The sequence below is a fragment of the Mesorhizobium sp. M6A.T.Ce.TU.002.03.1.1 genome, assembly GCF_003997275.1.
GTDB classification, from domain to species: Bacteria; Pseudomonadota; Alphaproteobacteria; order Rhizobiales; family Rhizobiaceae; genus Mesorhizobium; species Mesorhizobium mediterraneum.
This window is the reverse complement of sequence record NZ_RZTI01000013.1, coordinates 1-55,386: the sequence shown is the minus strand read 5'-3', so window position 1 is coordinate 55,386 and position 55,386 is coordinate 1. Positions and strand designations below refer to the sequence as shown.

The window sequence follows — 55,386 nt, the reverse complement described above, 5'->3', positions numbered from 1 at the left end:
GCTGCCGGAGGCGAGCGCGAACAGCGATTCCGGGCCGCCGCCGGAGTAGCCGACATTCTCCAGCTTGACGCCGAAATCCTTGAAATAGCCGAGCTCGTCCGCCAGCTCATGCGGCGAGATGCTGCCGCGGCTGGCAAGGTAGCGCAACGTGACCGGCGCGGCTTGCGCAGCGGCAAAGCGAGGCAGGCCGGCGGCGATGATGCCGGCGGCAAAGGGAGCGCCGGCAAGCAGGGAACGGCGAGTGATTGGCATGGTCCGGTCTTTCTTGTTGGAGAGGTTGGCCTGTTGGAGAGGATGGCCTGTTGGAGAGATGGTGAGAGCTGGTCAGTCGATGGGATCGCTCCAGCGGCAGAGCCGCCGCTGCAGGCTGACCAGGGCCTGGTTGGCGATCAGGCCGAGCCCGGCGAGGATGACGATCGCCGCAAACATCAGCGGGATCTGGAAGTTGTACTGCGCGTTCATCACCTGGAAGCCGATGCCCTTGTTGGCGCCGATCATTTCGGAGGCGATCAGCAACAAGAGCGCCGTGGTCGCACTCAGCCTTAAGCCCACGAAGATCGACGGGACGGCCCCTGGAAGCACGACACGGCGAAACACGGTGAGCCGCGCGGCGCCGTAGACCCGGGCCATCTCGAGCAGTTTCGGATCGACTTGCTTGACGCCGCTGATGGTGTTGAGCAGCAGCGGAAACAGCGTCGCCCAGAAGATGACGAAGACCTTTGATGCCTCCCCCAGCCCGAGCAGCAGGATGAACACCGGGTAGAGCGCCAGCGCCGAGGTCTGCCGGAAAACCTGCAGGATCGGATCAAGCGCGGTTTCGACGGCGCGCACCTGGCCCATGAACAGACCGAGCGGGATAGCAACCGCCACGGCCGCCGCGAAGGCGAGGCCGGCGCGCTGCAGGCTGATGGCGATGTCGCCAAGCAAGGTGCCGCCGGCCAGACCGTTCCACAATGCGATGACGATCGTGTCGATCGGCGGCAATACCGCGGCGTTGACCCATCCCGCGCGGCTCGAGACCTGCCAGATCGCGAGGAAGGCGATCAGGATGCCGTAGCGGGACAGGAAGCGGACGACAGTCCGATTGGCCAGGCGAGGGAAATCGGCGCCAAGGCTGGTTCTGTCGGCATGTGCAGGGATCGTGACCCGCTGCTCGATGTGTTGCAAACTCATCGTCTTGCCCTTCGCTTTAAGAGAATCTATTCGGCGGCCAGCACCTTCGAGCGGGCGGCGGTCCAGGGGTTTTCCGGTCGCCTGAGGCCGAGATTCTCGCGCAGCGTCCTGCCTTCATAGGCGGTGCGGAACAGGCCGCGGCGCTGCAGCTCGGGGATCACCAGGTCGACAAAGTCGTCGAGCGCGCCAGGCAGCCATGGCGGCAGGATATTGAAGCCGTCGGCGGCCTCGTTGCCGAACCATTCCTCCAGCTGATCGGCGACCTGCACCGCGCTGCCGATGACGGTGTAGTGGCCGCGGGCCGTTGCCACCCATTGGTAGAGCTGGCGGATGGTGAAGTTGTGCTCGTCGGCAATCTGGCGGATCAGCGCCTGGCGACTCTTCATGCCTTCGGTTTCCTTGCTCGGCGGCAGCGGTCCGTCGAGCGGGTAACCGCTGATGTCGAGCGTCTGGCCGGCCAGCCCGTTGAGCAGGGCGACGCCATCCTCGGGCAGGATCAGCTCGTTCAGCTGCTGGTACTTGGCGCGGGCTTCCGCTTCGGTGCGGCCGACGAAGGGCGCCACGCCCGGCATGATCAGCACCTGTCCGGGATCGCGGCCGGCAGCCTTCACACGAGCCTTGATGTCACGATAGAATTCTTGCGCCGAGGCCAGGTTCTGATGGGCGGTGAAGATGACCTCAGCCGATTGGGCGGCGAGCTTGCGGCCGTCCTCCGACTGCCCGGCCTGCACCACCACCGGGTGCCCTTGCACCGGGCGCGGCACATTGAGCGGGCCTTTGACGCTGAAATGCTGGCCCTTGTGGTCGATGTCGTGAAGCTTGTCCTTGTCGTAGAAGCGGCCCGACTTCTTGTCGCGGATGAAGGCGTCGTCTTCCCAGCTGTCCCACAGCGCCTTGACCGTCTCGACATGCTCATGCGCGCGGGCATAGCGCTCGGCGTGGTTCGGCTGGACGTCGCGGTTGAAATTGCGCGCGGTGTCGTCACCCGCCGAGGTCACGACGTTCCAGCCGGCCCGGCCATTCGACAGAAGGTCGAGCGAGGCAAATTTGCGGGCGAGCGTATACGGCTCCTCATAGGTGGTGGAGGCGGTGGCGATGAAGCCCAGATGGGTGGTGAGCGGCGCCAATGCGGCAAACAGCGTCACCGGCTCGAACCCGGCGATCTTGGCATTGCCGCCTTCGCGGGCGCCGAGGCCAACGGTCAGATTGTCGGCGAGGAAATAGGCGTCGAACAGGCCGCGTTCGGCGGTCAGCGCGAGCTGCCTGTGGAACTCGAAATTCGTCGCGCCGTCGGCCGGCGCCTCAGGATGGCGCCAGGCTGCGATATGCTGTCCGCCACCGGGCAGGAAGGCACCAAGCTTGATCTGTCTGGACTTGCTGGGTCTGGTCATTGCGGGTTCCTTCTGTGCTGTGCGGAAAGGGAATCGGCTGACCGGCGTTCAGGCGGCAAGACCGACGCTGCGTGGCGTTCCGGCCACCCGGCATGCTTCGGCGACCGCTTGCCTGACGCGAGAATGGATGGCTTCGGAGACCAGCACGCCGTCGGCGAAGTCCTTGTCGGAGGCGTAGATCGCGGTCGGGAGGGTCAGTGCCTCGAAGAAACCGAACAGCGGCCGCAGCTGATGCTCGACAACCAGCGAATGACGATCGCCGCCGCCAGTTGCAGCGAGGATGACCGGTTTTCCCCTCAGGGACGACGGGTCGAGCAGGTCGAAGAAATGCTTGAAAAGCCCGGTGTAGCTGCCTTTGAAAGTCGGCGAGCCAACCACCAGGACATCGGCGCCCAGCAATCGCTCGACGATGCTCCTGGCCAGCGGATCCAGATCGCCGATGCGCCTTGCCAGCGGGAAGGATTGGCCGAGATCCTCGATGTCGAAAACGGTCGAGGCTGCGCCGGTGCTGCTCGACACTTCCGCGACGATGTGGCTGATGAATGCCTTGGTCTTCGACGGACGGGTCAGGTTGCCCGACAGCCCCACCACCAGTTTCTTCGGCATTTCGGTCTCCTCGCAAAACGGCTTGTGTGTAGTAACTCTACTGAGTTTATAGAATTAAATGAGCGAGAAGATTTCAAAACGAGCCCGCCAAGCGGATTGAGTTTGCGGCACATCGCCGTTGATTGGTTCATTCGACGCGCAATGCGGACGCCGAGGTTTAGGGCAAGGGCGCCTTGACCGCATTCCGGCCACGCGTTGATGATCAAGCGCACCAAAGGCATCGCCCCGGGGGATTCGCATGAAAACAGCCGTTCTGACGTCTCTGCTCCTGGCCTGTTTGTTGGCATCGCCGGCGCAGGCGGGATGGAAGCCGATTGAGACGGTCGAGACCTACGCCGTTTCAGGACAGACCGGTCCCCAGCTCCATGCCTCGATGGGCGAGCGGGGGCCGATGATCGGCAAAGGCAAGGTCCGTGCCATGGCCTACACCAATTTCAAGTTGACCTGGGTCAGGGATTATCAGCGACAAGGCAATGCCTGCGTGCTGGTATCGGCGCGGCCGAAGCTCATCATAACCTACACCTTGCCCAAAACGTCCGGGCCGGTGCCGGCCGCCGTGCAGAAGAGCTGGGACGTTTTTGCCACTGGCCTCGCCGCCCACGAAAAGGTGCATGGCGACATCATCGTCGACATGGTCCGCAAGATCGAGACGGCCACCATCGGCCTGTCCGTCCCCGACGATCCCGGCTGCAAAAAAATCAGGACCGAAATGACCAGGCGGCTTGCCGAACTCTCCCAGGCGCAGCGACAGGCAAGCCGCGATTTCGACCGGGTAGAATTCGCCCCGCGCGGCAATCTGCAGCAGCTCATCGTGAATTTGCTGATGGGGCGGTAGGAGAGGATGGAGCGAAGCACCCCCCTCTGCCCTGCCGGGCATCTCCCCCTCAAGGGGGGAGATCGGCTGACCGCAACGCCGCACCTCGTCCTTCAACATCCGCGATTGAGGCCGGAGCGATGCGAAGGCGTAATCTCCCCCCTTGAGGGGGAGATGCCCGGCAGGGCAGAGGGGGTCGGCGGCGATGAGCCACTATCCTGTGCCGCCAATCAACCGCCGCAATGCGCGCAAGATGCGTAAAGTCATGACGGATGCCGAACTGAAACTCTGGAACGAGATCAGAGCGCATCGCCTCATGGGACTGGCGTTTCGGCGCCAAATGCCCATCGCTGGCTACATCGTCGATTTTGCTTGCCCGGACAGAAAGCTGATCGTCGAACTAGATGGTTCCCAGCATGCCCAGGCCGAGGCCTCGGCGTCGGATGCGCGAGAACGGCAAAGCTTGAAGCGCTGGGCTGGACCATCCTGCGCTTCTGGAACGACGACGTCATTCGTGACCTCGATAATGTCTGCCAGCACATAGTCATCGAGGCCGGCGCGGACAGGCGCTGACTCTCACTCCACCACCGGCGTCCACATCACATCCTCGACCCGCAGCGCCCCAGTTGCCAGCATCACCAGCCGGTCGAAGCCGAGCGCGGCGCCGCTTGCCTGCGGCATGATGCTCAGCGCCGCGAGGAAATCCTCGTCGATCGGATAGCGTTCGCCATAGACACGCTGCTTCTCGTCCATCTCTAGGATGAAGCGCCGGCGCTGCTCGGCGGCGTCGGTCAGCTCGCCGAACGCGTTGGCCAGCTCGACGCCGCAGCAATAGAGCTCGAAGCGCTCGGCGGTCCTCGCATCATCTGCGCTCGGCCGGGCGAGTGCCGCCTCCGAAATCGGATAGCCGTAAAGGATGGTGGCGCGCCCCTGCCCCAGCGTCGGCTCGATCTTTTCCACCATCACCCGGCTGAACAGATCGGCCCAATTGTCGTCGGACGCGGTGCGCAAGCCCGCCTGGACCAGAGCCGCGTGCAGCGTTTCGCGATCGGTGCTGCCGTCGGCGGCGACCGTGGCTAGCAGGTCGATGCCGGCATGGCGCGAAAAAGCCTCGGCGACGCTTAACCGTTCCGGCTCGGCGAACGGATCGGCCTCGCGACCGCGAAAGGAGAAGCGTTTTGCGCCGGCGCGCTCGGCGGCCAGCGCGACAAGCCCGGCACAATCCTCCATCAGGCTCTCATAGGTCTCATCAACCCGGTACCATTCGAGCATGGTGAAGGACGGATGGTGTAGCGGGCCGCGCTCGCGGTTGCGATAGACGGCACTCAGGCTGAAGATGCGCTTCTCGCCGGCGGCGAGCAGCTTCTTGCAGGCGAATTCTGGCGATGTGTGCAAATAGAGCGGCTGGCGCTGCCCGTTCGGGCCGATCGCCTCGGTGGCGAAGGCCGACAGATGCGCCTCGTTGCCTGGCGAGACCTGCAGCGCCGCTGTCTCGACCTCGATGAAATCGCGACGGGCAAACCAGTCGCGCAGGGCAGCAGTGATGGCATTGCGCAGGAGCAGCCGCGGCCGGCGGTCGGTGTGGACATCGGGCGTCCACCAGGGCGAGGCGGCGGTCATGACAGGCGGATTTGCATCGAGGACTGGCGATTGCAGCCAAGATGCGCTAGTCCGCACCGGACGGCTCCCGCAGCCGATTTGCGCCGGTCGGCGCTTCCAGGCCAGTCAACGCTCTTAGGAATAAAGCCCGTGAAGGTCATCGCCAGTTCCCTACGCAAAGGCAATGTCGTCGAAAAGGACGGCAAGCTCTATGTGATCCTCTTTGCTGAAAACATCCATCCCGGCAAGGGCACGCCGGTGACCCAGCTCGACATGCGCCGCATCTCCGATGGGGTGAAAGTCTCGGAGCGCTACCGCACCACCGAGCAGGTCGAGCGCGCCTATGTCGAGGAGCGCGAGCACACCTTCCTCTATCGCGACGGCGAGGGCTTCCATTTCATGAACCCGGAAAGCTACGACCAGGTCGCGGTGTCGGAAAGCGTGGTTGGCGAGATGGCGCCCTATCTCACGGAAGGCATGGCGGTGCAGGTCTCGCAGTATAATGGCATCGCCATCTCGCTGGTGCTGCCGCAGCGCGCCACTTTCGAGGTGGTCGAGACCGAGCCGGTGACCAAGGGCCAGACGGCATCCTCCTCCTACAAGCCGGCAACGCTCTCCAACGGCGTGCGCACGCTGGTGCCGCCGCACATCAGCGCCGGCACCCGCGTGGTGGTGATGACGGCGGATGGCGCGTATGTGGAGCGGGCTAAGGATTAGGGGCACTCAGCACCCCACATCGGCTTCAACAATTGAAGGATGGATCGTGCTCGACGCGCTCGGTCAGCGCCATCGACCTGGCGCCGTCCTGCTCGAGACGCGGAAATCCTCGCGCTAGCGGGAGGTGCCCGATCCGTCGCGCGGCCATAGCGCACTTGCGAAATGCCCTCTCTTGAGCAATGCTCCACCCTTAGCAGGGGCTTGAGGAATGACATTTAAGGCAGTCGCGCGGATCGATACGGTGGTGTCGATTGCAGGCTCACCGAATCCAGGCGGTAAACCGGGATGGCCTTCAAGAAACTGCGGATTTGGCTGGGATTGAAAGACGATCCCGCAGCGATCTCGCGCCACGCTAAAATCGGACGCGGAACCTATGGTGTCCACGGCAGGACATTCCTCAATTGCACGGCGGAATCACCAGTCGAGATAGGCGCATTTTGCTCTATCGGGCCAGGGGCCCTCTTTCTGAGCCAGACCGATCACCGAACGGATACGGCTTCAACGTTTCCTTTTCAGTCGCGGATTTTCCGGCAAAAAAAGAACCTGGAGTACCTTGTTTCGAAAGGCCCGATCCTCGTCGGCAATGACGTCTGGATCGGAGCCCGCGCGATCATCCTTTCAGGCGTGACCATCGGCGACGGAGCAGTTATTGCGGCCGGCAGCGTCGTGACCAGGGACGTTGCGCCATATACGCTTGTCGGCGGCAATCCAGCCAAGGTGATCAAGCGCCGGTTCTCCGACGAGACGATTGCTGCACTGCTTGAAATCCAGTGGTGGAAGTGGCCCATGGCGCGGTTCAAAAAGGAGCGCGCCGCCTTCGACCTGTCTGCAGAGGTTTTCACCAAGCACTATGCGGCTCGCCAAAATTCAAGGCGGGTGTAAACTTGACTGCGAAGGCTAGACGCTCCGCCAAAGCCCTGAGGTTGTGCGGGTGCTGCGTATGGTTTGGAGCGCTAGGTAGATTTCTGCAACAGCTGAGCTGATTTGCCTTCAAATGGAAGCCGGCTGGATGCGCGGCATTCAGCCCAGGATAAGACCCGCTACCAGAACCGTCAGGATAAGCGAGAGCGGAACAGCGAGCAGGCAGCACGCCTCTAAAGTGTTGATTTGCCAAGAGTTCATCGGGCGCTTTCCCATGTTGGTTTCCTATCTAACGGGCAGACCGGGACGGCAGTTCCATGGAAAATGCCAGGGGCGCCATCCGCGCCGCTATCGTGCTGATTGGCGTGAAGCCGCATTCCGAGTTATCCAGCGGGCACGCGCCAGATGCGTCGCCCAGGCCCGGAATGCCCGTTCTGGCTCCTGGTTTGGATCAATATGCAAAACGGTGTGGGCGACCTCACGCCAATCGGCTCCGTCCGCCGAAGCATCGAGCAACCGGATATAAGTAAGCATATGGTCCTCGTCATAGCCGGTCAGCACCGAAGACGTCGGTGCGACGTCTGCGAAATGAGGGTGTAACAGCGGCTTTAACATTGCGATCTACCAGCAATGGCGCACCGTAACAGGCCATGGGGAAGCCTGCGCCCTTCAATTGGAGGACGCGGGCCGATCGAGGTTCGCTGCGTCGCCGCCCTCCGCACTCCGCGCCCTCTCGGGCGGCGAAGTTCAGGCCGCTCCCCGGTGATCAACGGCACCTTGGTCGACCGACGCGGGCATCACGCCAGTTGCCTGCTACCTACGCGGCCTCCGCATCAGCATCATCCCGTAATGCACCGCCAACAAATCCAGCCCGACCTTGAGCAGCTTCGCCACAACATCCCGCGGCTCGGCGTTCTGTTCGGCCAGGCTCTTCACCGTTTCGCCATGGCAGCAGACTTTTTGCACCACGCCCGAAACCTCCCAATGCGAAAGCGCCCTGGTGGCGTCGGCATAGGCGCGGCCGGCGGACAGGATGCGGTCGGCAACGCCGCCGCCGATGCGCCCGCCATCGACGCGCTCGGTCAGCGCCGTCGGCTTGACGCCGTCCTGTGCCGAGACGCGAAAATCCTCGCGGTAGCGCATGCCCGCCTCGCGCTGCTGGCGCGACAGCGAGGTGATGCCGGTCAGCGGGTCGACATTGCGCACCCGCACAATGCCGCCGGTCGCGGTGTGGCCGTCGTTGGAAACCTCATAGACACGCCTCGCCTCCAGCGTGCCGACTGCGAGCCGTTTGCGGCCGAAGGCGTCGTCCTTCAGCGCGAAATCATGGCCGACCTCCTTGCGAATGCGCACCTGCTCGGCCTCGCCCTTGGCTAGTTTGGGCGGCTTGGGTTTGGCCTTCTGGGCGGTCTTCCTGCTCATCGGTGGCTCCTCGTTTCATTTGCTGTCTTCGCAGAACCTGGCTCCTCACTTCGTAGGGCGAGGAACTCAGATTGCCGTCCGTTCGGCGATCAGCTCACGCCGCATCCGCCAGAACAGTGCGGCGGTGGTCGCAGAAGCGCGCCGCGTGATAGGCGCAGTAGCTTTTCAGCGGCCGCGTGCGCAGGCCGCAGCACAGCATGTCCAGTCCCGGCCGGCTGCCGGGCGCGTCGTTCTCGGGGTCTTCCTCCAGCGTCAGGTCAAGCGGCGCGCGGCAGCGGTTGAACAGGCAGTCGATGAAGCGCATGGCCGCGACATGCGGCTGGCGCCCTACGGCAGTGGGGTGCGGCGCCGGCACCTTGACGGCCTCGCTATCGGGCCCGTGGATCTCGTGCACGAACTGGCGCTGCGGCAGCCAGACCGGCGGCGCCAGCCTGGCCGGCGTCACATGCCTCGCAGGCCCGCTCTGCTTAACCACCTTTGCTTGCCCAGGCAGCTTTGCTTGCCCAGGCGATCCGGCCGGCTCTGCGGATTTGTCCGGCCTGACAAGCTTTGCCGGGTTTTTTCTAGGCCGGCCGCCGGACCTGCCCTGGGGATTGGCAAAGCCGATGGCGCGCAAGTCGGCGTTGCGGTGGACGACGCCGATGATCGCGTTGCGCGACGCCGGGCCGCCGCGCAGCGCGCTCAGCCGGTCGGCGATCCTGGCGGCAGACAATCCGTCCTTCAGCCAGCTGGCGATGCTTTGCAATTCTGTGTCGGTATAGGCGGGCATGGTGTTCTTCCGTCTCAAGAGATTGCGTGAATGCCGAAGCTCGTCCCTCTCCCCGTTCACGGGGAGAGGATGCCGGCAGGCAGGTGAGGGGCAGCGCGGCGTGGCCGATTGTCTTTGCCCCAGGTCATTGCCGGCACTGCCCGAGCAGCCCGGCGATGGTGCCGCCCCTCATCCGCCTGCCGGCACCTTCTCCCGTGAACGGGGAGAAGGACGATCACCTCCGGCGATAAAACTTGCCTCGGCCGCCTCGCGGGTGGCGCCGGAAACCGCCCTGCCCGTTTGCCGGTCGAAGGCGATGACCGTGCCGTCCTCGGTGCGGATGCACGAAACGCCGGCATGGCACGCGCCAATTCGTGGCCGGAGCCGTGAGGGATACGGCTCCGGCCGTTCCGGTCGCCGCCGGTGACGGCAGAGCGACCGGATCCGAGGCGTGAGCCTCGGGCTTCGTCCCGGCCGGGGAGGAGGACAGCCGGGACGGACGGGAAAGCGAGATGAGGCGACGTGGCTTGTGCATGGGTTGTATATAAGCATAACTCAAAAAACAATGCAAGCCATTCTTTCATGGACGGAACCGATTCTTATGTTTCAGATGGCGCCATGGCGAAAACCTCATTGTCGATCAAGGTCGGGGCGGCGATCCGCAAGGCGCGCAAGCAGCGTGGCCTGGTGATGCGCCACATTGCCGAGCACAACGACACCGACGTCGCCGCCGTCGGCAATTGGGAAACCGGCCGCAACCTGCCCAAGACCGAGAACCTTTTGAAGACCGCCGCCTTCCTGCGCGTCGACCCGGTGGCGCTCGGCAGGGGCGAGGTCGTCTTCCTCGACGACGCCGACAATGTCGCCGACGCCGAGATCGTCACCGACGCCGCTCCCCTGCCCGCCGGCGCGATGGACATCGAGCTTCTGGGTGCCGCGGTCGGCGGCGACGACGGCGACTTCACCTTCAACGGCGAGGTCGCCGGCTACGTCCAGCGCCCGCCCGGCATCGCCCATTTGCGCAAGGTGTTCGCGCTGCATGTGCTCTCGGACTCGATGGTACCGCGTTACGAGCCCGGCGAAATACTCTATTGCGGCGGCCGCGACGCCGTGCCCGGCGACCACGTGGTGATCGAGATGTTTCCCGAGGAAAACGAGCGCAACGGCAAGGCCTTCATCAAGAAGCTGATCAAGCGCACCGCCGCCGAGCTGGTCGTCGAGCAGTACAATCCACCGAAGACGCTGACCTTCAACCGCTACGCGATCAAGGCCGTCTTCCGCGTCATCCCGCTCAAGGAGCTGCTGGGGTATTAGGGCGGCGGGGCGCGCTCCATTCTCCCCCTGTGGGAGAAGGTGGATCGGCGCGCCAGTGCCGAGCCGGATGAGGGGTGCTGGGCGGAATGAGGCATTGGCAATCCGTCCGCCCTCATCACTTCCCCGGAGCAAGGGCAGGCGTTGGCGATCCGTCCAACACCCCTCATCCGACCTCGCTTCGCGAGGCCACCTTCTCCCACAAGGGGAGAAGGGAGCGTCACTCCATCAAGCTCGCCTGGATCTCTCCAGGGGAACCTCGCGATCGCTGAGCATCCGCGCCTCGGCGCGGCGTCGCTCCTGCTCGTCGATGAACGCCGCCTGGATCACGACCGTGGCGCCCGGCAGCCCGTCCGCGCGGCAGGCCGAGCAGCGAAGCCGCCCCGAAAGGGACGCCAGCGCCGTCTGCCCAGTCACCCCGAAGCGCCTCAGCTCAGCCGACTTCCACCATCTGCTGCGGCCGCAATCGATACATTCGACCGCAATCGAGACCACCTCGGCGATCGTCGCTTCCTTGCCCGGCAATGCCATCGCCCTAGTGCCTCCGTTCCTGTTTTGTTCACAACATTATGGGTTTCTCCCCAAGAGTCGAGTCGGTTCCGCTCAAACCCGTGCAAAAGTTTCACTTGTGCCAGTTTTTGAGTTATGCTTCTATCCCATACCGACGAATAGTACCGCCGCGGACGATCCGGATGGGGCAGCAGGACCCGGACATCCGTCGCGGCCGCCGAAAGCCAAGGAAACGAAGATGGACGCCCTCTCCGCTCAATTCGCCCGCGATTGCGGCTATACCGGCGACAGTCCGGCCATGCTGGCGGCTTTCGCGGCCATCCGCCTCGACGGCATAGGCAAGGCTCGCCTGGGCCATGACCAGCGCAAGGCGATGGTCGACCGGCTGAAGCACGGCGAGGCCTTGTTCCTGGCAGCGATGCGCCCGGCGCAGTCGGCCGAGGAGGCGCTCGAGGACGCCGCCCGCTTCATCGCTTGTTATCGCAACATGCCGCGCTGGCGCCAGGAAAGACGCAGCGCCGATCTCGCCCGCGCCAGGCAGCAGCGGCTTCTGGCGCGCTTCTTCCGCCGCTACGGCCATCGCCTCTGGGCACGGCAGGCAGCGTAAGCGGAGGTTGCCGAGCCATCGGCCGCGAGTGTCTGGCGCTGGCCGCCTGCACCGCGACGCGCCCATCGCGAATGGCTGGACGGCACTTGCCGTCGCCAAACCCGCGCCGTATGTCATCGTCTCGATGAGCGAGATTGAGTTCCGTCGCGCGCAAGCGCCCGATCTGCCGGCGATTGTCGCATTGCTAGCCGACGATGCGCTTGGCGCCGGCCGGGAAGACGCGTCGACGCCGCTCGCGCCGTCCTACCTCGATGCCTTCAGGGCAATCGGTGCCGATCCCAACCAGCTGCTGGCGGTGGCCGTCGAGGCCGGACAAGTCGTCGGAACGCTGCAGCTCAGCTTCATTCCGGGTATTTCCAGGAAAGGCGCCTGGCGCGGCCAGATCGAAGGCGTTCGCGTCGCCCGGCACCGGCGTTCCGGCGGCGTCGGCAAGCTGATGATCGAATGGGCGATCGAAGCGTGCCGCTCGCGCAACTGCAGCTTCGTTCAGCTCACCACGGACAAGAGCCGACGGGAAGCGCACGCTTTCTACGAGCGCCTCGGCTTCACCGCCAGCCATCTTGGCTACAAGATGGCGTTGTAGGGCGCGGCATCTGGCAGCGGGGCGATCGCCGATCCCCCTTGCGGGAGAGATGCCGGCAGGGGATGGGAAGGATCGCAGCTTCAGTCCCGCTTGGGTTCCTCGCCCCCACGAAAGTGGGGGAGAGGTGGCGCGGCGAAGCCGAGACGGAGAGGGAGACTGCGCCCTACGAAAGCCCCCTCTCCGGCCACTTCGCGGCCACCTCTCCCCCGCTTCGCGGGGGCGAGGAACCCAAGACTTGAGAGGTCGGCGGGGCAGCGAAAACCGAAGCGATTGCCCTCCACTCTCCTTGACAATCCGCCCTATTTGTTCTCTTTATGTTCCATACGAAACCACCTCAAGACAATGCGGCGTTCGAACCGCCGCGGGCGAACGGGCCGGATGGAAGCCAACATCCTCCACGCGGATCTCGACGCCTTCTATGCCTCGGTCGAACAGTTGCTTGACCCGGCCCTGCGCGGCAAGCCGATCGCCGTCGGCGGCGGCGTTGTGCTGGCCGCGTCGTATGAGGCCAAGGCCTTCGGCGTGCGTGGCGGCATGCCGGGGCGCCGCGCGCGCGAACTCTGCCCCGGGCTGATCTTCGTCGGCGGCCATTTCAAAGACTACCAGCGGCTGGGCGATGCGGCTATTCAAGTGCTCGGCGATTTCACGCCTGTGGTCGAGCGGATTTCCATCGACGAGGCCTTCGCCGACGTCACCGGCTGCACCCATTTGTTCGGCCCGCCGGCCGAGATCGCCACAACGATCCGCCGCCGCGTGCGGGCCGAGCTCGGGCTGCCGATCTCGGTCGGCGTGGCACGCACCAAGCACCTGGCCAAGATCGCCTCGCAAGTGGCCAAGCCCGACGGGCTGGTGGTGGTCGATCCGCGCCACGAGCTGGAGTTCCTGCACGATCTGCCGGTCGAGCTGATGTGGGGCGTCGGTCCGGTCACCAGGGAGCGGCTGGCCGGCATTGGCGTCAACACCATCGGCGAGCTGGCAAAGACGCCCGGCTGGTCGCTGGAGCGCCTGCTCGGCCCGGCGGCGGGCGAAAAGCTCAACGCGCTGGCCTGGAACCGCGATCCGCGCAAGCTCGAGACGCAGCGCCGGGCGCGATCGGCCGGCGCGCAGTCGGCGCTCGGCAGGAAACCGGCCGAGGAGGAAGTCTTCGTGCCGGCGCTATTGCATCTGGCCGACAGGGTCGCCACCAGGCTGCGGGCGAAATCGCGGCCCGGCCGTACGGTGACGGTCCGTGTCCGCTTCGCCGACCTGCGCTCGGTGACGCGCTCGATCACGCTCGACCAGCCGATTTCGGCAACCGCCATGCTGGCCGAGATCGCCGAGGCGCTGGTGCGCAAGGTGCTTGTCGACCATCCGCACGAAAAGACCATCTCGCTGCTGGCGATCGCCGTCTCGCATCTGGAACGGCAGCCAGGCCTGCAACTGGAACTGCCGCTCGACCTCGACGACGACCGCCTCCGCCCCGGCACCAGGAAGGGTGCTGCGCGCTGGACCGCCGACCGCGCCATCGACAAGATTCGCGACCGCTTCGGCTGGGAAGCGGTCGGCTATGCCTCGGTCGCGCTCCGCCCGCAGCGGTCGGTTCCCGACGCGTTTCGCGAGCTGGCCGAAAAGGAATTGTGAGCCGGCTTGGCCGGGCGGTGCGATGCGCATTGCATCAGAAGCGATCGGGTTTCCTGCAAATGCGACATCCGAGGCGCTGGTCGTCAGACCAAAAGCGTTGCGCTGCCCCAGGCGATCAGGGCGATGCCGGCCACCCGGCCGACCCACTGGCCGGCAGGAAACACCTTTTCGACCAGCACCAGAATGGCGAGCCCGGCAACCCACACCAGGTTCATTACGCCACCCACGAACAACAACGCCATCAGCATCCAGCAGCATCCGACACAGAACGCCCCGTGCAGGGCGCCCAAACGCAGCGCGCCAAGCGTGTGGGGGCGCCAGTGGCGGGAAAGGAACGCCGTCGGCGTCCGGCAATGCGACAGGCAGGCGTTCTTGAGCGCCGAGAGCTGATACAGGCCCGCGGCGATCAGGACGATGCCTGAAAGCCAGCGGCTCTGCGAACTCATCATCGTCGCTGAAACGAATGCCTCGCGTTCGAGCAGCCAGTGCAGCGCGGCTGCCGCGACGGAGAACCCCAGCCAGACCATGAGGTAGCCTGCCATGAATACGCCGGTGGGCGCGAGCTTGTCCTGGATCTGGCCCTGTGCGAGCGCATGGCGATGCACGCGCGCATAGAGCAGGATCGTCGGCGCCGCACTCGGAGACATCATGGCGACCATCATGACCCACCACATGGCGATCATCAGCGCCCAGATCGCGGCCCCCCAGACCCGCGGTTCCGTCGCCATGTCCATGCCGGACATATCCATGCCAGACATATCGGAGGTCATGTCGGGGGTTTGCTGGTGGGGGAAAAGCGCGAGCCTCGTCATCTCCCACGCATTCATGCCGAGCCCTGCCCCGGCGACGATATAAAGCCAGGCCAGCAGGCACAGCGCCACCACTCCCGCAATCGTGATGACGCGGTCGCGTCTGAGCAGGCGTTCCAGTGGCGACGCGCCGTCCATGCGGCGCGTCAGGCTCGCACCACCCCGTGATTGTTGAGATGCAGCCGCGCGAACTGGCCGTAACTGTCCTTCGTGCTCACCTGAACCGGTCCGCTGGTTGTGCTCGAGGCACTGCCGATCTCGGCGACCGCATATTCGAAGCCGTTCGGCAACACGATCTGAGCCCGCGAGTCCGCGCCCGTCACCTTGTTGCGGATCGGTTCGCCGACCGTATCGATAAAGTCCTTGACGAAGATGCGGCCCCTGCGGCCGTCGATATCGAGTTCAAGATCGATCTTCGTGAAAACCGGCTCATTCATTTTTGTCACGGTTGAGGCGTAGACGGCGAACATCGTCGCGAACGGGTCGGTGTCCTGGCCGGTCATGATGCGCAGCAGCGCGTTACGCTGCCGGTCGGTTGCGCTCTCGTCGACGAAAGCGATGGCTTCGCCATTGCCTTCGTGGATGGCGCCAGGCCATTTGAAGATCGCAGCGATCCGGAGGCCGTCGAGAGCGGTCTCGCCATGATGGCCTTCATCGATCTGGATGCCCGCCACCGCATGGCAATGGCCCTTATCGGGCAGCGCATTGAATTGACAGTTGCAGCCATATTCGCAGGTGCAATTGACGAGTTCACGTCCCTTGATTTCCCAAGACGTCATGCTGTCCTCCCTCATCTCGAAATATTAGACCATCATCATACACCTGCGCCGGCCGCGCCGCCATCCTGTCGCGCCAAGAGTGATCGCGACAAGAGACGGCAGGCCAACGCGGTTTCTCGCCGAAACTGGGTGAACATCCGCCCTGGAGATGGCGCGGCCGGTATCGGAACGGCAGAAATCGGGTCGGAACGGGCCTTTCCGACCGCATCTGCGAAGGTCCGGAAATAAGCCAAAAACGGTCGTTTCCTACAACGATCCGAGCGGAAATCGGTCTCGAATGCTGCAATCATCATCATGTCCCGCCCAGGTTGTGGACACGTCCTTCTCAAAGGCGCACTCTTAGCGTGCGAAACGCGAGCTAGTGTTTCGTCCAATGCTTCACATGCTTGACTTGCGTCGGTGATTGTCTGACCTGTCCGGATACTTCCGGGTGGGCAGACCTCACATTGTGTCGCCTATCCGTGATCAGGCTACGGCCTAAGGCACGTTGCAGCCCGTTCCGGATCAACTGGGAGGTAAACAACATGCCTGATTTTCAGCGCAGAGAACTTCTTGTTCAAGGAAGCGCGGCTCTTGCCGCAATTGCCGCTCTCTATACCTCGCGTCGGGCTTACGCTTTTCCAAAACGGCCGAGCGAGGAAGTTATTCCGTGGCTGGATCAGCCGACCGAAAATCCCGATCCGGTAGGTATCCAGAAGCAGCTTGTCTGGGAGGATTTGGATAGCTGGATAACTCCGAACGACAAGTTCTTCAGCATCTCGCATTTCAACCGACCAACGATCGACGAGAAGACATGGTCCATGGAGATCGGAGGCCTGGTCAAGAAGCCCTTGAAATTAACGCTCGCCGACATCAGGGCGCGACCGCGGCAGGAGGTCGTTTTCACAGTGGAATGCTCGGGCAATCACGGGTTTCCCTTTTTCACCGGCGGCATCGGCAATGCCCGCTGGGCTGGGACGCCGCTCGCCCCGATCCTCGAGGAAGCCGGCGTTCTGGAGAAGGGCATCGAGGTCGTCTTTTTCGGTACTGACACAGGCGAGGTCGCGATACGCGACGTCAAGATGCAGCAGAACTTCGCTCGCAGCATGTCGCTCGCCGACGCGATGAACCCCGACAATCTCCTCTGCTATGAAATGAACGGAGCCGCCTTGCCGGCGCCCAACGGCTTCCCGGTGCGGCTCATTGCTCCAGGCTGGTACGGGATCGCCAACGTCAAATGGCTGAAGCGCATCGAGGTCCGCGATACGCGGTTCATGAGCCTTCTGATGGCCCGTGACTATGTCACCATCCGGGAGGAAGACCACAACGGCGAGACCGTATGGGTCGAGACTTCGGTCGGGCGAGCGCTGATAAAGTCCGCGCCTGCGAAGGTCACCCGGAAAGACTCAGATTACTCCATCATTGGAGCAGCCTGGGGGGCGCCGATCGACCGGGTGGAAGTGCAAATCGATCAAGGGCCTTGGGCACCAGCGACCATCGACCATAGTGAGGAGGCCGAGCACGCCTGGAAGATCTGGTCCCTGGCTTGGGCAAATCCCGCCCCTGGAGAACACACGGTGACCTCGCGCGCGGTCAGCACCACGGGACAAATTCAACCGGCAATGGACGATCCCTTGATTGCCAAGAAACACACATATTGGGAAAGCAATGGCCAGGTGACGCGCCGCGTGCGTGTCGACTAATACCTTGCCGCCATGTGGCAATTGCGTTTGGATCTGCCTGATCCGAAAGCTTGCGGAGAGGGCTGGCGCGCCCCTTCGCAAGCTCGATCAAAAGGGCTGTGGCATGGCGGGCACACCGCCGGGCGACTTTGACCACGGCTTCGATTCCTCTCTTCTTCGACACCAATTACGACGCGTTTCTGCTGCCGAGCTGCAGCGGCGAAAACCGGCGGCCAAATATCCGCCGCCGGCGAATACGTTGCCGGACGCCTGCCCGAAATCTGCGCGCACACCACCACGCCCTGAGACTGCGCGGGGCGCGGTGGCTGGCGAGGGAGTATTGAAGCCGATGCTCTACGTCGCCCCCTTGCCGGCCCACTTGATCGGATATCGCCATCGCGTTCGCCAGTCTCCAAGGCTGGATTAAAAAACGCTGCCGGTGGAGCTGCCAATCTCCCTCCTTGTTGGGGGAGATGTCCGGCAGGTTGACGAGGGGCGCCGTCCCGCAGCCTTCGCAACAAAAAATTCCGATTTTCGAACTGACCGAAAAGGAACCGGAATCGTGAGCCGGCTTGGCCGGGCGGTGCAATGCCGAAGCCCACTTTGCGCCAGAAGCGGACCTTGCCAGCGACGCCGGGAAGGTCAAGTCACGGCCCCAAAAGAGGCGCTGGCGAAGGAGCCATCCCTGCATTGGTCGACAAGGTGAGCGCTGTAGAAGGCGACGATCCGGGTGCGGGCGCGAAGCCTGCTACCCGGGCTTGTGACAAAGTCGATCGAGCACGTCGCGAAGCGCAGTCGCGGCTTCCTCTCGCTCCCCAGCAGACATCAACTCGGGTTCAGCTTCTAGTCTGAGATGCGGCAGCTCGGTTCGAACGGCGCTGCCGGCGGCGACCAGATTGGCCTTCAGATCGAGGACGCGATAGGTGGCGACGGGATAGGCGATGCCCCTGACCTGGACGTGTCCTAGTTCCACGCAGTCGATCGTGTCCTTCACCTGCGCAAACGTCTCATAGGAAATGAGCACGGCACCCGGTGGCGCCTCCTGCTCGAGGCGTGAGGCGAGATTCACGGCGCCGCCGATGATCGTGTAGTCCATCCGGTCTTCGCTGCCGAAGTTGCCGACGGTGCAGTAGTCGGTATGGATGCCGATGCGGCAGCGCAGCGGCGTTTCGATGCCGATGTCACGCCAGATTTCGGCAAGGTCGGTCATCCGCTTCTGCATGGCGAGGGCCATCTCGACGCAGGCGAGCGCGTCCTCCTTGACACCGCGAGTCTCCGGATCGCCGAAAAACATCAAGATCGCGTCACCGACATACTTATCGATCGTCGCGCCGTGATCCGAAGCAATTTTCGACATTTCCGTCAGATAGTGGTTGAGGAGCTGGGTGAGGTCCTCCGACTCCATCTTGTCGGTGGTCTCGGTAAAGCCGGCGATATCCGAGAAGCATATTGTCAGCTTCTTCCGCTGGCTGGCGATCCTGACATCCTGACGGCCGGTGAATATCGAGTTGTACACTTGCGGCGCCAGATACTTGGCCAGCTTGGCTGAGAGCGCCTCGAGCGCTGCGGATTTCTCGGCGAGGTTCTCCTCGCGTTTTTTCAGCTCCGTGATGTCCGAGTAGACGGCGACCGTGCCGCCGCCCGTGATGCGCCGCTCGCCTATCATGATCCATCGTCCATCGGCGCGCCGCTGCACCCAGGGCTCGCCAGGGTTGCGGTGCCGGGAGAGCCGCTCGGCGACCCATTCCTCGAACCGCCCCTCGGCATCCTTGATGTAGCCGCGCTCGGCGGATCGGCGGATGATCTGCTCGAACGTCGTGCCGGGCGCCAGTTCGATCGCAAGGTCGCTGTAGAGCAGCTCGCGATAGCGGCTGTTGCTGAGGACAAGCCGGTCCTCCCCGTCGTAGAGAGCGAACCCTTCGGAGATGCTCTCGATGGCATCGACGAGCCGCTGGCGCGCCTCGGCGACCTCGCGCAGGTTCTTTTCCTCGATCTCGACCGCGGTGTCCCGGAACAGCCTGAGCGCGTCGGCCATGCGCCCGATTTCGTCGCGGCCGGCGGCAGGCAGCGGCGCACGAAGATTGCCGCCGGCGATCGCGAGCATGCCCTGGCTCACGCTTCCCAGACGGGCAAGGAGGCTGCGGTCGACATAGAGCCAGACAATCAGAACCGAGCTCAGGAGGCTGAGAAAGGCGGAGCCGAGGACAACTCCGGTGCCGTAGCGCTGGACGAGCGCGGCCTCGAGACCGGACGCTGTGATCTCGCTGTCTGCCGCTGAGACAAGGCGATCGACGGCAGCGGTGAGACTGCGCGACAGCCTGCTATTCTCGGCCAGAAGCTTTTCGCCATCGGCCAGGACAGCAAACTCGTCCTCCCGCGCCTTCGGGATGCTGTTCTCACCATCGACAAGCGCCTTCAACTCGTCCACCCGCTGCCGGAAGCGGACCCGCAGCCTCTCGTCGATCTCGGTAGAAATCGTGTCGAGAACGGCGAGCGACCGGCGCAGCGGGAACAGGATCAACGTCAGATCGCCCGGTGTCGGCGCGTCTGCCGTCTTGACCAGCGCGTCATTGACAGCCGAGATCTCCTGATGCGCCTTCTGCTGCGGGAGGTAGGCCGCAATCGCCTGGACCACGTCGGCCGCCGTCGCCGCGCCTGGATCCGCGGCGCGCGACGTGTCGGCCGTGACCGCCTGCCATTGCGGGAGCTTGGAGTTCAGAACAAGGATGCCGGGCGCCACAAGACGCTGACCTGCATTTGTGGTGGCGGACAAGCGGCGCAACAGGTCCTCCTTGCGCGCGACCACGCTGAGGCGGGCGGCGACAAGATCGTCGAGAGCGTCGAGATTGCGCCTGAGACCAAGCACTGCCGCCTCGATCTCGGCCACGGCCGCGACGTCGAGCGCCGCACCTTTGAGCGCAGCAAGCAGCTCCTCGAGGCGCGTCATCTCTGCCCCGATCGCAGCCGAGACCTCGTTGTGCCGAGCCTCGCTGGTCGAGGTAAGTATGGCGGGCGCAGTGGCGGCGACCCGCTCGGCCTGGCGCGACAGCTGGAGGGACGCCAGCGCCGACGGCACCCGATCCCTGGTGATGCTGTCGACGACCTCTCCCACCTGGAGGAAGGCGTAAAGAGCGGCCGCCGTGGCGAACACCGCGAAGGTGCTGATACCGAAAAAGGCCAGCAACAGGCGGCCACGTATGCCGAGGCGTTCAACCATCACAGCGACGCATTGATCTGAACGATCGCGCTAACTTGCCCTGCATCAGATGCCTCGACCAGCGCGCCGGCGATTGGCGGATTCTTATTCTGCCGGCACGTACGCTCCACTCCGCCAGACGTACCAAACCCAGCTCTGGGTCGTAAGATCGCCCTTGTCGTCAAAGTCGATACGGCCCAACACAGTCTCGAATTGATTGTTCCGCAGCGACGCAACCACGGCCTGGGGCTCCAGCGAGCCCGCCTTCTCGACCGCCCGCGCCCATACCTGGACGGCGCCATAGCTCAGCAGGGTATAGCCTTCGGGCTCGAAGTTCTCGGAGCGGAACTGCTCGACGACTAGCGCCGCTTCTGGATTTCGACGCGGGTCGGGGACAAAGGTGAAGAGCGTGCCCTCGGCCGCGGGGCCGGCGATGAGGCCGAACTCCTCGGTCGACATGGCATCGCCCGAGACGAGTTGAAGTGCGTATCCGCGATCATGTGCCGCGCGGAGCATGAGGGCGGCTGCGTCATAACGGCCGCCGAGGTACAACACCGCAATATCTGTTGCCTCGAGAGCAGCGATTTCAGACGAATAGTCGGTCTTCCCGGGGTCGTAGGCTTCATAGATCGCTTCGGTCACGCCCCGCTGGTTCAACTGCTTTCTTGTCTCATCGGCAAGACCCTTCCCATAGGTCGTACGGTCGTGAAGTATTGCGATCTTCTTGTCGGCCCAATGATCGGCCAGGTAGTTGCCGGCCACGGTGCCCTGCGCGTCGTCGCGGCCAATGACTCGAAACACATTGGCACGGCCCTGCTCGGTCAGCATCGGGTTGGTGGACGACGGCGAAATCTGCAAGATTCCCGCAGCCTCATAGACCTTCGATGCCGGGATCGACGACTCGGAGCACATGTGCCCGACGACGAACACGACGCCGTCAGCCACCAGCTTTTGGGCGGCCGCCATAGCTTGCTCGGGATCGCAGAAGTCGTCGACTGTGATGAGCCGCACCTGCTGCCCGAGTACGCCGCCCGCTTCATTGACTTCGGCCACGGCCATTTCGGCACCGCGCTCCATCTGCCCGCCGACCCAGGCGAGCTGCCCCGTGACCGGGCCCGCCGCCCCGATCAGGACCTCGGCCCCCGCGGGGAGGCTGAACGCGGCTGCAAGCGCGACGATAGCTACGGTGATGATGCGGTGGGTGGATGCACCCCCAAACCGCCGCTTACGCCAATCCGGTCGGCGCGACAGCCCTTTCCGCAGGCGCAGCGTCCTTGGGGGCCGCGATCCCGCCAGCGGCAGACGCAAGAGGCAGCCGCGTATACGGAGGCGCCCAAACATCGCGCCGATGCTTGATCCGAACGATCGTGCTAACCCGGTCTGCATCATTTGTTTCAGCGTGCGCCGGACCCTTACTCGACCGGCACGTACTCTCCACTCCGCCAGACGTACCATACCCAGCTTTGGGTCGTGAGATCGCCCTTGTCGTCAAAGTCGATACGGCCCAACACCGTGTCGAATTGATTGTTGTGCAGCGACGCAATCACGGCCTTCGGCTCCAGCGAGCCTGCCTTCTCGACCGCCTGCGCCCAGGTCTGGGCGGCGCCGTAGCTGTGCAGCGTCCAGGAATCGGGTTCGAAGTTCTCGGCGCGGAACCGCTCAACGACATCAGCCGCTTCCGGATTTCGACGCGGGTCGGGGACAAAGGTGAAGAGCGTGCCCTCGGCGGCAGGGCCGGCAATGAGCGCAAACGCCTCGGTCGCCGTATCGTCACCCGAGATCACCTGAACCGGGTAGCCCCGGTCGCGCGCCGCGCGGACCATGAGCGCGGCCTCGGTATGGTACCCGCCCACATAGAGCACCGCGATATCCGCCGCCTGCAGCGCGACGATCTCAGCGGAGTAGTCGTCTTTCCCGGGAACGTAGGCCTGGTAGATCGCTTCGGTCACGCCCCGCCTGTTCAATTGCTTCCGGGTCTCGTCGGCGAGGCCTTTCCCGTAGGTCGTGTTGTCGTGGAGGATCGCGATCTTCCTGTCGCCCCATTGATCAGCCAGGAAGTCGCCGGCCTCGAGGCCCTGCGCATCGTCGCGACTACAGACGCGGAAGACGGTGGCGCGGCCGTGCTCGGTCAGCATCGGGTTGGTCGAGGATGGCGATATCTGCACAACGCGCGCCGCCTCGTAGACCTTCGAGGCCGGGATCGAGGCTCCGGAGCAGTAGTGCCCGACCACAAATACCACGCCGTCGGCGACCAGCTTCTGGGCTGCCGCTACCGCCTGCTCGGGATCGCAGAAGTCGTCGACCGTGATGAGCCGCAACTGCTGGCCGAGCACCCCACCCGTCGCATTGATGTCGGCCACGGCCGCCTCGGCGCCGCGTTTCAATTGTGTGCCGGTCCACTCGAGCTTTCCCGTCATCGGGCCGGCGACACCGATCAACACCTCCGCCCCCGCAGGGCAGATGAACAACGCCGCGAGCGCGGCGACAGCAATGGTGACCGCGTGGTGCATGACTGCACCCCCAAACTTTAGCTTACGCTAATCCAGCCGGCGCCGACAGTCCTTTCCGCAAGCGCGGATACCTCGGCTGGTTCTGCGGCGCATCCGGCTCTTTTCTGAACGAGCGACCAGGGACCAGGATCGCCATGTGGCCTTGTGCGGTACCTGATGACTGGCTGAAGCGCTGGATTGCTGAGCTCTCAACAAAATCGGTGACTGAGCGGTAGTTCCGGCCTCTCGCGACGAACCGAATTGCCCCGTTTGCAGACCTTCCGGTCTGACCTATGGAGGTCGCCAACGGGTCACAAGCAGAACAGCAGCCCCCTACGGCTCGTCCCTCTCATCGCGCAAATTAGACACAACGCGGCGGTTCTGCGACCTGCAGGCGGTGTCGGGGCAGTCGCGGACGAGCCTGTCCTTACCGTAGCCCTTGGCCCACATACGGTTGCGGTCTATGCCGCCGGCGGCGAGGTAGTCCATCACCGCATCGGCGCGCTGCTGCGACAGCGCCGTTTCACTTGCGCCGGGATCGTCGGCGAAACCCTGCAGCTTGAGCAGCCAGCGCGGATGCTTTGCTAACCAGGCGATCTGGGTGTCGAGGGTGGCCTTGGCGACAGAATCGAGCGCGGCCGAACCTTGCGTGAAATAGGTGCGGCGGCCGACATTGAGGATAAAATCCTCCTCGCTGCCCGGCTGCACGTTCTGGAAGCCGGCAACCTCGGTGTTGGTGATGTCGGGCGTGGAAGGGGCCAGCGTGTTGCTGGTCGAGCAGGATGCGGCCAGCACCAGCAGGCCGGCGGCGAGCAGCCGGCGCGTGTTTTCAATCATGCGGTTCATGAGGCGCCAATCATTCGACAGTGGTGGAAGCGGGCGCCTGGTCGGCGATGTGCGGCAGGACCTGCACCGCGGTGCCGATCGGGCAGCGCTGGTAAAGGTCGATGATGTCTTCCGGGAACATGCGGATGCAGCCGCTGGAAGCGTCGGTGCCGATGCTCCATGGCTCCAGCGTGCCATGCAGGCGGTAGCCGGTGTCGGCGCCGTTGCGGTGCAGATAGAGCGCGCGCGGCCCGAGCGGATTGTTGGACGCGCCGCCTGCGACCATGTGCGGTAGGTCCGGCTTGCGCTTACGCATTTCGGGGGGTGGGACCCATTGCGGCCACAGCGCGCGGCGGTCGATCGTCGCGCGGCCGTACCATTTGAAGCCGTCCTTGCCGACGCCGACGCCGTAGCGGATGGCGGTCTTGTTTTCCATGATGACGTAGAGGAAATGGTGGCGGGTATCGACCACGACGGTGCCGACCGGCTCACTGCTGAAATACTTGACGATCTGGCGATGCCATCTCTTGTCGATCTTGGCGAAGTTGGTCTTGCGATAGACAAAATTGTTGTCGCTGGCGGTACCGGCGAAAAAGGATTTTGCCGCCGCGGCTTGAGCAATATTGCTGGTTGCACCCACCGCGACCAGCGCCAGGCCGCCGAGCACGACACCCCTGCGTGATAAAACCATCGGCAATATCCCCCCATGCCAAAAGCCTGGCGGACCATAGTTGAGAATTACTTCGCCTCAAAGTGGAAAATGCTGCGTTGCTTCAGTCTGCCGTGCCGGAAGCGGAACGTCCGCTTTCGGGATGATGGGGCTGGAAAAGCCGACCTTTTCATCCAGGGTGGTGCCGACCGCATTGCGCCAGAAGCAGCGGGATGGGTCGGACGCGCGTCAGTGGCCCTGCGGCAGGAGAGCTGGGGCGTCGCGCGAGCCATAGTCTCAAGAGGCGTGATCTGTGGTATCATAGGTCGGTAAGACCGGAGGCGCCGGTCCTGCCTGCCTCTGGCCTGCGGCTTGCGAGTCGTGAATCTTTACTGAGGCTCAACATGGAGCGGAAGCTCGCTGCCATCCTTGCCATCGATGTTGTCGGGTACTCGGCGCTCATGGAGGCGGATGAAGCGGGCACCTTCGACCGGCTGAAACGTGGCCGCAAAGAGCTGTTCGAGCCGGAAATCGCGACGCGACACGGGCGAATCTTCAAGCTGATGGGAGACGGCCTGCTGGCGGAGTTCGGCAGCGTGGTGGATGCGGTCGAATGCGCGGTCACGCTTCAGCGCGGCATGGCGGAGCGTAACGCGAGCGTCGCCGAAGACCAGCGCTTCGAAGTCCGGATCGGAATCAACCTTGGAGAAGTGATCGTCGAAGGGGACGATCGCTATGGCGAGGGCGTGAACGTGGCGTCGCGTCTCCAACAACTCGCCGAGCCCGGTGGCATCTGCGTTTCGGAGAAGGTGTCCAAGGAGGTCAGGCAGAAGCTGGCGTTTGCGTTCGAGCCCATGGGCGAGCAGCGGGTGAAGAATATAGCCGAGCCGATATACTGCTATCGCGTGAACCTGCACGTTCCGAGAGCCGCTCCGGTCGGCCGACTGGCATCGCTCGAATTGCCCGACAAGCCCTCGATCGCGGTCTTGCCTTTCACCAACATGAGCAACGATCCGGAGCAGGAAACCTTTGTCGACGGCTTGACCGAAGACCTGATCACCGACCTGTCTCGCTCAGCCGGCCTCTTCGTCATCGCGCGCAACTCAACCTTTGCTTACAAGGGGCGGTCGGTCGATGTGCGTTTGACCGCGCGTGATCTTGGGGTGCGCTATGTGGTTGAAGGCAGCGCCCGGCGCGCCGCGGCGCGCGTGCGCATCAATGCGCAGCTGATCGACGCGATCGGCGGCGATCATATCTGGGCCGAGCGCTACGACAGCAGCCTCGAGGACATCTTTGCAGTGCAGGACGAGGTCACGGCCAAGATCGTCGAAGCCCTTGTCGGCCGATTGGCCGGACAGCCGGCGCGTAAACGGCCGACGAGTCTCGAAGCCTATGATCTTTGCGTGCGAGCCCGCGGCGTCAGTTTTCAGACCGGGTTAGGCGCGCGGGAAGCGCGCATGCTCCTGGAAAAGGCGATCGGACTCGATCCCGACTATGCCGAGGCACATAGCTTGCTGGCCCTCAATCTTTGGCTCGGCTGGCTGTTCTGGAACGAGCCGAAGCAAACCAACCAGCCTCGCGCGCTGGCGGAAGCGCAGCGGGCTGTGGCGCTCGACCCTAACGATGCGGGAAACCGCTGGGGGCTGGGCATCATACTTGGTCACGAACGGCGCTTCCCGGAATCGGATGCCGAGTTCGAGGCGACCTTCAAGCTCGATCCCAATCATGCCGATGCCTGGGCGATGCGCTCGGATCTCATCACCTTAAGGGGCGACGCGGTCAAGGGCATCGAATTCGTGACGCGGGCGTTGCGGCTCAATCCGCACCCTCCAGGGTGGTACTATTGGATGGCGGGCCAAGCCTATTATGCGCTCGGCGACTATCAATCTGCGGTCGATGCCTTACGCAAGCCGGAAACCTACCGCACCACGTCGCGGCGCATCCTAGCGGCAGCCCTCGCGCAGCTCGGGCGCCTTGACGAAGCCCGTCAAGAGGCGGAATTCTTCCTGCTGAGCGATCCCTATTTCAGCATCAGGCACTGGGCAACATCGCAGCCATTCGACGACGAAGAAGTGCTCCAGCGCTTCGTCGAAGGTTACCGCAAGGCTGGCCTTCCCGACTAAGGAGCGCATCGCTTTGGATCGCCGACTTGCTCTCGTCAGGACATACGCTCGTCTTTTGGCTGTGAGGGCAATGCCCGTGGGTTCCATCGATCAATGTCCGTTGATGGCGCGCGAGTACGACGTTGGTGATGGATCCTGCAATGTCCGCTTTCGAAAAGCCGGAAAAGCAGTTTTTGTGACCGACTTGGGGCGCAGAGCTGCCGTTCAGAATCTGAAATGTGAACATCGCCTTCGAGTCATGGCCTGCCGTTGGGCGGCCGCGAAGGAAAGAGTAGTGAAAGGTTCAGACGTTGTGATGAGGCGACCCGTCACAGGGTCGCCGTTGAGTTCCGCCCTGCACTCTTATGCGACTTTTCGAGCACAGACCGAGAACATCTGGCCGTTTTTCGGGTCCACCCGACCCTGAAGTCGCGCTGCCGAGCGTCCCGCATACGCGGACCTTGCCGCCAACCTCGGCCTGTCGGGGTGGCATCACCGTTGCCTTCGCGTGGACAACGTCGACGAGGCGTTGCCGAGTTGAAACGCCGTATCGTGACATTTGTGCATGTGTTCCGGCGATCAGCAGCCGCATCGCGTTCTTCTCCGATCCTTGGGGCCATCTTCGAACGGATGCAGCCAACAATTGGTCAATCTCAAAAGGGTCCTTTCCGCCTATCGCACGGAGGGTAGACGCCCACACAGTTCGGAGGCACGAACAAATTTCGGCGTATGGACCTGTCTTCCGGAACCAAGAAAAACTATCGTTTAAATCAATTGAAGCTGACATTGTTTTTCGATCGGTCGATTCCTTATTCTTGATCCTCGGATGGCTGTCGATCATGGCGCAGCCTTCCCCGGGAGGTCAGGATGAGGCATGATTTCGAGACGCACCGCCGTCAGGCGATGAGCATTTTCCGCGCCTGGGGCATGCCTGCGGAGAAGGCGGAGAAATCGGCGGACGTGCTGGCCTGGGCCGATCTCCATGGCCTCGAAAGCCACGGCATCGCGCTGTTGGTCGAATACAACGAACGACGGCAGACGCGGCCGATCAACTTTCAGTCGAAGCCCGCAATCGTGCAGGAGACGGCGGTCAGCGCCCTGCTCGACGGGGACGGCGGCCTCGGCCACGATCCCGCCATACGAGCGATGGAAACCGCGATCGCCAAGGCAAGGGCAGCCGGCGTCGGCGTGGTGTCGGTCCGCAATTCCGGTCATTTCGGCGCGCTGGGCTACTTCACCACCAAGGCCACCGATCACGATCTGATTGGCATCGCCGCCACCAGCGTATTCGGCATTCGGGTTCCGCCGACCGGCGGCGCGGCGGCGCGCTTCGGCACCGACCCGTGGTCCTTCGCCGCCCCCGCCGAGCCCGGCCGGCCCTTCGTGCTCGACATGGCCACGACGACGGTGGCGTCCGGCAAGGTCCGGAACAAGATCGTCGAAGGCCAACTCATGCCGTCGGGCTGGGGCATGGACGGGAAGGGCGTGCCGACGCTCGACCCGAAAGCGGTGATGGAGGGAGGCTTCCTGTCGCCGCTGGGCGGCGCGGCGGAGAGCGCCGGCTACAAGGGTTACGGGCTGGCTGCGATGGTCAATATCCTCGCCTCGTGCCTGTCCGGCTCCACACTGATCACCGATCCCAACCATTCGAAACAGCCATGGGGCCTCGATGTCGGTCACTTCTTCATGGCCATCAACCCCGCCTTGTTCCGTCCGATTGCAGACTTCCGCGCCGACGTTGCCCGCTTCTGCGACGATCTGCGCGCAACACCCCCCGTGGACCCGCTAAAACCTGTCCAGGTGGCCGGCGACCCGGAGCGCAAGGTCCGCGCCGAGCGTGAGAAGACAGGCATTCCCATCGGGCCCGGCCTGCATCGCCGTCTCCATCGGATAGCCCAGGAATCCGGCGCCGACTGGGTGCTTGCGCCTGCTTCTGTCGACAGTTTACAGTTGGCTGGCGACAGTGAACCGAGGGCGAAGACGTGACATTTGCAGCAAGACCGATCGAACGATCCGAAAGCCTGAGCGCTCGCGTCTACAGCGAAATAGAACGGATGATCCTCACGGGGGACATACAGCCCGGCAGCAGGATCAACGAGGCGGTGCTTGCCGGGCAGATGGCCGTGAGCCGAGCGCCGGTGCGCGAAGCGACGCGGGCACTTGTCGAGGCGGGCCTTCTCATCGCTATTCCGGCGCGCGGCGTCTTCGTCCGTGAAATGTCCCACCGCGAGATTGCCGAAAACTACGACGTGCGCTCGTTGCTCACCGGGCTGATGTGCGCGCGGGCAGCGGAACGGCGTACCGAAGCCGAAGCGGCAAAGCTCAAGCGCCTGATAGCCGACATGGATACGGCGATCGCCGCCGGCCGGATCGTGCGCTACTACGAGATCAACCTTGCGTTCCACGAACTGATCGGCCGTATCGCCGATCATTCCTGTGCGCGCCGCGTCTACAACGACCTGATCCGGGAAACCCATGTCCTGCGGCGCTCGCTATCATCGCCGGAGCAGACCAATCTGGAGCATCGCAGCATCGCCGAAGCGATCGAGCGCGGCGACGTCGAGCTCGCTCGGCAGCGTGGGCTCGAGCACGTCCTCAACGGCAAGGCACGCTGGAAGGCATCCATCGAAAATGCGGCGGCCGCCGTGGCCGCCATATGACCCATTTGTCCCAAGGAGATCTCACTTGAAAATTGCAAACATCACCGCCAGCCTGCATCGCCACGAGATCGATTTGCCTGGCATCGGCGAATCCATCGAATCTCGCATGTTCGTCTTTGTCGAGGTCGAGACCGACACGGGCCTCAAGGGGCTCGGCTGCACCGGCCAGTTCCTGCCTTGGTCGACCATGCCCTGCATCGAGGATCATATATTTCCGTTGATCAAGGGCATGGATGTCTTCCACACCGAGGCTATCCACTCCAAAGTATGGAAGCAGCTCAACAACCGCGCCTATACCGGTGTCATTTCCAACGCTCTCTCGGCGATCGACATCGCGCTGTGGGACCTCAAGGGCAAGATTGTCGGCAAGTCGGTCTCGGAGCTTCTGGGCGGCTATTCCCGCGAGGCCTACACCTATGCGACGTTTGGCTACCCGTTCTTCGACGAGCAGCAGATCGCCGACTACGCCAAGAAGTTTCTGGCCGACGGGCACACCATGCTGAAGATGGTCGTCGGCGGCGAGCCGACGCGTACCTGGAAGGACGACGTGCGTCGCGTCTATGCCGCACGCGAGGCAATCGGCCCCGACGTCGACCTCATGATCGACGCCAACTGCTACTTCAACCCCCATGACGCCTTCATGCTGGCGAAGGCCGTGGAAGACGCGAACCTGAAATGGTTCGAGGAACCGATCCAGCAGAACGACGCGCGTGCGCTTGCCGACCTGCGCAGCCGCGTCAAGATTCCAATCGCCGCCGGCCAGATGGAAGGCAACCGCTGGCGCTTCCGCGAACTCGTCGTCCACCACGCGGTGGACGTGCTGCAGCCGAACGTCCTCTACAATGGCGGCTACACCGAGGCGCTCAAAGTGGCGCACCTCGCCCAGGCCTTCAATCTGCCGATGGCCAATGGCGGCGGCTGGCCGATCTTCAACATGCACATTCTGGCGGGCGTAATGAATGGCGGCCCGGTCGAATTCCACTACGGCATGTGGATGACCGGAAAACATTTCTTCAACGGCACGCCCGACCCCGTGAACGGCAAGATGACAATCCCGGACGCGCCGGGCCTTGGCTTCACGCCGAATTACGAAGCGCTAAAGGATGGCCGAGTCAAGGATCCCAAAGGTAGCCAGTTCACCGGTCGTGATGCGCACGGCTACCTGCTGCGTGAAACCATCGAAAAGAAGAACGCCTGACAATCGCAGCCCCGGGACCGCCAAAAATGGTTCGATCGGTTCCGGTGCTGTTCCAAGTTCTAACTGGGAGGAAATGACTATGACCTACGGACTCTCGAACTTCGTCAACCATGGCCGCGTTGTCGGCCTCGGTTTGCTCACAGCTGCGGCCATCGCGGTCAGCGCCGCGGCAGCGGAGTATCCGGACAAGGACATCAAAATGATAATCCCGTTCGGCGCCGGCGGCGGCAGCGATACGCTCGCCCGCACCATCGCCGGCGTGATCGAGGAGATGAAGCTGATCCCTGTGAAGATCCTGCCTGAGAACCGTACAGGCGGCTCGGGCGCGGTCGGCTACAGTGTAGTCGCCAAGGAAAAGGGTGATCCCTATCATCTGGCGACCGTCAGCGTCAGCTTTTTCACAACGCCACTCCTGGGTGGCTCGCCGGTGAGCTACAAGGACTTCACTCCACTCGCTGCGATCGCGCAGTCGCCCTACATCATGGTTGTTCCTACCTCTAGCGAATACCAGAAGCTTGACGACCTGAAGAAGACGCCGCGCTTCACCACCGGTACGACGGGCGTCGTCTCCGACGCGGCACTGCTGGCCAAGATGACGTCCAACGCGCTCGGCATCCAGATTGACTCAGTGCCGTTCGACGGTGAGGGCGAGGTGATGGCGGCGCTGCTCGGCGGACATGTAAACGTCGGCTTTCTCAACCCATCCGAGGCGATGGCGCAGATGAAGGCCGGCAAGCTGCGGCCACTCGCGATCACGTCGGCCGAGCGTTCGCCGGCCTTCCCCGACATCCCGACCTTCAAGGAACTCGGATATGGCGAGATTCTGCACACCCAGCTTCGCGGACTGGTCATGCCCGCGGACGTTCCGCCGGAAGTCGTAACCTACTGGGAGGGCATCCTGCAAAAGGTTGCGACCAGCGAGCAGTGGAAGAAGCAGTATATCGACCGCTTCCACGACATCCCGGACTATGTTGACGCGGAAGGCTTCAAGCAAGTGCTCGAGCGCACCAACGCGCGCTACGAGACGATGATGAAGGAACTCGGCATCATCAAATAGTGACGTTGCTCGGAGCCACCCGAAATGGTGGCTCCCATCCGTCGCGAGGAGGAAAGCGATGAGCGTTCAACGGCTCGACCTACTGGTCGCCGCACTGCTGATAATCTTCGGTCTCTGGCTGATCTACACAGGCATCGGTTATGGCCTGATGCAGGGCACCACGCCCGGGGCCGGTCTCTTCCCCATCATCATCGGTTCGTCGATCGCTTTGCTCAGCGCAATAAATCTATACCGGGCGCTTGGCGGGGTTGAGAAGCTTGGCCCGGGCATATCGGGCCGCGAGGCGGCAAAAGCCGGGGTCGTGATCGCGGCGCTGCTGATCGCCGTCTGGCTGACCCCGTATCTCGGCATGATGATCGCCACCATGCTGGCTATGGCGGCGATCGGCCTGGCTCTGCGGACCGAACCGGGCCCGGTTTTCTTTGTCAAGCTTGCGGCGGTGTCTGTGATCACGCCGATCATCCTTCTGCTGCTGTTCCAAAATCTCCTGGGCGTGCCGACCCCCAGGGGACTGCTCGGCTTCTAATCGGCCACCCAAGAGAGGTACCGCGATGGAAACGCTTGCGCTGTTGTGGGACGGAATTCTCGCCGCCACCGATCCGGCAATCTTCGCCTGCACCATACTGGGCGCTGTGGTCGGCTTGCTGATCGGTGCGCTCCCTGGCCTCGGACCGACCGCCGGCGTTGCGATCATGCTGCCGGTGGCGGCAGGCTTCGGCGGCGTCGCGGCAATCGCGTGCCTCGGTGGTGTCTACTATGGCTCGATGTTCGGCGGCGCCATCACGTCGATCCTGCTCGGCATTCCCGGCGACGCGCCTTCCGTGATGACGGTCATCGATGGCTATCCGATGGCCCAGAAAGGCGAGGCCGGGCGGGCGCTGGGGACGAGCGTCTTCGCCTCCTTCGTCGGGGGTCTTCTCGGCATAGCCGGGCTGGTGGCTCTTTCGGTTCCGGTATCGCGCTATGCACTCGCCTTTGGCCCGACCGAGATGACGGCGATGATGTGTTTTGCGCTTTCGCTGCTCAGCGTGTTGGGCGGCCGCAACGCCTTCAAGGGTTTCGTCGCGTTGGCGCTGGGCTTGTGGCTGGGCATGGTGGGACTCGATCCCATTTCCGCCTTGCCGCGCTATACCGGCGGGTCGATGAACCTGTTCGATGGGCTCGACTTCTCCATCGTCGCTGTCGGCCTGTTCGGGCTTACCGCGATCTTCACCTCCCTTGAGGCGAACGTGGACAAACCGGTTGCCAAATACACTTTCGCCTCGCTGTTGCCGAGGATGAGCGATGCCGTTCAGACACGCTGGCAACTGCTGCAAGGGTCGGTGCTCGGCTTCTTCGTGGGCGTCCTCCCCGGCGTCGGCGCCTCGGCAGCGACCATGCTCTCTTACGCACTCGCCAAGCGCCTGTCGCCGACGCCCGAAAAATATGGCACCGGCATCGTCGAGGGCGTGGCAGCGCCGGAGGCGGCCAACAATTCAGCGTCCTACGGCGCGATGATCCCGCTGTTCACGCTTGGCATCCCGGGCTCGGCGACCACGGCGGTGATGATGGGCGGGTTGATCATGATCGGCCTGCAGCCGGGCCCGCTGCTGTTCACCGAGAATCCGCAGTTTGTCTGGTCGGTGTTTGGCTCTTTCGCCATCGGCAACCTGGCACTTGTGTTCTTGACGCTGTTGCTGACTCCGCTGCTGGCGGCGGCGCTTTTCGTTCCGACAGCCTATCTCTATCCAATCGTCATTGCGATCGTCGTTTACGGTGTCTTCGCCATCGACAATTCGACGTTCAATGTGATGCTGACCATCTTGGCAGGCGGTGCCGGGATCATCCTTGCCAGGCTCGATTATCCAGCCGTGCCGCTGATCCTCGGCCTGGTGTTGGGACCGCTGCTGGAGCGCAACATCCGCCGCACGCTGATCCAATCGCAGGGCGACTTGCTCGTCTTCATCGAGCGGCCCATTGCCCTGGGGCTGTTCATCGCCACGGTTCTCGTGCTCTCGATCCCACTCTTCCTCAAGCTGACCGGGCGCAAGAAGATCGCCGCGGACGAGGCTGAGGTCTGACAGGACTGCGGTATATGACATTTCAATATTGCATCGTTGGCGGCGGCATCGTCGGGCTTGCCACCGCCTCCGATATCCTGGCCCGCGATCCGGCGGCTCGCATCCTGGTCATCGAAAAGGAGGCCGGTTTCGGCGAGCACCAGACCGGCCACAACAGCGGTGTTATCCATGCCGGCATCTACTACGCCCCCGGCTCCTTGAAGGCGAAGCTCTGCCGCGAGGGAGCGAAGGCCACGAAAGCCTTTGCGCGAGACAACAACATTCCGTTCGAGGTGTGCGGGAAGCTGCTTGTCGGCACCAGCCCGGTCGAGATGGAGCGCATGGAAGCGCTAAAGCATCGCGCTTTGGAGAATGGCATTGGCTTCGAGGAGGTAAGCGCGGCGCGTCTGCATGAGATCGAGCCAAACATCGCTGGCCTGGGCGCGTTGCTCGTGCCGTCGACCGGCATTATCAACTATAAGCTGATCTGCGACGCTCTGGCCGAGGGTCTCAAGGCGAATGGTGCCAAACTGATGACCGGCACCCGCGTCAAAGGCATCTCGGAAGACGACACCGGCGTGGTGGTGACCACCGATCATGGCGAAGCGATCCGCGCCGAGCAGCTTGTTGCCTGCGCCGGGCTGCAGTCGGATCGGCTTGCGAGGCTTGCCGGGCTCAATCCCACCCACCAGATCGTGCCGTTCCGTGGCGAATATTACACATTGCCCGACGCGAAATCGACGATCGTCAAGCACTTGATCTATCCGATCCCTGATCCGGATCTGCCGTTCCTCGGCATCCACCTGACACGCATGATCGACGGACGGGTGACAGTTGGGCCCAACGCCGTGCTGGGCTTTCATCGCGAAGGCTACAAAAAGGGCAGCATCGACCTGGGCGATGTCACCCAGATGCTCACCTTCGGCGGCTTCTGGAAAATGGCCCGCAAGAACCTCACGTCAGGGATCGACGAGTTCCGCAACTCGATTTTCCGCCGCGGCTACCTGGAGCAGTGCCGTAAATACTGCCCTTCGCTCGAACTCCCGGACCTTGGCCAACCAGGCGCAGGCATCCGTGCGCAGGCGGTTCTGGCCGATGGCACGCTGGTGCACGATTTCCTCTTCCTCGACAGCCCGCGCCAGTTGCATGTCTGCAACGCGCCGTCGCCCGCGGCGACGTCCGCCATGCCCATCGCGAAGATGATCGTCGATCGGATCGAGGAGCGGTCACAATGATCCGGGCCCGATACAATCATTGCCCCACGCGTATCCCGCGGCAGGCGCTCGGCATGCATCGTCACAGCCTGGCGCGTGGGTCCTTTCGAGCCAACCGTTCCAGTAGGTAGTCGACTTCGGATCGACCGGCCGGCGTCAGCGACGAGCGCGGGCTGCGCTGCACGTCCGATGTTATGGCGCCGCGCCGCATCAGCACGTATTTGCGCACCGCGAGGCCAATCCCCTGTTGCTGCTCGAAACGGATCAACGGCAGGTGGGCATCGAAAAGGTCGTGCGCTGCGTCGCGCTGGCCTTCGCGGTGCAGCCGATCGAGTTCGACCAGCATGTCCGGAAAGGCATAGCCCGTCATCGCGCCATCCGAACCGCGTTCCGGCTCGAAGTCGAGGAACAGTCCGCCATTGGCCGTCAGGATCGAGAATTTCCGCAGGTCGCCCGCGGCTTGGAGCTTGCGGATCGCCGAGATTTTCTCAAGTCCCGGCCAGTCCTCTGCCTTCAGCATGACGCAGGACGGATGTTCCTTCATTATGCGCGAGATCATCGGCACCGACAGGACCACCGATAGCGTCAGCGGATAATCCTGCAGGGCCCAGGGTACGTCCGGACCGATTGCTTCCACGCAGTGATGGAAATAGGCGGCGATCTGCTCGTCGCTGCGCAGGTGCGAGGCCGGAGCCAGCATCACGCCGGCTGCGCCGGCATCCGTCACCTCGCGCGCCAGCCTGCGCATGGCGGCAAAGCTCGGATTGGACACTCCAACCACGACAGGCACACGCGAGCGCGCGATCACGCGCCTTGCGATTGTCAGCGATTCCTCGGGCTCCAGTTTCTGGGCTTCGCCCAGAATGCCGAGGATTGTCATGCCGGCGGCGCCGGCATCCTGGTAGAACTCCGTCAGCCGGTCGACGGAGTCGTAGTCGACCGACATGTCCGCATTGAACGGCGTCGCCGCGATCGGGTAGACGCCTTTGGCATCGACGCCGAAGGTCATGTCTTCTTCGCGAAAGCGGCATAGCGCGCCTTCGTCTCCTCGTTCATCGGATAAAGACCGGGCAGCGGCACGCCGCGGTCGACCTCGGTCATGATCCACGCTTCCATCGTCTCCTGCTCCGGCGCTTCGGCCAGCACCTGCTCGAGAAATGCCGCGGGGATCAACACCGCGCCGTCATCGTCCACCACCACGATATCGTCGGGAAAGATCGCCACGCCGCCGCATGCGATCGGCTCCTGCCAGCCGACGAAGGTGAGACCGGCCACTGACGGCGGCGCGGAAATGCCGTTGCACCATACGTTGAGGCCGGTACCGAGCACGCCCGCGGCGTCGCGCATCGCGCCGTCGGTGATCAATGCGGCGACATTGCGCTTGGCCATGCGCGCGCAGAGGATATCACCGAAAATACCGGCGTCGAGCACGCCCATTGCGTCAGCCACCGCCACGCAACCTTCGGGCATCGCCTCGATCGCCGCACGGGTCGAAATAGGCGAGGCCCAGCTTGCCGGGGTGGCGAGGTCTTCACGCGCCGGCACGAAGCGCAAAGTGAAGGCTGGCCCCACCACGCGCGGCTGGCCTGGACGGATAGGCTTGGTTCCACGCATCCAAACGTTGCGCAGGCCCTTCTTCAGGAGGACCGTGGTGAGGGTCGCGGTGGAGACGCCCTGCAGGGTCTCTACGACTTTCGGGTCGAGGGTCATCGGGGTCTCCTTAGATGCTGGGGATCAAGCCGCCGTCGATGCGAATGACGGAGCCGGTGATATAGGATGCGCGCGGGCTAGCCAGGAAGGTGACCGCATCGCCATATTCCTGCGGTCGGCCATAGCGCCCGACCGGAATGGACGCGGTGCTTTGAGCGGCTACTTCCTCGGCCGAGCGCCCCTCGCGCTTGGCTTTCTGTTCGTCGAGAAAGGTGATGCGTCCCGTGGCGATGCGCCCGGGCAGAACGATATTGGCGGTGATGCTGTCGCGGCCGACTTCGGCCGCCAACGTCTTGGACCATCCGACCAATGCCATTCTGAGCGCGTTCGACATGCCGAGATTAGGGATCGGCGCGACCACGCCGGAGGACGTCGAGGTGATGATGCGGCCCCATTTGCGCTGGCGCATGCCGGGCAGCACCGCGTCGGTGACGGCAATCACCGAACGCACCATGCTGTCGAAGAACTTCGACCAGTCCTGCGAAGACTGACCGGCTGCCGGCGTCGGCGGCGGGCCGCCTGTATTGTTCACCAGAATGTCGACCGAGCCGAAGGCCTTCTCGATCGAGGCCAGGCGTCCCTCGATCGTCGACAGGTCGCCGACATCCCAGCCCATTGTCAGCGCCTCGTTGCCGGCGCCCTTGATGGCCGAGGTGGTGTTTTCCGCAGCCGCTTCATCGATGTCGGCGACGACCACGCGCACGCCTTCGCCGGCCAGCGACCGCGCGATCGCCCCGCCCAACCCGCCGCCGGCTCCAAAGACGAGCGCGACCTTACCCTTCAGTTCGAGATCCACAGGAAACCCTCCAATTCAAGGCGGATTATCATCAACCCCGTACAGAAGAAAACATGGCTTGCCGTATAATTTGATGATAGTTTTTCTATCGATGGAATCACGCTTTCTCGAAACCTTCCTCCTTGTGGCCGAACTCGGTTCGCTGGCCGAGGCGGCCCGCCGTCTGGCAATCACGCCGGCCGCCGTGGCCCAGCGCATGCAGGCCCTGGAGGACGAATTCGGTAAGCGGCTACTGGTACGCGCGGGCCGCGTGGTGCAGCCGACCGACGCCGGCCATGCAATTCTGGAACAAAGCCGCAGAATCCTTGGCGACATCCGCCACCTGAAAACGCTTGCACAGACCGATTCGCCATCAGGTGAGATGAGGCTCGGCGCCGTGTCGACCGCGCTGACCGGCATCCTTGCGCCCGCCCTCCGGCACCTTGTCGACACGGTTCCTTCGGTCGAGGTCTTCGTTCTCCCCGGCACTTCCACTGATCTCTATCAGGCGCTGGGCGACGGAAGCATCGACGCGGCCATATTGGTTCGGCCGCCCTTTCCAATCCCAAAATCGCTGCATTGGAGCGTGCTTCGGACCGAGCCTATGATCCTGCTTGCGCCGAGCGCCCTCGCCACTGGCGATCCGGAACAGTTGCTCGCAACGCTGCCTTTCATCCGGTATGACCGCAACAACTGGGGTGGCCGGCTGGCCGACGAGTGGCTGCGCCGCCAGAAGCTTCGGCCCCGGGAGTGGCTCGAGTTGGATTCGTTGGAAGCCATAGCCGTGATGGTCAGCAACGGTCTCGGTGTTTCCGTTCTGCCCGACTGGGCGCCGCCATGGCCGGAGGGGCTGTCGGTCGCGCGCCTACCGCTGCCGGGCCCGCCGCTGGTGCGCGAGATCGGCATGTTGTGGCCGCGCAGCGCGCCTTCAGGACGGCTGGTGGGTGTTCTTCTGGACGCTTTTGCGGCAGTCTCGTCAGGCGGGAAGAGGGCCGACGATGCTTGATCCGCCTGGCTGAGACCATGACTCCGGCCGCGCTGGCATGGCCAAGGAGGATCCTAGGGTGCGACACCAATGAGCGAACTGAAACCGCCGCTGGACGCGAATGCGGCCGCTTTGGCGCGGGTCAACCTCAAGCTGTTGCAAACTTTTATGCTGGTCGCCGAAAACCGCAGCTTCAAGGAGGCCGCCGACCGGGCACATCGTTCGCAGTCCGCCATCAGCATGCAGATAAAGCAGCTCGAGGACCAACTCGGCGCCAAGCTGTTCAACCGCACCACGCGCGACGTGAAGCTCACGCCTGAAGGAAGCAAATTGTTCGCCAGCACGCAGCGCGGCCTGCAAGAGGTCGGCATCGGCTTGCGCAACGTCCAGGAGGCACTAGCCATCCGGCGCGGCCAGGTCGCGCTGGCCTGCGCGCCCACGATCGCCTCGACCCATCTGCCGCGTATCCTCGCCGAGTTCGAACGCGACTATCCGGGAATCAAGATGCTTTTGTCGGAACTTAAGTCCGCCGACCTTTACCGGGTGATACAGGCCGATGCTGTCGATTTCGGAATAGGCCCGATCTCAGGCGATCCGAACCTCGATTTCGAGCCGCTGCTCGACGATCCGCTGCACGCGCTGATCCCCACGCGGATGTGTCCGCACAATCGTCGCACCATCACGCTGGCGGAACTGTCCAGCCTGCCCTTGCTCCACTACCACACCACCACCCTGATGGGTGCGATGTTCGAGCGCGAGGCCGCCGCTCGCGGCATCGCGCTGAACGTGCGGTACCGCTGCATCCAGGCGGAGACACTCGTCGCGATGGCCGAAGCCGGCATCGGCGCGGCAATTCTCACCCAGTCGATCGTCCGTTTCGCGGAGCCGAACCAGTCGCGCGTCTACCAGATCGTCGAGCCCGAGCTCATTCACCGCTACGGCATCGTGCGCAAGCGCGGCAAGGAACTTTCGCCGGCCGCCGAACGGCTCGCGCAATTGATCCGGATGTCGCTGCGCCAGGCCTGAAGGCCGGCGCCATCAAAGGCGACTTCAGATTTTCGGAATAATCGATAGGATTTTTGAATTTTTTCTGAAGTTCGGCTTCCGCTAGACAGTGCCTTCCCGGCACACGGAACGTCGGGAAAGGAGGGAAGTCGTGCTTCAGGATGTTTATGTCCAACAGGACAACAATGTCGTCGAGACCAGGAGCAAGATCGCTCGTATCCAAGCGCACAAGCTCGCCAACATTCCGATCACGCCGCCGCCCTATCGCGACAAGCCGAACAAGGAAGGCGCACTGCTTCTCCAGGTCGAGACCAACGACGGCCTCGTCGGTTGGGCGACCAGCGGCTACACCCATCACGTCGCCATCGACTTGATCAACAAATACATCGCGCCGACGATCATCGGAGAGAGCCCGATGCGCACCGAACGCATTCCCCTGCTGTTCGATCGCGCCAGCTTCGAGCGGCCGCTCGGCAGGACGCTGATCTCGGCGCTGGCGATGATCGACATCGCGCTATGGGACATCAAGGGCAAGATGCTCGGCCAGCCCGTGCATCACCTGCTGGGCGGCGCGCGCGACAAGGTGCCGGTCTATGTCACGCATGGCGCGGCCTATGACAACGCCCCCGTTTATTCGCCGGAGGAACTCGCCGCGGAGGCGGCCCACCTCGTCAAACTCGGCAACAACCATCTCAAGAACACTGTCGGCCGCCAGCCCATTCCCGATCCCAAGGATGACTACATCCGCATGAAGGCGATGCGCGAGGCTGTCGGCCCGAATGTCAAGCTCGCGATGGACGGCAATCTGCGCATGAATCTGGCCCAGGCAGCGGAACTGTGCAAGCGATGCGAGGAACTCGACATCAGCTTCGTCGAGGAGCCGCTCTACTACAACGACCCGAGGCTGCTGCGCGAGCTGCGTTCGAAAACGACCATCCCGGTCGCTGCCGCAGAGAATGAGAAGTTCTCCGCGCGCGACCTGATCCTGGCCGACGCAGTCGACTACATACAGCCCAATGTCAACAATGACGGCGGCTACTCAGCAGCGATCCGCACCGCCGCCCTTGCCAAGATGTTCCATATCCCGCTCTCGCACGGCAACGGCAATGGCCCGCATAACATCGCGCTGCATGCCGGGATTTCGAACGGCGGACTGGTCGAATACCACTTCCACAAGTGGATGGCCTACAACGCAATCTTCAAGAGCGTCCCACAACCCGAGGATGGCTATCTGCGTGTGTCGCAGGAGCCGGGGCTGGGGCTTGAGCCGAAGGATGGCCTGATCGAGGAATTCGCGGTGCAAATGTAGCGCGGCCAGGCGTCGGCTTAGTAAGGTAGATTGGCCCAACGCGGCCGGCGAGCGAAGTTTGCTGCCTGTCCCGCCATCTGCCCTTCCCTGTCAATGACCCATGGAATGGGAATCCCAGCCTTTCGCGCAAAACGGGCTCTGACTCATATGTGGGAACGTATAGGACCCCGCCCGATTGCAACAGGTTAGCTGAATCCGGTTGATGGTCACAACTGCTGACGTATATCCGGCTTCTTGATGCGGCTAGATGTTCAGCGCCGTGAGCCTCGATGGGTTTTTGCCCGCATCCATCTCAACGGCCCAGACATCGACATCGCCGAAGCCGTGACGGGTCCACAAAAGGTTCGGGACACGGCGGGGCGAGGAACGTCTCGATTGGGGCCGGAAGCGGACGGTCGGCTTTCAGCCGTTAAAGGGGTGGAAGCGGACATTCAGGACCTTGGGGAGCATCGACGCGATCTGACCCATTCCGGTCATTCCCAGAGCATTTCGGCGTCTCCAAAGCGGACACTCAGCCAAGCCGGCGCTGATGACCTAAGCGGACATCTTGTCGAGAGAGCTTTCCGTTCAGAACTCTCGTGGATGGAAGGACCGGCGCGTTGCGTATGCCGAGTAACCCCGCCATCCGCTAGCTATAGCTAAAGCACGCTCGCGTCCGAAGCAGGACTAGAATAGGGTGAAAGGTAAAGCCGCTACGACCGACCAGGGAAGGCGCACGGCACGTATGGACCGACGGCTTACGGCAATACTTGCTGCCGACGTGGTTGGCTACAGCCGCCTCATGGGCGAGGACGAGGTAGGCACGCTCGAGGGACTGAAGAGCTGCCGTCGCGAACTGATCAACCCCGAGATCAAGAAGCACCACGGCCGCATGATCAAGCTCATGGGCGACGGCGCGCTCGTCGAGTTCGCCAGCGTCGTCGATGCCGTCCAGTGTGCTGCTGTAATCCAGCGCCGGATGGCCGACCGCAACAAGGGCATCGCCGAAGCCCGGCAAATCCGGTTTCGCATTGGTGTCAATCTCGGTGATATCATCGTTGAGGGTGACGATATCTACGGCGACGGGGTAAACATCGCCGCCCGTCTGCAGGCGATCGCAGTGCCCGGCGGAATTTGCATCTCCGGCACGGCGTTCGATCACGCAGCGCACAAAGTGGATGTCGGCTTTGCGGATCTCGGAGGGCAGCGCCTCAAGAATATCGCCGATCCGGTTCGCGCCTATCGGGTTCTGCTCGATCCCGGAGATGCGGGGAAGATCTTAGCGGCGCCACGCCGGCCAGGTTCGCCCATCATGATTTTGGCAGGAGTAGCAGCGCTGCTCATCGTCTTGCTTGCAGGCATTTTTGCATGGCAATGGCAAAAGCTCTCCGCGCTCGAAAAGCCATCCATTGCAGTACTGCCGTTTACGAACCTGAGCGGCGATCCTGGCCAGGACTATTTTGCCGACGGCATCACCGAAGATTTGATCACCGACCTTGCGAAGCTTTCCGGGCTCGATGTGATCGCCCGTAACTCCGTCTTTGCCTACAAAGGAAAACCCCTCGTTTTGGCAGATGTTGGGCGTGACCTTGGCGTGCAATTTGTCGTTGACGGCAGCGTGAGGCGGACCGGCGATCAAATCCGCCTCAACGCGCAACTCATCGATATCGCCACTGGCGACAATCTATGGGCTAATCGGTTCAATCGCGGCATCGCGGACGTGTTTGCAGTCCAGGACGAGATGAGCCGGGAAATCGCCAAGGCGCTCGGCGTCCAAGCTTCGGTAGCCGAGAGCGAGCGAATGGCACGCCCGCCGACTGCAAATCTCGAAGCCTATGATACCTACCTCCGTGCGGAGCGGGAGGCGCGCACCGGTCGAGGCGACGGATTGCGCGAGGCGCTTGCGCTGTATGAGAAGGCGCAGAAGCTCGACCCCACCTTCGCCGAGGCCTTCGCCGCCGACGCACGGCTGAGTGTCTATCTTTGGCGCACTGCCTCCGATGATATCATTCAGAGCGCGCTTGCGCGAAAGAGAGCATATGAGAAGGCAAGCCGTGCTTTGGAGCTCGATTCGGAGTTTTCATCGCCCTACGCCGTTCTCGGGATTATGCAGGTCATGGATCGCCGCTATGAAGATGCGATCGCCTCGGCGGAGCGTGCTGTCGCATTAGGCTCCGGAGACGCTGCGACGCAAATTGCCGTTGGTTATATCCAGCTGTTCGCCGGCAACCATAACAAAGCGGCATTGGCGGTCGAGACGGCATTGAAGCTTGATCCCAATCTGGCTCCGATAGACCGGGAGGTTGTCGGGGTTGTCTTGCTTTTGCTCGGGGACACCAGGAAAGCCATTGAGACTCTCGAGCGCGCTCGCGACGATGCTCCAGAGGCGGGCAGCCTTAGGATTCTGCTCGCAGCGGCCTATTCCCGCGCCGGCCGCACAGAGGACGCCAAAGCGGCGATTGCGGACGGCCTCCGGCTGGTGACGAAGACCGAATCCTTGGCTCGACTGCGGTCGTTGGACGCGTTTCGGAATCACTATGCCCATCTTCGCAACGCTGAGGATTTGGCGCCGATCATCGACGCCCTACGCCTGGCAGGACTTCCCGAATGGCCGTTCGGCTTCACCGCCGATGAACAGGACCGGTTGAACGGCGCGGAAATCGCATCTCTTGTTGTTGGCAAGACCTTGAAAGGCAACATCGAACCCGACGGGCTTCCAGCCATTATGCAGATAGAACAGGACGGCACGGCAGTCTTCCGCACGATGACACGAATGCTCACCGAGAGGGTCTACGTCGATCGCGACCTCTTATGTGAGCATAGCGAAAATATGTTTGGGCGCCCCATCTGTGGTCCCGTCTACAGACGCAGGGACGCTGCCGGCAACGGGTATTCTTATGTCAATGCAGGTATGGTGTTTCACTTCGTGACAGTGAATTGAGCTCGCAAGACTCAGGGGTTATTGATCAAGTTCCAATCCGGCTCATCGACTGCCAACTTTGCTTCGACGACCGGCCATTTTGCATCGCCCTTCGGAACAAGATCATCGGCATTGTCCGCAAAGGCGGCCGCGTTTCCTTCGTCGTAGATCAGGTAGAGCTTGCCATCGATGATCTTGAACGCTTCCGGATCGACATTGACGGTGACGGATTCATGGAGTGCGACCTCGCCCGCGCAGTAACCACCGTATTGAGGAGCGTATTTGGCAGGTTCGCTCATGAACATTTCCTTGTGTTCCTTGCTGGCGAAATGCCACGGCGTGCCAAGCCACTCATAGGAGAAATCTTCGGAACCCTTCACGGCCTTGCCATCGGTGAAATAAGCGACCGTGTCGTAGCCCATGATCGCCACTCCGCCGAAGTAGCCGGTATTCACCGAGTCGGCGAAGGCAGAGCCTGCACCGGCCATCAAGGTGAGCGCACATACGACTGCCGACGCCGAATTGGGAACCAGTCTGATCGATATGTTCATCTGCGTTCTCCGTTCAATCGTGGATAGCTTCGCACTTCGCAGCGTTCGCTTCGCCAAGGACTTTCGCCTGGCACGTCGCGCCATGCCGTTTGAATAGTTTTATGATGTCGGTATTGCCCTTCCAGAACGCGCGGGTGGTCGGCCAGTAGCCGTGAGCTTCAGGATGGTTCACATCCGCGCCTTTGCCGATGAGGAACTCTGCCAGTTCAACGTGGTTTTCCTCACCCGCTACTATCAACGGTGTGACCCCAGACTTGTTAGCCGAGTCTTCGAGAACCGCCCCCTGTTCGAGCAACAGCTTGGCGATTGGGAGGCTTCCAGAAAAGGCAGCCGCGTGGAGGGGGGTAAACCCACCTGAATTGCGCGCCATGACGTCGGCGCCCTTGCTCAGCAGGAATTCCGCAATGGGAAGCTGATCGTCGAGAGCAGCAGCGATGAGGAGCGTTGCCTGGTCGCGTGCGCGGCTGTCGACGTCGGCACCGCCTGCCAAGGCTTGCTCCACGGCACTCTTGTCGCCGGCAGCGATGGAGTCGAACAACGGCTCACCTGCGACTACTCTTGTAGCCGCCAATACCAGCATAGTAAGTGCCAGCAGTCCGCGCATCGTGTAAAATAGCATATTAGCTTCGAGTCATACAAGCTGCATTGGGCTCATCGGGGCAGATGCCGGCGGACAGCGCGGCCGGATGTCCGCTTTAAGCTCCACCGGGGAAGTCGCCTCCGGGTCACGGCGGAAGGTTCCACCCGCGACCGCAGGCTGTGTCAAATGCCACCTCGATAAATAGGGCAGCCGGTGGCGCAACCTTGGCCATGTCGCCTTCGCTATTCCAGCCCTCCCCTCACCCCTCCACCGCGCTGATCTCCGCATCGACCAGGCACCAGGACGCGTAGCGGAAGTCGCGGATCTGGACGACCTGCTCGTCCCGCCATTCGACCAGCATGAAGCCGCGCACGGCGCCGTCCGGCTCCCCAGGGTTGCGGATCAGGATCGCCGGCCTGCCGTCGACGAAGCCCAGCGACAGCGCCCAGTCGGTCACGCGGTCGTAATTGCCGAAATAGGTCGACACTTCGGCCTTGCCGCGCAGGCGGAGTCGGTTGACGACTTCGAGCTGGATATCTTCGGCGATCAGCGCCCTGACCGCGTCGAAGTCACGTGCGTTGAACAGATCGACATAACGGCGCAGCCGCCGCTCGTCGTCGGCGTCGAGCCGGGGCGCGGCGACCTGCTCCGGCTCGGCTGCAAGCAAGCGCAGCTGCGCCCGCCCGCGATGCAGCGTCGCCTTGGTCGCGGCGAGCGTTGCGCCGGTCACCTCGCAGGTCTCGTGCAGCGAAAGGCCAAGCACGTCGACCAGGATCACGGCGCCGCGCCGCGCCACCGAAAGCTGCATGAAGCTGCGCAGGCCGGCCGCCGCGGCGATCCTACTGTCGGCGCTGCCGGAGGGATCCTCGATCGTGGTCATGTCGGCCTCGGTGATGCGCGACCTTTCCCGGTGGCGCCGGCGCAGATGGTCCTGCGCGGCATTGTGGGCGATGCGAAACAGCCATTGCTCGGGCCGTTCGACCGTCATGCTGCCGTCGACCGCCTGCAGTGCCTTCACCAGCGTGTCCTGCACGATGTCCTCGCCGTCGATGACCGAGCCGGCCATGCGGGCGCAGTAGCGGTGCAGCCTCGGGCGAAGCTCGGAGAGCATCGCCTCCAGCGCCGGCCGGTCGAGTTTCCGTGGAATCGTGGCGTCCATTCTATCCGGCTTTGCCGCCCTCGAGGACATGGTAGTTGCCGATGATTCTGGCAGGCGATCGCTTGACCGGCGTAGAACGCCGCTCCGCATGGTTTTGCGTGAACGCCTCGAAGGCCGCAAGCCCGGTCAGCGCGGATGTGTCATTTCCCTCGCCGACGACGTGGATGAATTCGCCGTCGTCGAGTTCGAGCACAAGATAGCGCACGCTCTGCGGCGCCGTCTCATTCAGCGCCTCGAACACTTTTGCCACCAGCGCTCGGTTCTCTTCAAGCCCGGTGTCTTTCACGCCGTAGCGAATGAGTTTGTAGCCCATTGTTCGTCTCCTGATTGGTTGACCTGAGCAGAAGACGTTTCGCGTTCCCGAAAAGATTCTCGGCTCGGCATGAATCTTTTCGGCCGCCCGGATCGTCTTCCACCTGTGAACCGCTACGCAGCACCATCAAGGAGCAGGAGAGACGACCATGCACATCCAGTTTGCTGAACTGCCGGTGTTCGACCAGGACCGCGCCAAGGCGTTCTACATCAGGCATCTCGCCTGCCAGGTCGCAGCCGACGAGAAGATGGGCGATAGCGGCTGGCGCTGGATCGAGCTGACATTTCCCGGCGCTGTCACCAACCTGCATTTCGTGAGGCGCGCCGACGACACGGCAGGCGCGGAGCCCGTGCTGGTGCTGGTCGACGAGAATGTCGAGGCCACGATCGCCGCTTTGAAGGCTGGCGGCGTCGAGATCATCACCGAACCGCAGGAGGCGCCCTGGCAGCCAGGCCGCACGGTGGCGGAATTTCGCGACAGCGAGGGCAACCCGCATGGTGGTCGCCAGCCAATAAGCGACCGGCCGGAGAGCGAGCCTCTGAATTCTGACGCGGCCATTTGGACGGCTGGAGAGGGTGGTGAGTGGACGATGGCCTGTCATTCTGCAGCAACCCGACCAGGGCGCTGTCCTTCGTGATACTCGCGCCACGCCTGTCGCAGGATTTGCACTGAAGACGTGAGGAAGATGCCTGCCATCAGTGCCGCCACCGCCAGATCGGGCCATGCCGTCGATGTGCCCCACACACCCAATGCCGCTGCCATAACCACAACGTTTCCGATCGCATCATTGCGGGAGCAAAGCCAGACCGATCGCACATTCGCGTCGCCGTCCTTGTAGCGTCGGAGCAGGAGCACGGAACCAAGGTTTGCCGCTAGCGCAAGAAAGCCGATCGCACCCATTACCTCAGCGCTCGGAAGTCCAAGGACAAGGGTCTGATAGACGGTGGAGCCAAAGACCCAGACAGCCATAACGGAAAGCGAGAGGCCCTTGAACAGGGCGGCCGTCGCTCGTGTGCGCAGGCTTGCCCCGATCACGGCGAGGCTCAACCCGTAGGTGATGGTATCGGCGAAAAAATCTAGTGCATCCGCCTTCAACGCCTGCGAGCCCGCAAGCTGACCGGCCACCATCTCCGTCAGGAACATCGCCCCATTGATGCCGATGACTGTCCAGAGCATGCGCTTGTAGCGCGGGTCCATACCGTCAAAGATTGGCACGCGCCCAGAGCAGCAAGCCTTTTCGACCTCGTTGCGAGCGGCCGTCGTGCTCACTGGAAAGACCAACGGCGTCGGGACGCAGCAAGCGTTCGTTTCGTGATTGCAGCAATGGTCAGCCATGCGGCGCCTCCTTTTGTGCAGGCACCGTAGTCCCTATAGTGACTAGAGGTTCAAGAGGCTTTTTCATGGATTTTTCGATTGGCGAACTCGCGCGGCGCACCGAAGTGAAGGTGCCGACCATCCGCTACTATGAACAGATCGGCCTGTTGCCGCCGCCGCCTCGCACCGAAGGGCAGCAAAGGCGCTATGGCAAAAACGCCACGGCGCGACTTGCGTTCATCAAGCATGCGCGTGAACTTGGCTTCGATATCGAGGCAATCCGTGCGCTTCTGTCGCTGCAGGACAACCCAGATCAATCTTGCAGTGTTGCCGACAGGATCGCAAAAGCACGCCTTGCTGAAGTCGAGGAACGCATTGCCAGCCTCAACGCTCTACGAACGGAATTGCAGCGGATGGTCAAGGAATGCGCCTCTGGCCGGGTGGCTGAATGCCGCGTCATTGATACTTTGGCCGACAGTAGTCACGGGCATGGCCGCTTAGTTGAGACCTGATTGAGTGCAGTCTGCAAAGGGTCGATTCCGGCCGGTGGATACGGGCCGCTTGTAGCGTCATTTTGCCCCCTGCCGTAATGCCCCAGCCACGGCGTCGAGGCGGCGTCAGATCGCACGGATGATGCCACCATCGACGCGAATGTTCTGACCGGTAATGTATCCGGCCCCTTCGGAGGCGAGGAAGGCAATCGTCGCGGCGATTTCATCGCTGGTGCCATAACGCTGCATCGGCACGCTGTCGCGGCGCTCCTCGGTGGCGGGAAGGCTGTCGATCCAGCCGGGAAGGACGTTGTTCATGCGAACGTTGTCGGCGGCGTATGTGTTGGCGAAGATCTTGGTGTAAGCGGCAAGCCCCGCCCGGAACACGGCCGAGGTCGGGAACATCGGGCTCGGTTCGACAACCCATGCCGTCGAGATGTTGATGATGGCGCCGGCTTTCTGCTTGACCATGTGCGGCGCGACGATGCGCGTCGGCCGGACGACGTTCATCAGGTAGATGTCGAGGCCGGTATGCCATTGGTCGTCGGTGATTTCGAGGATCGGCGCTCGTGGCCCATGACCTCCACTATTGACCAGGACATCTATGTGACCCCAGCGATCGAGCGTGAGATCCACGAGACGCTGCAGATCGTCGTTCGACTGGTTGGAGCCGGTCACGCCAAGCCCGCCAAGCTCCGTGGCCAACGCCTCGCCCTTGCCGGATGAGGACAGGATGGCGACCTTGAAGCCATCCCCCGCCAGACGCTTTGCAGCCGCAGCGCCCATGCCGCTGCCACCGGCAACGACAACAGCTACTTTTTCTACACTCATCGTAATCTTCCTTCTCGGGTGACAGGAATCTGAAAGCGATGTCTTCGAGGCTGAAGTAGTGATATAACCAGTTCTCCCGGCTGGTTCGAACCAGAAAGTCTGAAATCAACCTGTAGAAAAACTCCTGGATGCCCGAAGCCTTCCATAGCTTGCCGGCGCTCAATGCGCTTCGCGCCTTCGAAGCGTCCGCGCGCCATCTCAACTTCCGCATCGCAGCCGAAGAGCTGAACGTGACGCAGGGTGCTGTGGCGCAGCATATCCGCGGGCTGGAGGCCGATCTGGGGGTAAAGCTGTTCGAGCGACTGCCGCGCGGCCTCGCGCTCACGAGTGAGGGTCGCGCCTATGTGCCGAACATTCGCCGTGCCTTCGACCTGATTTCGGATGCAACCCTGCTGCTGCGCCCCGAGCCGGCCCGGCTGACGATCAGTGTGACCCCGAGCTTTGCCACCAAGTGGCTGATCCCGAAACTGCCGGAGTTCGTGGCGCACAACCCGCTTGTCGACCTGCGAATTCTGGCCAGCGAAAGCCTGTCGAGCTTCCAGGCCGACGGCGTCGACATCGCGGTCAGGCAAGGTCGCCCGCCCTTCGGCGCCGGCCTTCTCGTCGATCTCTTGTTTCCGCAACAGATCATCGCCGTGTGCTGCCCCTCCTTGCTGCCTGCTGGCGCGAGCGAAATCGCGCCGGCAGAAATCAAGGATCATGTGCTGCTCCACGATGCGCACAATCTGTGGCCGGAATTCATGGAAAAGGCCGTCGGCCTGAAGATGACGACGCAGCTAAGACGCATACGCTTCAATCAGACCGCCCTCGCGATAGAAGCTGCCGTCGCGGGCCAGGGCATCGCGCTTGCCAGCCGCTTTCTCGTCGCGGCCGATCTCGCCGCCGGCCGGCTGGTCCAGCCTCTCGGGGTGGAGATGCGCGGCACGCAGGATTTCTACGTCGTGGTTCCACGCAAGCAGCGACACCCCGAGCCGACGCAAGCCGTTCGGCAATGGCTGCTGAACGAGGGCGATGAGACACGGCTGTCGTCGTGAACACCAAGCCCCGATGTTCGAGAGACGCGCCTGACACGGCTCGCCCATGCCGAACCTCAGGTCTAAACGTCATGGCGCCGACAATCCTGCGTCGAACCGGCTGCGCGCCCGACATCGTGGCGCGGAGACATCACATGATCCGGAAAAGTTCCATCAAACAAGGAGATAGAGACCTATCTTGATCCTATTGTGCGGATCAAGCGCCTTGACACCTGAGCACGATCAGGAACCGGACATGATCTGCCAGACGGCAACGCCCGCAAGCGCTAGCCCGGCAACGCCTTCGAGGATTCGGGAAATGGTTTCGAGTGGCTTGCCGGCGAAGAAATCCACCAGACGTTTCCGAAACAGGATCGACAACACCGCGACGCAGGACAGCGTCAGCGCCACACCGACCATCATGGTGATCGCGAAGAGAATGCCGGCACCGGGAATGCCCCTGGACATCGCGAAGGTCATCACGAAAAGCGTCAGCGGGCACGGGATCAGACCTGCCATAACGCCGACTGCCTCGCCCTCATGCTTATGGTGACGGCCGTGGCTCAAAGCGCGCCAGAGCATCCAGACACCGATCAGGCCGAGCAGCCCACGACTGATATCCTCCAAAAGCGGAGCGCGGCCGACACTGCCCAAGGCGATGGAAACCAGTGGCAGCGAGAGGACCGCAATCAGAACGGCAATCATCACATGCGTGAACGACAGCGTGATCGATACGAGAAGGCCGCGCGGAACCTTTACATCCGAACCGGCAAGATATGTCGCCAGCACGGCCTTGCTATGACCCGGCGTCAGCGCATGGGCGGCGCCGAAGACGATGCCCATCGGTAGGAAAGACATGAACGCCAGCCAGTCGCCTCCCACCGAGAGCAGTTTGATCTGCGCGCCGACCGCCAGATAGATCGTTCGTTGGAACTCGATAAGGATTTGGAACATCAGCCGAGGGTAACAGAAACGAGCCGGTCGGAGCGACCGTTAGTGCCTGTGTTCGCTGTGACCATGCTCATGGGGATGATCCGCATCCGCTCTCGCCAATCTTATGTTGGCCGCCGCAAGCGCCGGCATGTGCTCGAACAGCTCGTCTTCCAGCGCCGTCGTGATCTTTCTCGCTTCGGAGACCGGCAGGCTTTCGTCGACGGCGATGGCAATGTCGGCGTGCAGCTTATGACCGATCCATCGCGCCCTGGCGTCGACGATGCGCACTCCCGGCACGTGCGCGGCAGCATGGTGGATTTCGCTGATGACATCAGGCTCTATGCCGTCGAGCATGCGGGTCAGCACCGAGCGGGCCGACTGCCAGACGATACCGAAGATCGCAAGTGTGATCAGCAGGCCGACGATCGGGTCGGCCAGCGGAAAACCGAGCCAGACGCCGAGCGCCCCGAACACCACGGCAAGGCTGGTCAGGCCGTCGGTGCGGGCATGATAGCCGTCGGCGATCAGCGCGGCGCTGTTGATTTCCCGGCCGACGCGGATGCGGAACACCGCAACGGCCTCATTGCCGAGAAAGCCGACAATGCCTGCCGCCGTCAGCCACCCAAGATGCGTCACCACGCGTGGATTTATCAAACGATCGATGGCCTGATAACCAGCGACGATGGCGCTGAACAGGATGATCCCGACGATGATGATCCCGGCCAGGTCCTCGACCCGGCCAAGGCCGTAGGGGAAGGTCGGCGACGGCTTGCGCCGGGCCAGTATGAACGCGATCCACAGCGGAATGGCGGTGGTGGCGTCGCCGATGTTGTGGATCGTGTCGGCCAGCAGCGCTACGCTGCCCGACAGCACCACCACGACCATCTGCATCGCCGCCGTGATTGCCAGGATGACGAACGACCATTTTATCGCCCAGATGCCCCGGTCCGTCGTCGTGATGGTCGCATCGATGACCCCGTGGGTGTGACCGTGCGAGCCGTGGCCGCCATGACCATGCGCCGCGTGATCGCGCGCCCCGAACCCAAACCAGTCGAGAATGCGCGCGCCGAGGCTGTTCACAGGTATTTGACTGCTCACAGGTATTTCGCCAGTTGCTTGAGTTCCGCCAGCGAGTTGCCGCCCGCTTCCGCGGTGCCCGTTTCCGCAGTATCGCTCAGGCAATGCTCGATATGATCGTGGATCAGTTCGCGCTTTGCGCTGCTGATGGCGCTTTCCACGGCATGAAGCTGCTGCGCCAGATCAACGCAAGGACGATGCGCCTCGAACATGGCCAGCACCGCCGCAAGGTGGCCTTGCGCGCGCTTCAGACGCTTCACGATATCGGGATGCGAACGGTGGATGCCTTCGGACATGCCTGCGTTCCTATCCTCCCCAGGGGGATACGGTCAATCTTTTTGCCGGTGAGGCTTCCCACTGATCGAAGAAAACCACCGGCCCGTCCAGCGACCTGCCACCCTCTTGCGGTTAGCCTGTCGGACCGGCCGGCCCGTATTATTTCGTGACCATGTCGCGCTGGAACCTTCCCTCGCACCACGCGTTCGGGGCGCTGTATTCGCCGTGCCTCATATTTAGGCAAACTTGGCGACGGGCGAATATCGGTGGGGAGGCAAGAGCATGGGTTGGGGAGGAGCATGTTGTCATGTCGAACCGAGAAATTGGAACGTCCCACACATTGGGGCTGCGCGTCGCTGATCTCAAAGCCAGGATGCAGAGCGCCCGGATTACCGAGCACGAGATGAAAACCTTTCAGAAGGTCGCCGCCGTCATGGGAGGAAGTGAAGGCTCCCTACGCCTCGATGCCGACGACCTGATTGCCGCGTCTTTCGTTGTCGAGATGCTGGACGACCCCAGGGCGAATTGACGATCGTGGCACCCCTGGCGATCAGCCAGGCACCACGTCAATCGCCAACCTCGAAAAAGAAGCGCCGTCGGCGAAGCATCTCCCCCTCGATTGGGGAGATGCCAAGTTTTGGCAAAGAGGGCAGGACAGAGGGGGCGCTGTCCCGCCAACCTTGCCATGATGTCCGGAGGCGCTCTTTCGCAACGAAGGCACGGCAGGCACTCATCGCCCCCAGCCGGGAAAGCGGTCTGGGCGCAGCCATTGCTGCGTCGGGTTGCCATCGCCGGAAAGCACCGCGTCCACCAGCCAGCGCGCCGTCGCCGGCGCGGCATGCATGCCGATCGAACCCATGCCGCCATGCACGAACAGGCCTTCGATGGCAGTCTTGCCGGCAACCGGCAGACCGTCGGAGAGCATCGGCCGGTTGCCGGGATAGACGTTGCTCACCCGCGGCGAGCCAAGACCGGGCAGCATGCGCAGCGTGCGGCTGGCGATCCGGCTCGCCATATCGGTGTTGCGAACCAAGTCGCGAAAAGCCGGCTGGACCGATGCGCCGAGCCGCGCATCGCCGCCACGCATCGGATTGAGGCAGATGGCCTCGACGGCCGGCTGGTCGTCCCGCTGAAGGCATGCGTCGCCCCCATCGGCTCCAGCGTCCAGGCGCGGCCGACGTGATAGCCGCCCGCCACCTTGAAGCCGATGCGCGGATGGTCCCGCGCGAGCTCCGCGCCGGTGACCTTCTCCATGGCGACACCGGCGGCCCGGTAGCGATCGGCGACAGTGCCGGCCGCCTCGAAGCTGGCCTCGTCTTCCGAGATGAGCAGGTGACCTATCGCCGAGAACTCGAAGGGCACCGCTCCTTGCGAAAGCTCCTCATAGATCGCCGCGCAGGCGTCGAGCATCTCGACCACTTGCGTCTGCGGGCCGCTGAGCAAGGTGCCGGTATTGCGTCCCGACGATTCGGTGGCAATCACCGCCTGTTCGAGAACGACCGTTTTGACGCCTCTGGACGCCAGCTCCCAGGCCAGCGTGCAACCGGCGATGCCACCGCCGATGACGACGGCGTCGACCGGTCTGTTGTAGGAGCCCGGTTGCTTGGCTGAGCGGCCCGATGCGAGCGACATGGAGTTTCCCCCGGCGGATATATGGATATCTGGATACTCGTATATGAGTATCCAGATATCCATACAAGCTGCTTTCTGTTAGGCAGGGTCCAAGTGACAAAGAGAATCGAGTGAGCGGACTTGGCGAGGGCTTGATGCAGAAACCGCTTACGGTGGCCGAGCAGGTGGCGAATGTGCTGCGCGAATCGATCGCCGACGGCAGTCTGACGGCCGGCACGCCACTGCGTCAGGACGATCTTGCCGAGCGCTTCGGCTTCAGCCGCATGCCGGTTCGCGATGCGCTTCGCCAGCTCGAAGCCGAAGGCATCGTTTCGATCCATCCGACCAAGGGGGCGCATGTCGCCAGGATGGACGCTGCCGAGATCCGGGAGATCTTTGCGGTCCGCGCACTGCTCGAAAGCGAAGCGCTGCGGCTCTCGGTGCCGAACCTCGGCAAGGAGAAGCTCGACGAGGCCGGCTATGTGCTCAACCAGATCGACGCCGAGCCAAATGTCGGCCGCTGGGGAACGCTGAACCGTGCCTTTCACCTCGCCCTTTACAGCGCCTGCGGCAACGCCCGTCTTCTTGGCCTCATCGAAGCCCACCACGATGCGGCCGATCGCTACGTTCGCGTTCTCCTGTCCAACCTCAACTATCGCAGCCGCTCGCAGGCGGAGCACCGCGACCTGTTGACCACCTGCCGCCACCGCGATGCCGAGGCGGCCGTCCGCGTCTTGCGAAAGCACCTCAGCGAAGGCATGGAAACGCTTGCCAAGGCTGGAGATGGGCTAGCGGGAAAGTCCTGACCTTGCCGGAACGACGTAAGCCGCCACAACCGAGTACCGGCCGGCCACGCCCCTCGCCTGGCGCCAGTCGTCCCCGAGCAAATCCCCCCGGCGTCAGCCTTTGCCGCGCGCTGTCAAAACTCGGTCTGTGCTCGCGCAAGCAGGCCGAGATCCTGGTCGCCGAAGGCCGCGTCCGGGTCGCCGGCAAGATCGTGCGCAACGGCTCGATGCGCGTCGATCCCGGCCGCGACCGCATCGAGGTCGACGGCAGCCGCGTCGTCGCCGAGCGCAAGGTCTATCTGATGATCAACAAGCCGCGCGGCCTGGTCACCACCCGGGACGACCCGCAGGACCGCGGCACCGTCTATGACTGCCTGGCAGAACTCGACCTGCCCTTCGTGTCGCCGGTCGGCCGCCTCGACAAGGCCAGCGAAGGCCTGCTTTTGATGACCAACGACACGCGTTTCGCGCAGCGCCTGCTCGACCCCGCCTCGCACGTCGCCAAGATCTATCACGTGCAGATCGGCGCCCTGCCCGACGAGGCCATGCTGGCGCGGTTGCGTGCCGGCGCGACGGTCGATGGCGAGCTTTTGACGGCGCGGTCGATCGATGTTCTGCGCAGCGGCACCAGCACCGCCTGGCTGGAAATCACCCTTGACGAGGGCCGCAACCGCCATATCCGCCGGCTGCTCGGGGCGCATGACGTGGAGGTGCTCCGCCTCGTGCGGGTGGCGATCGGCCCCTTGCAGCTCGGCGAGCTTGCCAAGGGCAAGGCCCGCCACCTTACCGCCGAAGAGCTGGCGCTGTTTCAGGGCTGAGCGAAGACGCCTCGCTCTTCCTTCTCCCCTTGCGAGGGCTTTGCACGGGGAGCGAAGTGGATTTCGGTGGTCAGTGAGGGCCTTTTTGAAGGCCGGCAGAGCGGTTTTCCGCGGCCCTTGCGGGGCCTTTGTCGGTTTAGGCAGCCATCCTGCCGGATTGTGGACGCACTCCTCCCTCATGTCCGCCTCTCATCGGGTGGATAGAGGACGCCAATCATGGTGCGCAGATTGTAAGCGCAGGCGGCCAGTATGCACTGCGTGCGGTTGGTGGCGAGGTTGAAGAAGCGCAGGCGTCGCATGCCGTAACGCTC

Annotated in this window: 54 protein-coding genes and 3 pseudogenes (1 of these 57 only partly in view); 27 read left to right on the top strand and 30 right to left on the bottom strand. The window is 63.0% G+C overall.

Annotation, left to right across the window (positions count from 1 at the left end; genetic code table 11):
* The 4 genes from EOC93_RS06640 to msuE all read right to left on the bottom strand — a co-directional run.
* On the bottom strand, positions 1–252 hold the 5' end (the start) of the coding sequence (locus tag EOC93_RS06640; RefSeq protein WP_095482791.1) for an ABC transporter substrate-binding protein. It extends 747 nt beyond the left edge of the window; 252 of the gene's 999 nt are visible here — the first part of the coding sequence; it begins with the start codon at positions 250–252; the stop codon falls past the left edge of the window.
* A gap of 72 nt (positions 253–324) precedes the next feature.
* On the bottom strand, positions 325–1,173 hold the full coding sequence (locus EOC93_RS06635; protein WP_095482792.1) for an ABC transporter permease: 849 nt from the start codon (positions 1,171–1,173) through the stop codon (positions 325–327).
* Positions 1,174–1,199: 26 nt separating this feature from the next.
* On the bottom strand, positions 1,200–2,564 hold the full coding sequence (locus EOC93_RS06630) for an LLM class flavin-dependent oxidoreductase (RefSeq protein WP_127204179.1): 1,365 nt from the start codon (positions 2,562–2,564) through the stop codon (positions 1,200–1,202).
* A 48-nt stretch (positions 2,565–2,612) separates the two neighbouring features.
* On the bottom strand, positions 2,613–3,170 hold the full coding sequence (gene msuE, locus EOC93_RS06625; protein ID WP_127204178.1) for an FMN reductase: 558 nt from the start codon (positions 3,168–3,170) through the stop codon (positions 2,613–2,615).
* Positions 3,171–3,408: 238 nt separating this feature from the next.
* Here msuE and EOC93_RS06620 point away from each other — a divergent pair, with 238 nt between their 5' ends.
* Both EOC93_RS06620 and EOC93_RS06610 read left to right on the top strand, forming a co-directional pair.
* The gene (locus EOC93_RS06620) at positions 3,409–4,005 is read left to right on the top strand and encodes a DUF922 domain-containing protein (protein WP_127204177.1); all 597 of its coding nucleotides are present in this window, start codon (positions 3,409–3,411) and stop codon (positions 4,003–4,005) included.
* A gap of 184 nt (positions 4,006–4,189) precedes the next feature.
* A pseudogene (locus EOC93_RS06610) lies at positions 4,190–4,557 on the top strand (DUF559 domain-containing protein).
* 3 nt (positions 4,558–4,560) lie between these two features.
* Here EOC93_RS06610 and epmA read toward each other — a convergent pair.
* The gene (epmA, locus tag EOC93_RS06605) at positions 4,561–5,604 is read right to left on the bottom strand and encodes an EF-P lysine aminoacylase EpmA (protein ID WP_127204176.1); all 1,044 of its coding nucleotides are present in this window, start codon (positions 5,602–5,604) and stop codon (positions 4,561–4,563) included.
* A 129-nt stretch (positions 5,605–5,733) separates the two neighbouring features.
* Between epmA and efp the strand changes: the two genes are divergently transcribed.
* Together efp and EOC93_RS35300 are read left to right on the top strand one after the other, a co-directional pair.
* A complete protein-coding gene (gene efp, locus EOC93_RS06600) occupies positions 5,734–6,300 on the top strand; it encodes an elongation factor P (protein ID WP_095482799.1) in 567 nt (188 codons plus the stop codon).
* A gap of 285 nt (positions 6,301–6,585) precedes the next feature.
* Positions 6,586–7,182, top strand: coding sequence for a CatB-related O-acetyltransferase (locus tag EOC93_RS35300; RefSeq protein WP_127204175.1), 597 nt, complete (start codon positions 6,586–6,588; stop codon positions 7,180–7,182).
* A 327-nt stretch (positions 7,183–7,509) separates the two neighbouring features.
* Here EOC93_RS35300 and EOC93_RS34625 read toward each other — a convergent pair whose 3' ends face one another.
* The 3 genes from EOC93_RS34625 to EOC93_RS06580 all read right to left on the bottom strand — a co-directional run bounded on the left by EOC93_RS34625 (position 7,510) and on the right by EOC93_RS06580 (position 9,352).
* Positions 7,510–7,776, bottom strand: coding sequence for a DUF2285 domain-containing protein (locus EOC93_RS34625; protein ID WP_127204174.1), 267 nt, complete (start codon positions 7,774–7,776; stop codon positions 7,510–7,512).
* A gap of 198 nt (positions 7,777–7,974) precedes the next feature.
* Complete coding sequence (locus EOC93_RS06585) at positions 7,975–8,583, bottom strand: DUF6456 domain-containing protein (protein ID WP_127204173.1); 609 nt, start codon at positions 8,581–8,583, stop codon at positions 7,975–7,977.
* 94 nt (positions 8,584–8,677) lie between these two features.
* A complete protein-coding gene (locus EOC93_RS06580) occupies positions 8,678–9,352 on the bottom strand; it encodes a GcrA cell cycle regulator (RefSeq protein WP_127204172.1) in 675 nt (224 codons plus the stop codon).
* A gap of 597 nt (positions 9,353–9,949) precedes the next feature.
* Here EOC93_RS06580 and EOC93_RS06570 point away from each other — a divergent pair.
* Positions 9,950–10,645, top strand: a complete 696-nt coding sequence (locus EOC93_RS06570; protein WP_164759060.1) for a helix-turn-helix transcriptional regulator — start codon at positions 9,950–9,952, stop codon at positions 10,643–10,645.
* 225 nt (positions 10,646–10,870) lie between these two features.
* On the opposite strand, the gene EOC93_RS06565 is transcribed toward EOC93_RS06570, so the two are convergent.
* Positions 10,871–11,173: a hypothetical protein gene (locus tag EOC93_RS06565; RefSeq protein ID WP_127204170.1), complete on the bottom strand. Its 303-nt coding sequence runs from the start codon at positions 11,171–11,173 to the stop codon at positions 10,871–10,873.
* Positions 11,174–11,390: 217 nt separating this feature from the next.
* Here EOC93_RS06565 and EOC93_RS06560 point away from each other — a divergent pair, with 217 nt between their 5' ends.
* The 3 genes from EOC93_RS06560 to dinB all read left to right on the top strand — a co-directional run bounded on the left by EOC93_RS06560 (position 11,391) and on the right by dinB (position 13,962).
* Entirely contained in the window at positions 11,391–11,759 is a 369-nt protein-coding gene (locus tag EOC93_RS06560; protein ID WP_127204169.1) for a hypothetical protein, read from the top strand.
* 124 nt (positions 11,760–11,883) lie between these two features.
* A complete protein-coding gene (locus tag EOC93_RS06555) occupies positions 11,884–12,342 on the top strand; it encodes a GNAT family N-acetyltransferase (protein WP_127204196.1) in 459 nt (152 codons plus the stop codon).
* Positions 12,343–12,720: 378 nt separating this feature from the next.
* Positions 12,721–13,962, top strand: coding sequence for a DNA polymerase IV (gene dinB, locus EOC93_RS06550; RefSeq protein WP_127204168.1), 1,242 nt, complete (start codon positions 12,721–12,723; stop codon positions 13,960–13,962).
* A gap of 83 nt (positions 13,963–14,045) precedes the next feature.
* Here dinB and EOC93_RS06545 read toward each other — a convergent pair whose 3' ends face one another.
* The gene (locus EOC93_RS06545; RefSeq protein ID WP_127204167.1) at positions 14,046–14,909 is read right to left on the bottom strand and encodes a DUF2182 domain-containing protein; all 864 of its coding nucleotides are present in this window, start codon (positions 14,907–14,909) and stop codon (positions 14,046–14,048) included.
* Between the two features lie 8 nt (positions 14,910–14,917).
* Positions 14,918–15,550, bottom strand: a complete 633-nt coding sequence (locus EOC93_RS06540; RefSeq protein WP_127204166.1) for a DUF1326 domain-containing protein — start codon at positions 15,548–15,550, stop codon at positions 14,918–14,920.
* A gap of 524 nt (positions 15,551–16,074) precedes the next feature.
* On the opposite strand from EOC93_RS06540, the gene EOC93_RS06535 reads away from it, so the two are divergent.
* Positions 16,075–17,232, top strand: a complete 1,158-nt coding sequence (locus EOC93_RS06535) for a sulfite oxidase (protein WP_126105650.1) — start codon at positions 16,075–16,077, stop codon at positions 17,230–17,232.
* Between the two features lie 727 nt (positions 17,233–17,959).
* Here the strand turns inward: EOC93_RS06535 and EOC93_RS06530 are convergent.
* The 5 genes from EOC93_RS06530 to EOC93_RS06510 all read right to left on the bottom strand — a co-directional run bounded on the left by EOC93_RS06530 (position 17,960) and on the right by EOC93_RS06510 (position 24,412).
* Positions 17,960–20,428: an adenylate/guanylate cyclase domain-containing protein gene (locus tag EOC93_RS06530; RefSeq protein ID WP_127204165.1), complete on the bottom strand. Its 2,469-nt coding sequence runs from the start codon at positions 20,426–20,428 to the stop codon at positions 17,960–17,962.
* Positions 20,429–20,512: 84 nt separating this feature from the next.
* Positions 20,513–21,601 carry a branched-chain amino acid ABC transporter substrate-binding protein gene (locus EOC93_RS06525; protein WP_245329736.1) on the bottom strand — a complete coding sequence of 363 codons (1,089 nt, stop codon included), beginning with the start codon at positions 21,599–21,601 and terminating at the stop codon, positions 20,513–20,515.
* Positions 21,602–21,819: 218 nt separating this feature from the next.
* Positions 21,820–22,917, bottom strand: a complete 1,098-nt coding sequence (locus tag EOC93_RS06520; protein WP_095482817.1) for a branched-chain amino acid ABC transporter substrate-binding protein — start codon at positions 22,915–22,917, stop codon at positions 21,820–21,822.
* A 312-nt stretch (positions 22,918–23,229) separates the two neighbouring features.
* Entirely contained in the window at positions 23,230–23,742 is a 513-nt protein-coding gene (locus EOC93_RS06515; protein ID WP_027155108.1) for an OmpA family protein, read from the bottom strand.
* A 10-nt stretch (positions 23,743–23,752) separates the two neighbouring features.
* Positions 23,753–24,412, bottom strand: a complete 660-nt coding sequence (locus EOC93_RS06510) for a L,D-transpeptidase (protein WP_077380658.1) — start codon at positions 24,410–24,412, stop codon at positions 23,753–23,755.
* 362 nt (positions 24,413–24,774) lie between these two features.
* Between EOC93_RS06510 and EOC93_RS06505 the strand changes: the two genes are divergently transcribed.
* The 8 genes from EOC93_RS06505 to lhgO all read left to right on the top strand — a co-directional run bounded on the left by EOC93_RS06505 (position 24,775) and on the right by lhgO (position 34,661).
* The gene (locus tag EOC93_RS06505; RefSeq protein ID WP_095482820.1) at positions 24,775–26,493 is read left to right on the top strand and encodes an adenylate/guanylate cyclase domain-containing protein; all 1,719 of its coding nucleotides are present in this window, start codon (positions 24,775–24,777) and stop codon (positions 26,491–26,493) included.
* An 846-nt stretch (positions 26,494–27,339) separates the two neighbouring features.
* Positions 27,340–28,458 carry an Ldh family oxidoreductase gene (locus EOC93_RS06500; RefSeq protein WP_095482821.1) on the top strand — a complete coding sequence of 373 codons (1,119 nt, stop codon included), beginning with the start codon at positions 27,340–27,342 and terminating at the stop codon, positions 28,456–28,458.
* Positions 28,455–29,132, top strand: a complete 678-nt coding sequence (locus EOC93_RS06495) for a GntR family transcriptional regulator (protein ID WP_095482822.1) — start codon at positions 28,455–28,457, stop codon at positions 29,130–29,132. Before EOC93_RS06500 ends, EOC93_RS06495 begins: the two co-directional genes overlap by 4 nt.
* A gap of 25 nt (positions 29,133–29,157) precedes the next feature.
* The gene (locus tag EOC93_RS06490; RefSeq protein ID WP_095482823.1) at positions 29,158–30,330 is read left to right on the top strand and encodes a mandelate racemase/muconate lactonizing enzyme family protein; all 1,173 of its coding nucleotides are present in this window, start codon (positions 29,158–29,160) and stop codon (positions 30,328–30,330) included.
* 79 nt (positions 30,331–30,409) lie between these two features.
* Positions 30,410–31,387 (top strand): tripartite tricarboxylate transporter substrate binding protein, encoded by a 978-nt coding sequence (locus EOC93_RS06485; protein ID WP_095482824.1) that lies wholly within the window; start codon positions 30,410–30,412, stop codon positions 31,385–31,387.
* A 58-nt stretch (positions 31,388–31,445) separates the two neighbouring features.
* Entirely contained in the window at positions 31,446–31,913 is a 468-nt protein-coding gene (locus EOC93_RS06480) for a tripartite tricarboxylate transporter TctB family protein (protein ID WP_095482825.1), read from the top strand.
* Between the two features lie 25 nt (positions 31,914–31,938).
* Positions 31,939–33,447, top strand: coding sequence for a tripartite tricarboxylate transporter permease (locus EOC93_RS06475; RefSeq protein ID WP_095482826.1), 1,509 nt, complete (start codon positions 31,939–31,941; stop codon positions 33,445–33,447).
* 14 nt (positions 33,448–33,461) lie between these two features.
* A complete protein-coding gene (gene lhgO / locus EOC93_RS06470; RefSeq protein ID WP_127204164.1) occupies positions 33,462–34,661 on the top strand; it encodes an L-2-hydroxyglutarate oxidase in 1,200 nt (399 codons plus the stop codon).
* Positions 34,662–34,722: 61 nt separating this feature from the next.
* Here lhgO and EOC93_RS06465 read toward each other — a convergent pair whose 3' ends face one another.
* The 3 genes from EOC93_RS06465 to EOC93_RS06455 are packed head-to-tail and all read right to left on the bottom strand — an operon-like array spanning position 34,723 to position 37,146.
* Positions 34,723–35,649 carry a dihydrodipicolinate synthase family protein gene (locus tag EOC93_RS06465; RefSeq protein WP_126105640.1) on the bottom strand — a complete coding sequence of 309 codons (927 nt, stop codon included), beginning with the start codon at positions 35,647–35,649 and terminating at the stop codon, positions 34,723–34,725.
* A complete protein-coding gene (locus tag EOC93_RS06460; RefSeq protein WP_126105639.1) occupies positions 35,646–36,350 on the bottom strand; it encodes a ribonuclease activity regulator RraA in 705 nt (234 codons plus the stop codon). The genes EOC93_RS06465 and EOC93_RS06460 overlap by 4 nt, the downstream gene beginning before the upstream one ends.
* Before the next feature lie 10 nt (positions 36,351–36,360).
* Entirely contained in the window at positions 36,361–37,146 is a 786-nt protein-coding gene (locus EOC93_RS06455; RefSeq protein ID WP_127204163.1) for an SDR family oxidoreductase, read from the bottom strand.
* 91 nt (positions 37,147–37,237) lie between these two features.
* On the opposite strand from EOC93_RS06455, the gene EOC93_RS06450 reads away from it, so the two are divergent.
* The 4 genes from EOC93_RS06450 (at position 37,238) to EOC93_RS06435 (ending at position 43,344) form a co-directional block, all read left to right on the top strand.
* Entirely contained in the window at positions 37,238–38,131 is an 894-nt protein-coding gene (locus EOC93_RS06450) for a LysR family transcriptional regulator (protein ID WP_127204162.1), read from the top strand.
* A 69-nt stretch (positions 38,132–38,200) separates the two neighbouring features.
* Positions 38,201–39,136 carry a LysR family transcriptional regulator gene (locus tag EOC93_RS06445; RefSeq protein ID WP_127204161.1) on the top strand — a complete coding sequence of 312 codons (936 nt, stop codon included), beginning with the start codon at positions 38,201–38,203 and terminating at the stop codon, positions 39,134–39,136.
* A gap of 130 nt (positions 39,137–39,266) precedes the next feature.
* Positions 39,267–40,424, top strand: coding sequence for a mandelate racemase/muconate lactonizing enzyme family protein (locus tag EOC93_RS06440; RefSeq protein ID WP_127204160.1), 1,158 nt, complete (start codon positions 39,267–39,269; stop codon positions 40,422–40,424).
* 724 nt (positions 40,425–41,148) lie between these two features.
* Positions 41,149–43,344: a tetratricopeptide repeat protein gene (locus tag EOC93_RS06435; protein ID WP_127204195.1), complete on the top strand. Its 2,196-nt coding sequence runs from the start codon at positions 41,149–41,151 to the stop codon at positions 43,342–43,344.
* Between the two features lie 11 nt (positions 43,345–43,355).
* Here EOC93_RS06435 and EOC93_RS06430 read toward each other — a convergent pair whose 3' ends face one another.
* The 4 genes from EOC93_RS06430 to EOC93_RS06415 all read right to left on the bottom strand — a co-directional run bounded on the left by EOC93_RS06430 (position 43,356) and on the right by EOC93_RS06415 (position 45,926).
* Complete coding sequence (locus tag EOC93_RS06430; RefSeq protein WP_127204159.1) at positions 43,356–43,874, bottom strand: YHS domain-containing (seleno)protein; 519 nt, start codon at positions 43,872–43,874, stop codon at positions 43,356–43,358.
* 13 nt (positions 43,875–43,887) lie between these two features.
* Positions 43,888–44,478 carry an ankyrin repeat domain-containing protein gene (locus EOC93_RS06425; RefSeq protein WP_095482864.1) on the bottom strand — a complete coding sequence of 197 codons (591 nt, stop codon included), beginning with the start codon at positions 44,476–44,478 and terminating at the stop codon, positions 43,888–43,890.
* A 235-nt stretch (positions 44,479–44,713) separates the two neighbouring features.
* Positions 44,714–45,613 carry a sigma-70 family RNA polymerase sigma factor gene (locus EOC93_RS06420; RefSeq protein WP_095482836.1) on the bottom strand — a complete coding sequence of 300 codons (900 nt, stop codon included), beginning with the start codon at positions 45,611–45,613 and terminating at the stop codon, positions 44,714–44,716.
* 1 nt (position 45,614) lies between these two features.
* Positions 45,615–45,926, bottom strand: coding sequence for a hypothetical protein (locus EOC93_RS06415; protein WP_245329733.1), 312 nt, complete (start codon positions 45,924–45,926; stop codon positions 45,615–45,617).
* Positions 45,927–46,074: 148 nt separating this feature from the next.
* Here EOC93_RS06415 and EOC93_RS06410 point away from each other — a divergent pair, with 148 nt between their 5' ends.
* Positions 46,075–46,563, top strand: a complete 489-nt coding sequence (locus EOC93_RS06410; RefSeq protein ID WP_245329734.1) for a VOC family protein — start codon at positions 46,075–46,077, stop codon at positions 46,561–46,563.
* Here the strand turns inward: EOC93_RS06410 and EOC93_RS06405 are convergent.
* The gene (locus EOC93_RS06405; RefSeq protein ID WP_095482837.1) at positions 46,524–47,261 is read right to left on the bottom strand and encodes a cation transporter; all 738 of its coding nucleotides are present in this window, start codon (positions 47,259–47,261) and stop codon (positions 46,524–46,526) included. The genes EOC93_RS06410 and EOC93_RS06405 overlap by 40 nt on opposite strands.
* Before the next feature lie 65 nt (positions 47,262–47,326).
* Between EOC93_RS06405 and EOC93_RS06400 the strand changes: the two genes are divergently transcribed.
* Positions 47,327–47,752 (top strand): helix-turn-helix domain-containing protein, encoded by a 426-nt coding sequence (locus tag EOC93_RS06400; RefSeq protein ID WP_095482838.1) that lies wholly within the window; start codon positions 47,327–47,329, stop codon positions 47,750–47,752.
* Between the two features lie 105 nt (positions 47,753–47,857).
* Here EOC93_RS06400 and EOC93_RS06395 read toward each other — a convergent pair whose 3' ends face one another.
* Positions 47,858–48,562 carry an SDR family oxidoreductase gene (locus EOC93_RS06395; RefSeq protein ID WP_095482839.1) on the bottom strand — a complete coding sequence of 235 codons (705 nt, stop codon included), beginning with the start codon at positions 48,560–48,562 and terminating at the stop codon, positions 47,858–47,860.
* Positions 48,563–48,690: 128 nt separating this feature from the next.
* Between EOC93_RS06395 and gcvA the strand changes: the two genes are divergently transcribed.
* A complete protein-coding gene (gcvA, locus tag EOC93_RS06390; RefSeq protein ID WP_127204158.1) occupies positions 48,691–49,596 on the top strand; it encodes a transcriptional regulator GcvA in 906 nt (301 codons plus the stop codon).
* 222 nt (positions 49,597–49,818) lie between these two features.
* On the opposite strand, the gene EOC93_RS06385 is transcribed toward gcvA, so the two are convergent.
* From EOC93_RS06385 to EOC93_RS06375, 3 genes and pseudogenes are all read right to left on the bottom strand, one after another.
* Entirely contained in the window at positions 49,819–50,529 is a 711-nt protein-coding gene (locus EOC93_RS06385; RefSeq protein WP_095482841.1) for a sulfite exporter TauE/SafE family protein, read from the bottom strand.
* Between the two features lie 99 nt (positions 50,530–50,628).
* Positions 50,629–51,567: pseudogene (locus tag EOC93_RS06380) on the bottom strand (cation diffusion facilitator family transporter); the annotation flags it as partial.
* A gap of 35 nt (positions 51,568–51,602) precedes the next feature.
* Positions 51,603–51,881: a metal-sensing transcriptional repressor gene (locus tag EOC93_RS06375; protein ID WP_095482843.1), complete on the bottom strand. Its 279-nt coding sequence runs from the start codon at positions 51,879–51,881 to the stop codon at positions 51,603–51,605.
* Between the two features lie 287 nt (positions 51,882–52,168).
* Between EOC93_RS06375 and EOC93_RS06370 the strand changes: the two genes are divergently transcribed.
* Positions 52,169–52,390, top strand: coding sequence for a hypothetical protein (locus EOC93_RS06370; RefSeq protein ID WP_095482866.1), 222 nt, complete (start codon positions 52,169–52,171; stop codon positions 52,388–52,390).
* Positions 52,391–52,591: 201 nt separating this feature from the next.
* On the opposite strand, the gene EOC93_RS34620 is transcribed toward EOC93_RS06370, so the two are convergent.
* Complete coding sequence (locus EOC93_RS34620; protein ID WP_245329735.1) at positions 52,592–52,948, bottom strand: FAD-dependent oxidoreductase; 357 nt, start codon at positions 52,946–52,948, stop codon at positions 52,592–52,594.
* A 104-nt stretch (positions 52,949–53,052) separates the two neighbouring features.
* Positions 53,053–53,493 (bottom strand): annotated as a pseudogene (locus EOC93_RS34615) (FAD-dependent oxidoreductase); the annotation flags it as partial.
* Between the two features lie 134 nt (positions 53,494–53,627).
* On the opposite strand from EOC93_RS34615, the gene EOC93_RS06360 reads away from it, so the two are divergent.
* Entirely contained in the window at positions 53,628–54,278 is a 651-nt protein-coding gene (locus tag EOC93_RS06360) for a GntR family transcriptional regulator (RefSeq protein ID WP_127204157.1), read from the top strand.
* Positions 54,279–54,388: 110 nt separating this feature from the next.
* A complete protein-coding gene (locus EOC93_RS06355; protein ID WP_127204194.1) occupies positions 54,389–55,075 on the top strand; it encodes a pseudouridine synthase in 687 nt (228 codons plus the stop codon).
* The last annotated feature ends 311 nt before the right edge of the window (positions 55,076–55,386 follow it).

What these genes read in the sequence shown, in the direction of transcription:
- EOC93_RS06400 (WP_095482838.1), top strand. Translation starts at nt 47,327, where the DNA reads ATGGATTTTTCGATTGGCGAACTCGCGCGGCGCACCGAAGTGAAGGTG.
- EOC93_RS06630 (WP_127204179.1), bottom strand. Translation starts at nt 2,564, where the DNA reads ATGACCAGACCCAGCAAGTCCAGACAGATCAAGCTTGGTGCCTTCCTG.
- msuE (WP_127204178.1), bottom strand. Translation starts at nt 3,170, where the DNA reads ATGCCGAAGAAACTGGTGGTGGGGCTGTCGGGCAACCTGACCCGTCCG.
- EOC93_RS06375 (WP_095482843.1), bottom strand. Translation starts at nt 51,881, where the DNA reads ATGTCCGAAGGCATCCACCGTTCGCATCCCGATATCGTGAAGCGTCTG.
- EOC93_RS06520 (WP_095482817.1), bottom strand. Translation starts at nt 22,917, where the DNA reads ATGCACCACGCGGTCACCATTGCTGTCGCCGCGCTCGCGGCGTTGTTC.
- EOC93_RS06405 (WP_095482837.1), bottom strand. Translation starts at nt 47,261, where the DNA reads ATGGCTGACCATTGCTGCAATCACGAAACGAACGCTTGCTGCGTCCCG.
- EOC93_RS06485 (WP_095482824.1), top strand. Translation starts at nt 30,410, where the DNA reads ATGACCTACGGACTCTCGAACTTCGTCAACCATGGCCGCGTTGTCGGC.
- EOC93_RS06560 (WP_127204169.1), top strand. Translation starts at nt 11,391, where the DNA reads ATGGACGCCCTCTCCGCTCAATTCGCCCGCGATTGCGGCTATACCGGC.
- lhgO (WP_127204164.1), top strand. Translation starts at nt 33,462, where the DNA reads ATGACATTTCAATATTGCATCGTTGGCGGCGGCATCGTCGGGCTTGCC.
- EOC93_RS06460 (WP_126105639.1), bottom strand. Translation starts at nt 36,350, where the DNA reads ATGACCCTCGACCCGAAAGTCGTAGAGACCCTGCAGGGCGTCTCCACC.
- EOC93_RS06430 (WP_127204159.1), bottom strand. Translation starts at nt 43,874, where the DNA reads ATGAACATATCGATCAGACTGGTTCCCAATTCGGCGTCGGCAGTCGTA.
- EOC93_RS06540 (WP_127204166.1), bottom strand. Translation starts at nt 15,550, where the DNA reads ATGACGTCTTGGGAAATCAAGGGACGTGAACTCGTCAATTGCACCTGC.
- EOC93_RS06580 (WP_127204172.1), bottom strand. Translation starts at nt 9,352, where the DNA reads ATGCCCGCCTATACCGACACAGAATTGCAAAGCATCGCCAGCTGGCTG.
- EOC93_RS06480 (WP_095482825.1), top strand. Translation starts at nt 31,446, where the DNA reads ATGAGCGTTCAACGGCTCGACCTACTGGTCGCCGCACTGCTGATAATC.
- EOC93_RS06420 (WP_095482836.1), bottom strand. Translation starts at nt 45,613, where the DNA reads ATGGACGCCACGATTCCACGGAAACTCGACCGGCCGGCGCTGGAGGCG.
- EOC93_RS06565 (WP_127204170.1), bottom strand. Translation starts at nt 11,173, where the DNA reads ATGGCATTGCCGGGCAAGGAAGCGACGATCGCCGAGGTGGTCTCGATT.
- EOC93_RS06410 (WP_245329734.1), top strand. Translation starts at nt 46,075, where the DNA reads ATGCACATCCAGTTTGCTGAACTGCCGGTGTTCGACCAGGACCGCGCC.
- EOC93_RS06370 (WP_095482866.1), top strand. Translation starts at nt 52,169, where the DNA reads ATGTCGAACCGAGAAATTGGAACGTCCCACACATTGGGGCTGCGCGTC.
- EOC93_RS06500 (WP_095482821.1), top strand. Translation starts at nt 27,340, where the DNA reads ATGAGGCATGATTTCGAGACGCACCGCCGTCAGGCGATGAGCATTTTC.
- EOC93_RS06585 (WP_127204173.1), bottom strand. Translation starts at nt 8,583, where the DNA reads ATGAGCAGGAAGACCGCCCAGAAGGCCAAACCCAAGCCGCCCAAACTA.
- EOC93_RS06445 (WP_127204161.1), top strand. Translation starts at nt 38,201, where the DNA reads ATGAGCGAACTGAAACCGCCGCTGGACGCGAATGCGGCCGCTTTGGCG.
- EOC93_RS06635 (WP_095482792.1), bottom strand. Translation starts at nt 1,173, where the DNA reads ATGAGTTTGCAACACATCGAGCAGCGGGTCACGATCCCTGCACATGCC.
- EOC93_RS06620 (WP_127204177.1), top strand. Translation starts at nt 3,409, where the DNA reads ATGAAAACAGCCGTTCTGACGTCTCTGCTCCTGGCCTGTTTGTTGGCA.
- EOC93_RS06535 (WP_126105650.1), top strand. Translation starts at nt 16,075, where the DNA reads ATGCCTGATTTTCAGCGCAGAGAACTTCTTGTTCAAGGAAGCGCGGCT.
- EOC93_RS06530 (WP_127204165.1), bottom strand. Translation starts at nt 20,428, where the DNA reads ATGGTTGAACGCCTCGGCATACGTGGCCGCCTGTTGCTGGCCTTTTTC.
- epmA (WP_127204176.1), bottom strand. Translation starts at nt 5,604, where the DNA reads ATGACCGCCGCCTCGCCCTGGTGGACGCCCGATGTCCACACCGACCGC.
- EOC93_RS06450 (WP_127204162.1), top strand. Translation starts at nt 37,238, where the DNA reads ATGGAATCACGCTTTCTCGAAACCTTCCTCCTTGTGGCCGAACTCGGT.
- EOC93_RS06360 (WP_127204157.1), top strand. Translation starts at nt 53,628, where the DNA reads ATGCAGAAACCGCTTACGGTGGCCGAGCAGGTGGCGAATGTGCTGCGC.
- EOC93_RS06515 (WP_027155108.1), bottom strand. Translation starts at nt 23,742, where the DNA reads ATGAACCGCATGATTGAAAACACGCGCCGGCTGCTCGCCGCCGGCCTG.
- dinB (WP_127204168.1), top strand. Translation starts at nt 12,721, where the DNA reads ATGGAAGCCAACATCCTCCACGCGGATCTCGACGCCTTCTATGCCTCG.
- EOC93_RS34625 (WP_127204174.1), bottom strand. Translation starts at nt 7,776, where the DNA reads ATGTTAAAGCCGCTGTTACACCCTCATTTCGCAGACGTCGCACCGACG.
- EOC93_RS35300 (WP_127204175.1), top strand. Translation starts at nt 6,586, where the DNA reads ATGGCCTTCAAGAAACTGCGGATTTGGCTGGGATTGAAAGACGATCCC.
- EOC93_RS06465 (WP_126105640.1), bottom strand. Translation starts at nt 35,649, where the DNA reads ATGACCTTCGGCGTCGATGCCAAAGGCGTCTACCCGATCGCGGCGACG.
- EOC93_RS06545 (WP_127204167.1), bottom strand. Translation starts at nt 14,909, where the DNA reads ATGGACGGCGCGTCGCCACTGGAACGCCTGCTCAGACGCGACCGCGTC.
- EOC93_RS06570 (WP_164759060.1), top strand. Translation starts at nt 9,950, where the DNA reads ATGGCGAAAACCTCATTGTCGATCAAGGTCGGGGCGGCGATCCGCAAG.
- gcvA (WP_127204158.1), top strand. Translation starts at nt 48,691, where the DNA reads ATGCCCGAAGCCTTCCATAGCTTGCCGGCGCTCAATGCGCTTCGCGCC.
- EOC93_RS06425 (WP_095482864.1), bottom strand. Translation starts at nt 44,478, where the DNA reads ATGCGCGGACTGCTGGCACTTACTATGCTGGTATTGGCGGCTACAAGA.
- EOC93_RS06395 (WP_095482839.1), bottom strand. Translation starts at nt 48,562, where the DNA reads ATGAGTGTAGAAAAAGTAGCTGTTGTCGTTGCCGGTGGCAGCGGCATG.
- EOC93_RS34620 (WP_245329735.1), bottom strand. Translation starts at nt 52,948, where the DNA reads ATGCGTGGCGGCGATGCGCGGCTCGGCGCATCGGTCCAGCCGGCTTTT.
- EOC93_RS06510 (WP_077380658.1), bottom strand. Translation starts at nt 24,412, where the DNA reads ATGGTTTTATCACGCAGGGGTGTCGTGCTCGGCGGCCTGGCGCTGGTC.
- EOC93_RS06415 (WP_245329733.1), bottom strand. Translation starts at nt 45,926, where the DNA reads ATGGGCTACAAACTCATTCGCTACGGCGTGAAAGACACCGGGCTTGAA.
- EOC93_RS06555 (WP_127204196.1), top strand. Translation starts at nt 11,884, where the DNA reads ATGAGCGAGATTGAGTTCCGTCGCGCGCAAGCGCCCGATCTGCCGGCG.
- EOC93_RS06505 (WP_095482820.1), top strand. Translation starts at nt 24,775, where the DNA reads ATGGAGCGGAAGCTCGCTGCCATCCTTGCCATCGATGTTGTCGGGTAC.
- EOC93_RS06475 (WP_095482826.1), top strand. Translation starts at nt 31,939, where the DNA reads ATGGAAACGCTTGCGCTGTTGTGGGACGGAATTCTCGCCGCCACCGAT.
- EOC93_RS06435 (WP_127204195.1), top strand. Translation starts at nt 41,149, where the DNA reads ATGGACCGACGGCTTACGGCAATACTTGCTGCCGACGTGGTTGGCTAC.
- EOC93_RS06385 (WP_095482841.1), bottom strand. Translation starts at nt 50,529, where the DNA reads ATGTTCCAAATCCTTATCGAGTTCCAACGAACGATCTATCTGGCGGTC.